Source organism: Paracoccus sp. 22332, from assembly GCF_052045125.1.
Classification (GTDB): Bacteria; Pseudomonadota; Alphaproteobacteria; order Rhodobacterales; family Rhodobacteraceae; genus Paracoccus; species Paracoccus haematequi_A.
Window position 1 is genome coordinate 1 of sequence record NZ_JBQEOI010000015.1, and the last position, 55,445, is coordinate 55,445.

General features: G+C 66.3%; 53 protein-coding genes, 1 tRNA gene, 4 pseudogenes and 1 CRISPR repeat array (1 of these 59 running past the window's edge). Of the genes and pseudogenes, 35 read left to right on the forward strand and 23 right to left on the reverse strand.

What is annotated here, in order from left to right:
• The 3 genes and pseudogenes from ACTJI6_RS14570 to ACTJI6_RS14580 all read right to left on the reverse strand — a co-directional run.
• Nucleotides 1–628, reverse strand: a pseudogene (locus tag ACTJI6_RS14570) (transposase); the annotation flags it as partial.
• Nucleotides 629–777: 149 nt separating this feature from the next.
• Nucleotides 778–927, reverse strand: coding sequence for a hypothetical protein (locus tag ACTJI6_RS14575; RefSeq protein WP_440801707.1), 150 nt, complete (start codon nt 925–927; stop codon nt 778–780).
• 221 nt (nt 928–1,148) lie between these two features.
• Nucleotides 1,149–1,394 (reverse strand): annotated as a pseudogene (locus tag ACTJI6_RS14580) (transposase); the annotation flags it as partial.
• Nucleotides 1,395–1,450: 56 nt separating this feature from the next.
• On the opposite strand from ACTJI6_RS14580, the pseudogene ACTJI6_RS14585 reads away from it, so the two are divergent.
• From ACTJI6_RS14585 to ACTJI6_RS14640, 12 genes and pseudogenes are all read left to right on the forward strand, one after another.
• Nucleotides 1,451–1,732 (forward strand): annotated as a pseudogene (locus ACTJI6_RS14585) (hypothetical protein); the annotation flags it as partial.
• 47 nt (nt 1,733–1,779) lie between these two features.
• Entirely contained in the window at nt 1,780–4,008 is a 2,229-nt protein-coding gene (locus ACTJI6_RS14590) for a CRISPR-associated endonuclease Cas3'' (RefSeq protein WP_440801709.1), read from the forward strand.
• A gap of 353 nt (nt 4,009–4,361) precedes the next feature.
• Nucleotides 4,362–5,060 carry a type I-C CRISPR-associated protein Cas5c gene (gene cas5c, locus ACTJI6_RS14595; protein WP_440801710.1) on the forward strand — a complete coding sequence of 233 codons (699 nt, stop codon included), beginning with the start codon at nt 4,362–4,364 and terminating at the stop codon, nt 5,058–5,060.
• Between the two features lie 2 nt (nt 5,061–5,062).
• On the forward strand, nt 5,063–6,916 hold the full coding sequence (cas8c, locus tag ACTJI6_RS14600) for a type I-C CRISPR-associated protein Cas8c/Csd1 (RefSeq protein ID WP_440801713.1): 1,854 nt from the start codon (nt 5,063–5,065) through the stop codon (nt 6,914–6,916).
• A gap of 6 nt (nt 6,917–6,922) precedes the next feature.
• On the forward strand, nt 6,923–7,840 hold the full coding sequence (cas7c, locus tag ACTJI6_RS14605; RefSeq protein ID WP_440801716.1) for a type I-C CRISPR-associated protein Cas7/Csd2: 918 nt from the start codon (nt 6,923–6,925) through the stop codon (nt 7,838–7,840).
• Between the two features lie 2 nt (nt 7,841–7,842).
• Nucleotides 7,843–8,475: a CRISPR-associated protein Cas4 gene (gene cas4, locus ACTJI6_RS14610; protein ID WP_440801718.1), complete on the forward strand. Its 633-nt coding sequence runs from the start codon at nt 7,843–7,845 to the stop codon at nt 8,473–8,475.
• A complete protein-coding gene (gene cas1c / locus ACTJI6_RS14615; protein WP_440801719.1) occupies nt 8,472–9,506 on the forward strand; it encodes a type I-C CRISPR-associated endonuclease Cas1c in 1,035 nt (344 codons plus the stop codon). The genes cas4 and cas1c overlap by 4 nt, the downstream gene beginning before the upstream one ends.
• A 1-nt stretch (nt 9,507) precedes the next feature.
• Nucleotides 9,508–9,798 (forward strand): CRISPR-associated endonuclease Cas2, encoded by a 291-nt coding sequence (gene cas2, locus ACTJI6_RS14620; protein WP_440801721.1) that lies wholly within the window; start codon nt 9,508–9,510, stop codon nt 9,796–9,798.
• 188 nt (nt 9,799–9,986) lie between these two features.
• Nucleotides 9,987–10,882: direct repeats of the CRISPR family, unit length 32 nt; unit sequence GTCGCCCCCTTCGCGGGGGCGTGGATCGAAAC.
• Nucleotides 10,883–10,890: 8 nt separating this feature from the next.
• Nucleotides 10,891–11,340: pseudogene (locus ACTJI6_RS14625) on the forward strand (IS5 family transposase); the annotation flags it as partial.
• Nucleotides 11,341–11,598: 258 nt separating this feature from the next.
• Nucleotides 11,599–12,252, forward strand: coding sequence for a protein-L-isoaspartate O-methyltransferase family protein (locus tag ACTJI6_RS14630; protein ID WP_440801723.1), 654 nt, complete (start codon nt 11,599–11,601; stop codon nt 12,250–12,252).
• The gene (locus tag ACTJI6_RS14635; RefSeq protein ID WP_440801724.1) at nt 12,249–13,640 is read left to right on the forward strand and encodes a TolC family outer membrane protein; all 1,392 of its coding nucleotides are present in this window, start codon (nt 12,249–12,251) and stop codon (nt 13,638–13,640) included. The genes ACTJI6_RS14630 and ACTJI6_RS14635 overlap by 4 nt, the downstream gene beginning before the upstream one ends.
• A 23-nt stretch (nt 13,641–13,663) precedes the next feature.
• Nucleotides 13,664–14,560, forward strand: coding sequence for a hypothetical protein (locus tag ACTJI6_RS14640; RefSeq protein WP_440801726.1), 897 nt, complete (start codon nt 13,664–13,666; stop codon nt 14,558–14,560).
• 44 nt (nt 14,561–14,604) lie between these two features.
• On the opposite strand, the gene ACTJI6_RS14645 is transcribed toward ACTJI6_RS14640, so the two are convergent.
• Nucleotides 14,605–15,186, reverse strand: a complete 582-nt coding sequence (locus ACTJI6_RS14645; RefSeq protein ID WP_440801727.1) for an NADPH-dependent FMN reductase — start codon at nt 15,184–15,186, stop codon at nt 14,605–14,607.
• Nucleotides 15,187–15,334: 148 nt separating this feature from the next.
• On the opposite strand from ACTJI6_RS14645, the gene cobT reads away from it, so the two are divergent.
• A complete protein-coding gene (cobT, locus tag ACTJI6_RS14650; RefSeq protein WP_440801728.1) occupies nt 15,335–17,194 on the forward strand; it encodes a cobaltochelatase subunit CobT in 1,860 nt (619 codons plus the stop codon).
• Between the two features lie 54 nt (nt 17,195–17,248).
• Here cobT and ACTJI6_RS14655 read toward each other — a convergent pair whose 3' ends face one another.
• Both ACTJI6_RS14655 and ACTJI6_RS14660 read right to left on the reverse strand, forming a co-directional pair.
• Nucleotides 17,249–18,079 (reverse strand): NAD-dependent epimerase/dehydratase family protein, encoded by an 831-nt coding sequence (locus tag ACTJI6_RS14655; RefSeq protein ID WP_440801729.1) that lies wholly within the window; start codon nt 18,077–18,079, stop codon nt 17,249–17,251.
• The gene (locus ACTJI6_RS14660; RefSeq protein ID WP_440801732.1) at nt 18,079–18,972 is read right to left on the reverse strand and encodes a glycosyltransferase; all 894 of its coding nucleotides are present in this window, start codon (nt 18,970–18,972) and stop codon (nt 18,079–18,081) included. Before ACTJI6_RS14660 ends, ACTJI6_RS14655 begins: the two co-directional genes overlap by 1 nt.
• 147 nt (nt 18,973–19,119) lie before the next feature.
• On the opposite strand from ACTJI6_RS14660, the gene ACTJI6_RS14665 reads away from it, so the two are divergent.
• The 6 genes from ACTJI6_RS14665 (at nt 19,120) to ACTJI6_RS14690 (ending at nt 25,158) form a co-directional block, all read left to right on the forward strand.
• A complete protein-coding gene (locus ACTJI6_RS14665; RefSeq protein ID WP_126152789.1) occupies nt 19,120–20,499 on the forward strand; it encodes an FAD-binding oxidoreductase in 1,380 nt (459 codons plus the stop codon).
• A gap of 48 nt (nt 20,500–20,547) precedes the next feature.
• Nucleotides 20,548–20,853 (forward strand): hypothetical protein, encoded by a 306-nt coding sequence (locus tag ACTJI6_RS14670; protein WP_126152788.1) that lies wholly within the window; start codon nt 20,548–20,550, stop codon nt 20,851–20,853.
• Nucleotides 20,854–20,995: 142 nt separating this feature from the next.
• Nucleotides 20,996–21,754 carry a glycoside hydrolase family 25 protein gene (locus tag ACTJI6_RS14675; protein WP_440801734.1) on the forward strand — a complete coding sequence of 253 codons (759 nt, stop codon included), beginning with the start codon at nt 20,996–20,998 and terminating at the stop codon, nt 21,752–21,754.
• The gene (locus ACTJI6_RS14680; protein ID WP_126152786.1) at nt 21,727–22,383 is read left to right on the forward strand and encodes a CPBP family intramembrane glutamic endopeptidase; all 657 of its coding nucleotides are present in this window, start codon (nt 21,727–21,729) and stop codon (nt 22,381–22,383) included. Before ACTJI6_RS14675 ends, ACTJI6_RS14680 begins: the two co-directional genes overlap by 28 nt.
• 60 nt (nt 22,384–22,443) lie before the next feature.
• Nucleotides 22,444–24,219 carry an aspartate--tRNA ligase gene (aspS, locus tag ACTJI6_RS14685; RefSeq protein ID WP_440801737.1) on the forward strand — a complete coding sequence of 592 codons (1,776 nt, stop codon included), beginning with the start codon at nt 22,444–22,446 and terminating at the stop codon, nt 24,217–24,219.
• Nucleotides 24,220–24,456: 237 nt separating this feature from the next.
• A complete protein-coding gene (locus tag ACTJI6_RS14690) occupies nt 24,457–25,158 on the forward strand; it encodes a GNAT family N-acetyltransferase (protein ID WP_440801739.1) in 702 nt (233 codons plus the stop codon).
• Here ACTJI6_RS14690 and ACTJI6_RS14695 read toward each other — a convergent pair whose 3' ends face one another.
• Entirely contained in the window at nt 25,159–25,893 is a 735-nt protein-coding gene (locus tag ACTJI6_RS14695) for a response regulator (protein WP_440801741.1), read from the reverse strand.
• 130 nt (nt 25,894–26,023) lie between these two features.
• Here ACTJI6_RS14695 and mce point away from each other — a divergent pair, with 130 nt between their 5' ends.
• On the forward strand, nt 26,024–26,428 hold the full coding sequence (gene mce / locus ACTJI6_RS14700) for a methylmalonyl-CoA epimerase (protein WP_440801743.1): 405 nt from the start codon (nt 26,024–26,026) through the stop codon (nt 26,426–26,428).
• Nucleotides 26,428–26,697: a DUF1467 family protein gene (locus ACTJI6_RS14705; protein ID WP_440801744.1), complete on the forward strand. Its 270-nt coding sequence runs from the start codon at nt 26,428–26,430 to the stop codon at nt 26,695–26,697. Before mce ends, ACTJI6_RS14705 begins: the two co-directional genes overlap by 1 nt.
• On the opposite strand, the gene ACTJI6_RS14710 is transcribed toward ACTJI6_RS14705, so the two are convergent.
• The gene (locus ACTJI6_RS14710; protein ID WP_440801747.1) at nt 26,654–27,370 is read right to left on the reverse strand and encodes an EI24 domain-containing protein; all 717 of its coding nucleotides are present in this window, start codon (nt 27,368–27,370) and stop codon (nt 26,654–26,656) included. The genes ACTJI6_RS14705 and ACTJI6_RS14710 overlap by 44 nt on opposite strands.
• Nucleotides 27,367–27,939 (reverse strand): nitroreductase family protein, encoded by a 573-nt coding sequence (locus ACTJI6_RS14715; RefSeq protein WP_440801749.1) that lies wholly within the window; start codon nt 27,937–27,939, stop codon nt 27,367–27,369. Before ACTJI6_RS14715 ends, ACTJI6_RS14710 begins: the two co-directional genes overlap by 4 nt.
• 90 nt (nt 27,940–28,029) lie before the next feature.
• Between ACTJI6_RS14715 and ACTJI6_RS14720 the strand changes: the two genes are divergently transcribed.
• Nucleotides 28,030–28,299 (forward strand): DUF167 domain-containing protein, encoded by a 270-nt coding sequence (locus ACTJI6_RS14720; RefSeq protein WP_440801751.1) that lies wholly within the window; start codon nt 28,030–28,032, stop codon nt 28,297–28,299.
• Here the strand turns inward: ACTJI6_RS14720 and ACTJI6_RS14725 are convergent.
• A complete protein-coding gene (locus tag ACTJI6_RS14725) occupies nt 28,278–28,517 on the reverse strand; it encodes a hypothetical protein (protein WP_126152779.1) in 240 nt (79 codons plus the stop codon). The two genes, ACTJI6_RS14720 and ACTJI6_RS14725, sit on opposite strands and share 22 nt — an antisense overlap.
• Nucleotides 28,518–28,673: 156 nt before the next feature.
• Between ACTJI6_RS14725 and ACTJI6_RS14730 the strand changes: the two genes are divergently transcribed.
• Together ACTJI6_RS14730 and ACTJI6_RS14735 are read left to right on the forward strand one after the other, a co-directional pair.
• Nucleotides 28,674–29,426 (forward strand): M48 family metallopeptidase, encoded by a 753-nt coding sequence (locus ACTJI6_RS14730; RefSeq protein ID WP_440801752.1) that lies wholly within the window; start codon nt 28,674–28,676, stop codon nt 29,424–29,426.
• A gap of 301 nt (nt 29,427–29,727) precedes the next feature.
• A complete protein-coding gene (locus ACTJI6_RS14735) occupies nt 29,728–30,072 on the forward strand; it encodes a hypothetical protein (RefSeq protein WP_126152777.1) in 345 nt (114 codons plus the stop codon).
• 6 nt (nt 30,073–30,078) lie between these two features.
• Here the strand turns inward: ACTJI6_RS14735 and ilvN are convergent, their stop codons facing one another.
• From ilvN to ACTJI6_RS14755, 4 genes are all read right to left on the reverse strand, one after another.
• The gene (gene ilvN / locus ACTJI6_RS14740) at nt 30,079–30,639 is read right to left on the reverse strand and encodes an acetolactate synthase small subunit (RefSeq protein ID WP_126152776.1); all 561 of its coding nucleotides are present in this window, start codon (nt 30,637–30,639) and stop codon (nt 30,079–30,081) included.
• 134 nt (nt 30,640–30,773) lie between these two features.
• Nucleotides 30,774–32,528 (reverse strand): acetolactate synthase 3 large subunit, encoded by a 1,755-nt coding sequence (locus tag ACTJI6_RS14745; RefSeq protein ID WP_440801754.1) that lies wholly within the window; start codon nt 32,526–32,528, stop codon nt 30,774–30,776.
• A 142-nt stretch (nt 32,529–32,670) separates the two neighbouring features.
• Nucleotides 32,671–33,510 (reverse strand): arginyltransferase, encoded by an 840-nt coding sequence (locus tag ACTJI6_RS14750; protein ID WP_126152774.1) that lies wholly within the window; start codon nt 33,508–33,510, stop codon nt 32,671–32,673.
• A 128-nt stretch (nt 33,511–33,638) separates the two neighbouring features.
• Nucleotides 33,639–33,863 carry a hypothetical protein gene (locus tag ACTJI6_RS14755; RefSeq protein WP_440801811.1) on the reverse strand — a complete coding sequence of 75 codons (225 nt, stop codon included), beginning with the start codon at nt 33,861–33,863 and terminating at the stop codon, nt 33,639–33,641.
• Between ACTJI6_RS14755 and ACTJI6_RS14760 the strand changes: the two genes are divergently transcribed.
• A complete protein-coding gene (locus ACTJI6_RS14760; RefSeq protein ID WP_440801756.1) occupies nt 33,801–36,593 on the forward strand; it encodes a glutamine-synthetase adenylyltransferase in 2,793 nt (930 codons plus the stop codon). The genes ACTJI6_RS14755 and ACTJI6_RS14760 overlap by 63 nt on opposite strands.
• Nucleotides 36,594–36,626: 33 nt before the next feature.
• Here ACTJI6_RS14760 and ACTJI6_RS14765 read toward each other — a convergent pair whose 3' ends face one another.
• Entirely contained in the window at nt 36,627–38,675 is a 2,049-nt protein-coding gene (locus tag ACTJI6_RS14765; RefSeq protein WP_440801757.1) for a glycosyltransferase, read from the reverse strand.
• A 54-nt stretch (nt 38,676–38,729) separates the two neighbouring features.
• On the reverse strand, nt 38,730–39,899 hold the full coding sequence (gene carA / locus ACTJI6_RS14770; protein WP_440801758.1) for a glutamine-hydrolyzing carbamoyl-phosphate synthase small subunit: 1,170 nt from the start codon (nt 39,897–39,899) through the stop codon (nt 38,730–38,732).
• A gap of 127 nt (nt 39,900–40,026) precedes the next feature.
• On the opposite strand from carA, the gene ACTJI6_RS14775 reads away from it, so the two are divergent.
• Entirely contained in the window at nt 40,027–40,488 is a 462-nt protein-coding gene (locus ACTJI6_RS14775) for a GatB/YqeY domain-containing protein (protein ID WP_126152771.1), read from the forward strand.
• Nucleotides 40,489–40,528: 40 nt separating this feature from the next.
• The gene (locus ACTJI6_RS14780) at nt 40,529–40,720 is read left to right on the forward strand and encodes a DUF3008 family protein (RefSeq protein WP_126152770.1); all 192 of its coding nucleotides are present in this window, start codon (nt 40,529–40,531) and stop codon (nt 40,718–40,720) included.
• Here the strand turns inward: ACTJI6_RS14780 and ACTJI6_RS14785 are convergent, their stop codons facing one another.
• The 5 genes from ACTJI6_RS14785 to lipB all read right to left on the reverse strand — a co-directional run bounded on the left by ACTJI6_RS14785 (nt 40,721) and on the right by lipB (nt 44,794).
• Entirely contained in the window at nt 40,721–41,215 is a 495-nt protein-coding gene (locus tag ACTJI6_RS14785) for a DUF2244 domain-containing protein (protein WP_126152769.1), read from the reverse strand.
• 9 nt (nt 41,216–41,224) lie between these two features.
• Complete coding sequence (gene ctaD / locus ACTJI6_RS14790) at nt 41,225–42,901, reverse strand: cytochrome c oxidase subunit I (protein WP_126152768.1); 1,677 nt, start codon at nt 42,899–42,901, stop codon at nt 41,225–41,227.
• A 139-nt stretch (nt 42,902–43,040) separates the two neighbouring features.
• Nucleotides 43,041–43,478: a universal stress protein gene (locus ACTJI6_RS14795; RefSeq protein WP_440801760.1), complete on the reverse strand. Its 438-nt coding sequence runs from the start codon at nt 43,476–43,478 to the stop codon at nt 43,041–43,043.
• A gap of 150 nt (nt 43,479–43,628) precedes the next feature.
• Entirely contained in the window at nt 43,629–44,045 is a 417-nt protein-coding gene (locus tag ACTJI6_RS14800; RefSeq protein ID WP_126152766.1) for a c-type cytochrome, read from the reverse strand.
• 47 nt (nt 44,046–44,092) lie between these two features.
• Nucleotides 44,093–44,794, reverse strand: coding sequence for a lipoyl(octanoyl) transferase LipB (gene lipB / locus ACTJI6_RS14805; protein ID WP_440801807.1), 702 nt, complete (start codon nt 44,792–44,794; stop codon nt 44,093–44,095).
• Nucleotides 44,795–44,897: 103 nt separating this feature from the next.
• Between lipB and ACTJI6_RS14810 the strand changes: the two genes are divergently transcribed.
• From ACTJI6_RS14810 to ACTJI6_RS14845, 8 genes are all read left to right on the forward strand, one after another.
• A tRNA-Leu gene (locus tag ACTJI6_RS14810) sits at nt 44,898–44,984 on the forward strand.
• Nucleotides 44,985–45,043: 59 nt separating this feature from the next.
• Nucleotides 45,044–46,213: a nucleotide sugar dehydrogenase gene (locus ACTJI6_RS14815; protein ID WP_440801763.1), complete on the forward strand. Its 1,170-nt coding sequence runs from the start codon at nt 45,044–45,046 to the stop codon at nt 46,211–46,213.
• Complete coding sequence (locus ACTJI6_RS14820; protein WP_440801766.1) at nt 46,210–47,352, forward strand: RsmB/NOP family class I SAM-dependent RNA methyltransferase; 1,143 nt, start codon at nt 46,210–46,212, stop codon at nt 47,350–47,352. The genes ACTJI6_RS14815 and ACTJI6_RS14820 overlap by 4 nt, the downstream gene beginning before the upstream one ends.
• A gap of 80 nt (nt 47,353–47,432) precedes the next feature.
• Complete coding sequence (locus tag ACTJI6_RS14825) at nt 47,433–49,514, forward strand: ATP-binding response regulator (RefSeq protein WP_440801767.1); 2,082 nt, start codon at nt 47,433–47,435, stop codon at nt 49,512–49,514.
• 176 nt (nt 49,515–49,690) lie between these two features.
• Entirely contained in the window at nt 49,691–50,767 is a 1,077-nt protein-coding gene (recA, locus tag ACTJI6_RS14830; protein WP_126155369.1) for a recombinase RecA, read from the forward strand.
• 182 nt (nt 50,768–50,949) lie between these two features.
• Complete coding sequence (gene alaS / locus ACTJI6_RS14835) at nt 50,950–53,607, forward strand: alanine--tRNA ligase (RefSeq protein WP_440801769.1); 2,658 nt, start codon at nt 50,950–50,952, stop codon at nt 53,605–53,607.
• Entirely contained in the window at nt 53,604–53,903 is a 300-nt protein-coding gene (locus tag ACTJI6_RS14840; RefSeq protein WP_440801771.1) for a DUF1330 domain-containing protein, read from the forward strand. Before alaS ends, ACTJI6_RS14840 begins: the two co-directional genes overlap by 4 nt.
• A gap of 61 nt (nt 53,904–53,964) precedes the next feature.
• Nucleotides 53,965–54,759, forward strand: a complete 795-nt coding sequence (locus ACTJI6_RS14845) for a class II glutamine amidotransferase (protein ID WP_126155366.1) — start codon at nt 53,965–53,967, stop codon at nt 54,757–54,759.
• A gap of 3 nt (nt 54,760–54,762) precedes the next feature.
• Here ACTJI6_RS14845 and ACTJI6_RS14850 read toward each other — a convergent pair whose 3' ends face one another.
• Both ACTJI6_RS14850 and gatB read right to left on the reverse strand, forming a co-directional pair.
• A complete protein-coding gene (locus ACTJI6_RS14850) occupies nt 54,763–55,200 on the reverse strand; it encodes a DUF4177 domain-containing protein (RefSeq protein ID WP_440801774.1) in 438 nt (145 codons plus the stop codon).
• Between the two features lie 82 nt (nt 55,201–55,282).
• Nucleotides 55,283–55,445, reverse strand: the 3' portion of a protein-coding gene (gene gatB / locus ACTJI6_RS14855; RefSeq protein ID WP_440801775.1) for an Asp-tRNA(Asn)/Glu-tRNA(Gln) amidotransferase subunit GatB. The gene runs 1,367 nt beyond the window's last position; only the last 163 of its 1,530 coding nucleotides appear in the window; the start codon falls outside the window, past its right edge — the gene reads right to left on this strand; it ends in the stop codon at nt 55,283–55,285.

The window sequence follows — 55,445 nt, forward strand, 5'->3', positions numbered from 1 at the left end:
TCCAACGACCAGCGCTGGTTCGGCATCAAAGGCAATGTCATCGGTGCCCGCGTGCCGATGGCCCGCTTCCGCCCGCCACGACGGCGCACGTGCAGCCGTTCCTCGCGGTAGATGCGGAACAGGCGCTTGTGGTTCACCACATGGCCCTCACGCCGCAGGAACACGTGCAGCCGACGGTAGCCGAACCAGCGGCGCACCCGCGCCAACTCCTTCAGCCGCTCGCGCAGCACAGGGTCGTCCTGCCGGATCGCCTCGTAGCGCATGGTCATGCGGCAGCAGCCGATCACCCGACACGCCCGCCGTTCGCTCATCCCGTGGCCCGCCACCAGATGCGCGACCGCTTGCCGCTTTCCGGCGGGCGTCACCACTTTTTTCCCAGAAGATCTTTCAGCGCCGCATTGTCGAGCATCGCATCGGCCAGCAGCCGCTTCAGGCGAGCATTCTCATCCTCTAGCCCCTTCAGCCGCTTCGCCTCGCTGACATCCATACCACCATACTTGGCCTTCCACTTGTAAACGGTGGCATCGCTGACGCCATGCTTGCGGCAAAGATCGGCAACGGAAATCCCAGCCTCATGCTCTTTCAAAATACCGATGATCTGATCTTCGGTGAACCTGCTGCGCTTCATCTCTGGTCCTCTCGGTTGGGCCAGAGTCTACGTCAAACTGGATTAGCCGCAGGGGGCAACGTCACCGGGATCCAGTAAATGCCTGTTGATTCCATGGCGATGCTGGTCACATCGCAGGCTTTGAACCAATCCGCCAGATCATGCAGGTCCTAAGTGAACGTGCCAAAATCCCTGACAGGTGTCTCGCAGGCCGCGGGGTTTACCGCTGCCATGTGCATGGTCGATCCGATATCGATCGCTGCCGCCGCAGGGTTGACCATCTTCAGGTACGGGTGGCCGCCGGTCGCAATCTTCGTCATGGCATCTCCTCCTACAGGCAAGAAGGGCGTGGGCCATGCAAGTCCGTCATCTTCCTATTCGGGATCGCCACAGTCGTGGCGTCACCACTCTCAAGTGCGCATCAGCCCATGTGCCACGTTTTTTAACGGGGTTTGACCTCCAATAAGCGATCGGCAACTGCCCTTCAGGCCATCGAGGATACCACAGGCTGTTTATACCGCGCACAGGCGGGTTGCGGCCCGTGACGGTTTTTTAGGATCTCCCTCTCCTCCTTGAGGATGCGGATCTCGCGTCGAAGCCGTTCATTCTCCCGGGCAAGCTCGCGGTCCTCTGCTGAGACCACATCCGTGTCCCGAGGGGTGTTCACCCATTTGTTCAAAGTCGACACGCCGACCCCCAGATCATCCGCAATCTGACGTCGCGAAAGCCCGCTCGTCGGTGCAATGCGCACCGCATCCTTGCGAAATTCAACCGTGGCATGCTTCATCTCCTTTGCTGCACAGTATGCGATCAAGGGGCGCCACAAATACGCGACAAGTCCATGTAGGGCGGATGAACCGCACGATCAGGGAGGCGACCGTCAGGCGCTTCCACCATGACAACTACGAGCAACGGCGCACGCATCTTGCCGACTTCATGGCAGCCGACAACTTTGCGCGTCGGCTGAAGACCCTCGGTGGTCTCACGCCCTACGAATACATCTGCAAAATCTGGACTTCAGAGCCAGATGGATTCATCATGAACCAGATCCACCAGAGGCCAGGAATTAACACCTCAGAAAGCACTGGTTTGCGAGTAGGAGCAGCTCTGCCCCACCGCTGGTAATACTCGTTGCTCGAATCATTACCAGTCAACAGCCTGCGGCTGGAGGAATGAAGATTTTGAAATACTATGCGCATACGGGTATTCGTGATGATCGAAGCGATTGGCAATTGCTGGCCGACCATCTGGAAAATACGGCTTCTCTGGCTGCCGAACGAGCTGTGCCCCTTGGGTTGCGGGCGGCGGCGCATATGGCGGGATGTTTCCATGACTTTGGCAAATATGACCCCGCCTTTGATCGCATCCTCTCCGGCGAAAAATTGCGTGTGGATCATTCGACGGCTGGGGCTGCCCTGCTGCATGCCCGGACTCCTGCCGGTTTGCGACCGATTTCCGAAGTGATCGGCTATGCCATCCTGGGCCATCACGCCGGGTTGCCTGATCGCCATGGCGCCGACAGCAGTATGGAGCGCCGGCTCGATGCCTTCCGCGACCCGATCGCGCCGGAAATCTCGGCCGCGACCAGCCCGGATTTTGGCCCGGTCGCCAGGGAGCTGGCTAAGCTGATGCGCCCGGCCTCTTGCGGCTTCGACCTGTCGGTCGCAGCCCGCATGGTGTTTTCCTGTCTGGTCGATGCGGATTTCCGCGACACCGAGGCATTCTATGCCGGACTGAACGGCACGCGGCCGGATCGCGACTGGCCGGCCCTGGCCGATCTGTTGCCGGAATGGAGAGGCGCCTTCGATGCGCATATGGCGGGATTTCGCCAGAATGGCCGCATCAACCGCCTGCGCGCCGAGATCCTGAACCACGTCCGGCAGGCTGCGGCGATGGCGCCGGGCCTTTTCACGCTGACCGTGCCCACCGGCGGTGGCAAGACGCTGGCATCATTGGGTTTTGCGCTGGACCACGCGGCGCGCCACGGACATCGCAGGATTATCTTCGCGATCCCCTATACCTCGATCATCGATCAGACCGCGGCCATTTTCCGCGGCCTTTTCGGCGATGCGGTGTTGGAGCATCACTCGGCCATCGACGACGAAAAGATCCATCCGGAAAGCAAGGACAAGCTTCGCCTCGCTATGGAGGACTGGGCCGCGCCTCTGGTTGTTACGACCAATGTGCAGTTCTTCGAAAGTCTTTTCGCCGCGCGTCCGTCGCGCTGCCGCAAGCTGCACAACATCGCAGGTTCCGTGATCGTGCTGGACGAGGCGCAGGCCCTGCCGCGCAAGCTGCTGATGCCCGCGCTGCGGATGATCGATACGCTCTGCGCGCATTACGGCTGTTCGGTGGTGCTCTGCACGGCGACGCAACCCGCGTTCGACAGCCGCCAGCTGAAACAAGGCGGCCTGCCGCTGGAAGGCCGCGAACTGGCGCCCGATCCGGTGCGCCTCGCCCGCGAATTGCGCCGCGCCCGCATCGTGCAGGGCGGCGAGATGGACGACGACGCCCTGATCGCGGCCTTGCGCGACACGCCGCAGGGCATGGTCATCGTCAACAGCCGCGCCCATGCATTGGAATTGTTCAACGCCGCCAAGGCTGCGGGACTTGAGGGGCTGGTCCACCTGACCACGCGGCAATATCCGGTGCATCGGCGGGCCATTCTGGATGACATCCGCGCGCGCCTGAAATCTGGCGCGCCCTGCCGGCTGATCGCGACCAGCCTGATCGAGGCAGGCGTGGATCTGTCCTTCCCCAAGGGTTGGCGGGCCGAGGCGGGGCTGGATAGCTGCGTGCAGGCCGCCGGGCGGGTGTCGCGCAATGGCGAATGGCCGATCGAGGACAGCACGCTGACGGTTTTCTCGGCCCCCGGTCGTCCGATGCCCGCCGAGGTGAAGGCTCTGGCCGAGGCAATGCGCAGCACTGCCGGGCGGCATGACGACCTGCTGTCCCCCGCCGCGATCCGCGACTGGTTCGAGCATGTCTACTGGAAAGCGGGGTCCGCGCGGCTGGGGCAGCCGATGGTCGATCAGATGATCCTTGGCCGCAGCGGCACGGATTTCCCCTTCCGCAGCATGGCCGAGTCCTTTCGCATGATCGAGACCACCATGGTCCCGGTCATCATTCGCGGCGATGCGGTGGCAGAGGAGGCGATCCGGGAGTTGGCCTTTGAGACTATCCCCTCCGGCAAGCTGGCGCGGGCGCTACAGGTCTATACCGTCCAGGTGCCAGCCAAGGCGCGCGCGCTGCTGGTCGAGGCAGGCCATGCGACCTTTCTTCATCCTGCGGTGCGAGGGGATCAGTTCTGCGTGCTGGACAATACCGCGCTTTATCATGCGGATAGCGGGTTGTGGTGGGAACATGCAGAGTATCTCGCCACCGAAGATTGGCTGATTTAGACGCCGTACAAAATCACCTCCAAAGAAGCAATAATTTACACCCAAGCTTCGGTTTGCTATCCTTGCCGGTATGGAAGGAGGAGGGTGAGAGATGAAATTCAAACCGCCGCGTATTCCAGAGTGGATCGGCCTGGTGATCAGATGGGCCGTATTGGCGCTTACGATTTTGACGCGCCTGTAGTTGACCGGCCTAAGTCGCCCTAATGAGGCGTGGATAGAAACTTTGGAGGTGATTTTGTGGGTGCTGGCGCCCGCCTTTGCTGCGGGCGTCAATTTTTAGGCAAATACAGGCGGATTTCCGCTTGCTTATTTGCTGTTGGCCGATAGGCTGAGCGAAAATCTAAAGAGGGACAATGGCTTACGGTATCCGCCTGCATGTCTGGGGCCAGCACGCCTTGTTCACGCGTCCCGAGTTAAAGGTCGAGCGGATGTCCTATGACGTGATGACGCCCTCGGCAGCGCGCGGCATCCTCGAAGCCATCCACTGGAAGCCCGCCATCCGCTGGGTCATCGACCGCATCCATGTGCTGGAGCCGATCCGTTTCCAGTCCATCCGCCGCAACGAGGTAGGCCACAAGGCCCCCGCCGGCAAGATCAGGCAGGCGATGAAGCGCGGCGACCTGGAGGATTTGCAGCTTCTGGTCGATGAGGATCGCCAGCAGCGCGCCTCGACCGTCCTGGTCGCACCCCGTTATGTGATCGAGGCGCATTTCGACATGACGGACAAAGCAGGCCCCGACGATAGCGAGGGCAAGCATCTGGACATCTTCAACCGCCGTGCCGCGCGGGGGCAGTGCTTTCATCAGCCCTGTCTTAGCACCCGTGAATTCGCCGCCCATTTCGACCTGATCCCGCCGGAGGCGCCGCTGCCCGCCCGCAATCCCAAGGCGGAAACCGCCGAGCATGGTTTCGGCGCGCCACGCGATCTTGGTTTCATGCTGTGGGACATCGACCACGGGAAACCGGGTCGGCCCTCGCTGTTTTTCCGTGCCGCGCTGCGCGATGGCGTACTGGATGTGCCGCAACCCGGCAGTGCGGAGGTCAAGGGATGAGCATGCTTGCCTCGTTGGTGCGGGCCTATGATCGGTTGCCCGATGCACCGCCCTTCGGCTTCTCGACCGAGAAGATCGGCTTCTGCGTGCTGCTGAACGCGGACGGATCGGTCGCCAGCGTCGAGGATCTGCGCGGCGACGACAGGAAACGCAGCCCCAGGATGCTGCTGGTGCCGCAGGCCGTAAAGCGGACCGCCGGCATTGCCCCGAATTTCCTGTGGGACAAGTCGGCCTATGTGCTGGGGGTGACCGCTGGTGACGGCAAAAGGACGGCGGAGGAGCATGCCGCCTTCCGCGCTCGCCACGCGGAATGGCTTGCGGAGACCGACGATCCTGGCCTGCGGGCTTTCCTGCGCTTCCTGGACGGCTGGCGCCCGGACGCCTTCGCTCCACCCCTCTGGCGCGATGAGATGCGCGACCAGAACATCGTCTTCGCCCTGGCCGAGGAATATCGCGAGCGTTTCCTGCATGAACGCCCGGCCGCGCGCGCGCTGTGGCGGCGTCTCGGGGCCGAAGGCGCCTCGGACCCGCAGGTCTGCCTGGTGACGGGCGAGCCTGGTCCGGTGACGCGGCTGCATCCCTCGATCAAGGGGGTGTGGGGGGCGCAATCCTCGGGTGCGAGCCTGGTGTCCTTCAATCTCGACGCCTTCGAGTCTTACGGTCACGATCAAGGCGACAATGCCCCCGTTTCTGAGGCAGCGGCCTTTGCCTATGGCACGGTGCTGAACCGCTATCTCGACAAGAATAGCGGCCATCGCATCCAGATCGGCGATGCCTCGACGGTGTTCTGGGCGGATTGCGCTGATGAAGTTCCGGCGCAGGATGCCGAACTTTGGCTCGGCCAGATGCTGGGCGACCGCAGCAAAGCGGGCGATGAGGAGAAACTCGTCGAGGGAAAGATAGAAAGCAAATTGTTGGCGATGCGGGATGGAAAACCCCTGCGCGAGATCGAACCGCACCTTGCCGAGGGCGTGCGCATTTTCCTGCTGGGTCTTTCGCCCAATGCGGCGCGGCTGTCGGTGCGCTTCTATTGGGAGGGGGATTTCGGCACCCTGGCCGATCACTATGCCGCCTATCTGCGCGACGTGGCGTTGGAGCCTGCGCCGCAAAGGCCGGTCTTTTCGATCCGTGCCGCGACGCTGCGCACCGCGCCGGCTGAAATCCGCAATGGCCAGTTGAGATATGACAGCGACCGGGTGTCACCACTGATCTCGGGCGAGCTTTTGCGGGCGATCATCACCGGCGCCCGGTTCCCGCGGACCCTTCTGGGCCTGCTAGTCCTTCGGGTGCGCAGCGATCATGTGCTGGACCGGATACGCATCTCGCTCATCAAAGGGTTGATTGTGCGCGACATGCGGTTGGATGGCCGGTTGCCAAAGAATGCCGATGGCTCTGACTACAAGGATTATCTGATGCGCTCCGATCCCGACGATCCGAATACCGCCCGCCGCCTTGGCCGTCTGTTCGCCCTGATCGAGCGGGCGCAACTGGCCGCGCTTGGCGATGGCATCAATACGACCGTCAAGGACAAGTTTCTAAGCGCAGCTGCTGCAACGCCCGGGCGAGTCTTTCCCACCCTGTTGATGAATGCAGAAAATCACCACCTGAAACGGCTGCGCAATGGCCATTCCGATGCCGATTGGATCAAGGATGCCGATCACGCCAGACGTGTCGCCGCAGGCCTCGGCCGCGACATCGGCCTGGTTTGGGCCAGCCTCTCAGACACCGTGCCGATGCAGCATTCGGCCGAAGAACAGGGCCTGTTCTTGATCGGATATTACCAAGAACGTTACGCCAAGCGTGGCGAGGCCATCCAGAACGACGAAAACGACACCGACACCGACACCGAGGAGTAAAGACAGATGACACCGATCACCAACCGATACGATTTTGTCTTTCTCTTCGACATCAAGAACGGGAACCCGAATGGCGACCCTGACAATGGCAACATGCCGCGGATCGACAACGATACGCAGAAGGGGCTGGTCACCGATGTCGCGATCAAGCGCAAGGTCCGCAACTATGTCGAACTGAAGCACGAAGGTGCGCCGCCCAATCGCATCTACATGCGGGAAAAGGCGATCTTGAACAACACGCATGGCGAGGCCTATGCCGCACTAGGGGTCAAGTCGGATGCGAAGAAACTTCCGAAGGAAGAGGAAGGCCGCAAGATCACCCGCTGGATGTGCGACAATTTCTTCGACATCCGCAGCTTCGGCGCCGTGATGACGACCGAGGTCAATGCCGGGCAGGTGCGTGGCCCGGTGCAATTCTCGTTCTCGGAATCCGTCGAGCCGATCCTGCCGCAAGAGGTGACGATCACCCGCTCGTCGGTGACGAACGAGAAGGACGCGGCCAAGGAACGCACGATGGGCAGGAAATACATCGTGCCCTATGGCCTGTATCGCTGCCACGGCTTTGTATCGGCCAGCCTCGCCGGGGATGCGACCAAGGGTACAGGCTTTTCGCAACCGGATCTTGATTTGTTGTTTGAAGCCCTTTGTACCATGTTCGAACACGACCGTTCGGCGGCCCGGATGGAGATGAATACGCAAAAGCTGATCGTATTTCGCCATGACAGCATGCTGGGCAACGCGCCGGCCCATCGGCTATTCGATCTGGTCCAGATCGGCCGCAATGTAGATGGCGAATTCCGCAACTTGGACGATCGGGGATTGAGCAATCTGCCGCCCGCGAGAAAGTTCAGTGACTATATCGTGCGCGTAGATGAAGCCTCGCTGCCTGAAGGGGTCACTGTCCTCTACCCCTGCGGCCAATAGCCATGACCGCCGCCGAGGAACCCATTCCCCTCTCGGCGCTGCAACATGCGGTCTATTGTCTGCGCCAGGCCGCGCTGATCCATCTGGAGCGGCTTTGGGCCGAGAATCGCTTTACCGCCGAAGGCGACGTCCTGCACGCCGTTGCCGACAAGGGCGGCAGTCGCAAGGCACGTGGGGTGCGGCGGGTGATGGCCTTGCCGCTGGTGTGCCATCGATTGAACCTGACCGGCACCGCCGACCTGGTCGAGTTCCTCCCCGGCCCGGATGGCGAAACCGCTTTCCCCATCGAATACAAGCGCGGCAAGCCCAAGATGCACCGCGCCGACGAGGTGCAGCTTTGCGCGCAGGCGCTCTGCCTCGAAGAGATGACCGGCCGCCCGGTGGCACAGGGCGCACTGTTCTACGGTCAGACCAAACGCCGAGTCACCGTGCCCTTCGATGCCGATCTGCGTGCGCTGACCGAAAGCACCGCTGCCGAACTGGCCGCAGCCCTGGCCAGTCGCCGCACACCGCCCCCGACGCCGCATCGCAGCCGCTGCCGGGCCTGTTCGCTTTTGGATCTGTGCCGGCCCGAGGCGATCCGCCGCCCCGTGCGGCAATGGCGCGATCGTATGCTGGCAAGGGCGCTGGAATGAAGAAGCTGCTGAACACCGTCTATGTCACGACCGAGGGGATCGCCCTGAAGAAGGATGGCGAGAACCTGGTGGCCGAAATCGAGGGGGCTGAAAAGGCGCGTGTGCCTTTGCATATGCTGGCCTCGGTCGTCGCCTTCGGGCCGATCCTGCTGTCTCCGGCGCTGATCGGCATCTGTGCCGAGCGCGGCATCACACTGGTGCTTCTGGATCGCGCCGGGCGGTTCCAGGCCAGGGTCGAGGGGCCGGTCGCGGGGAATGTCCTGCTGCGGCGTGCACAATATCAGGCTGCCGACGACGCGACGGATGTGGTGCGCGGCATTGTCATGGGCAAGATCGCCAACCAGCGTGCGGTGATCCGGCGCGCGCTGCGCGATTACGGCGGCGAGATGACGGCCGAGGCGCGCAATGGGCTCGAGCGGACAACGGATCGCATGGCCATGATCCTGCGCCGCGTGCAGTTGTCCGACAATAGCGTGGATCTGTTGCGCGGCTCCGAGGGTGAGGCGGCGACGCTGTATTTCGGCGTCTTCGATTACCTCATCCGCTCACCCGATCCCGAGCTTCGCTGGACAGGCCGCTCGCGCCGCCCGCCGCTCGATCCGATGAATGCGGTCCTGTCCTTTCTCTATACCCTGCTGACCCATGATTGCCGTTCGGCCTGCGAGGCGGTCGGGCTGGATCCCGCCGTTGGCTTCCTGCACCGCGACCGCCCCGGCCGGCCCAGCCTCGCGCTGGACCTGATGGAAGAGCTTCGCGCGCCCTTGGCGGATCGTCTGGCGCTGTCCCTGGTGAATCGCCGCCAGTTGCGAGCGGGGGATTTTCGCCGCATGGACGGCGGTGCGGTGCTGCTGACCGACGACGCCCGCCGCACTGTCCTGACCGCTTGGCAGGAGCGCAGGAAGGAAGAGCGCCAGCATCCCTTCCTGCAGGAAAAGGCGCCGTTCGGCTTGGTGCCCTACCTTCAGGCGCAGATGCTGGCGCGTCATCTGCGCGGCGATCTGGACGCCTATCCGCCCTGGTTCTGGAGTTGAGATGCTGGTCCTGGTCACCTATGACGTGAAGACGCTGGACACCGGCGGCAAGAAGCGTTTGCGTCAGGTTGCCCGAGCGTGCGAGGATTACGGCCAGCGGGTGCAATTCTCGGTCTTCGAAATCGAGGTGGACCCGGCGCAATGGACCCGGCTGAAGGCGCGCCTGGAAGGGATCATCCGCCCCGAGGTCGACAGCCTGCGTTATTACTATCTTGGTTCGAACTGGTCGCGCCGGGTCGAGCATGTCGGTGCAAAACCCGCGATGGATCTTAACAGCCCGCTGATTCTCTAGTTTTCTTGTCCCTGCGAACATGAAGCGTGCCGACTTTTACGCTGAGGTTCGCATCGGGGCGGCTTTTTGAAATCGTTGTATTTTCTTTTCCTGTCCGTCATATCGGCTGCCTTGGGACGAGCGCAACTGACCGTTTCGCATTCGCAAGGAAGATTGCGGCATAACAACAGTGCGGTATAGGAGGCGTCGTCGCCCCCTTCGCGGGGGCGTGGATCGAAACAGCGCAGCGGCGACCCCTGGCAGGCCGGGGGGACGTCGCCCCCTTCGCGGGGGCGTGGATCGAAACATAGTCCGTCGCAGCCATGTCAGCCAAAAGCGCCCGTCGCCCCCTTCGCGGGGGCGTGGATCGAAACCTGACGGCAGATGAGCTGCGCCCGGCTCTAGCCCGTCGCCCCCTTCGCGGGGGCGTGGATCGAAACAGGGATCACAGGGGTTTCCACCAGCGTCCGAATGAAGTCGCCCCCTTCGCGGGGGCGTGGATCGAAACATCGCGGCTAGGAGGCCCACATGACGCAGGCAATGTCGCCCCCTTCGCGGGGGCGTGGATCGAAACATGTCTGCCTCCGATGTTGGGCTATCCGGCCTTGCGTCGCCCCCTTCGCGGGGGCGTGGATCGAAACGCGGTAGGCTGCGCCACCATATCGCGGCGTCCGTGTCGCCCCCTTCGCGGGGGCGTGGATCGAAACGTCGGGCGGGCCGGTGACCATCGCGCCGGGCGCGACGTCGCCCCCTTCGCGGGGGCGTGGATCGAAACAAGCCTCGTCCAAGTCCGCTTCGGCCACCGGCTCGTCGCCCCCTTCGCGGGGGCGTGGATCGAAACGATCTGGTCAACACCTCGGCCAAGGTCATTGCGCGTCGCCCCCTTCGCGGGGGCGTGGATCGAAACTCGATCGACTGAAAGACGGTCCCGTGACCTGCATGTCGCCCCCTTCGCGGGGGCGTGGATCGAAACGTCCACAGGCTGCCACGACCGCGACTGACGCCTGGTCGCCCCCTTCGCGGGGGCGTGGATCGAAACTCTGCCGACACCCAAAAGCCTGTCGCCGCAGAGCGTCGCCCCCTTCGCGGGGGCGTGGATCGAAACTCCATCGAATCCGAGACATAGATCCGCGCCAAGGCTTCGGCCGTTCGCGAGGTGGGGTCTCGACCAAGATCCATCTGCGGGTCAATGCGGCAGGGCTGCCCATGAGAACCGAAATCATGGCTGGGCAGACATCGGACTACCTCGGCTTCGATCTGCTCATGGCCGACACCCTGCCCGAGCCTGGCGTTCTGCTCGCAGATCGCGGCTACGCTTCTGACAACATCCGCAAGACCATGGCGGTGCGCGACGTGGTGCCGGTCATCCCCATGCGCAAAACCCGGAAGCTCAGGGTCGCCGTCGACCGCAGGCTTTATCGGCTGCGCAATCTCGCCGAGCGGTGCTTCCACAAGCTCAAGAAGGCCCGGCGCGCGGCTGCCTGCTACGACAAGACAGCCGAAAGCTTCCCGGGCTTCATCGACATCACGTCGATCCGCCTCTGGCTCTGTCATTTGGCAACACGACTAGTCGACTGTTATCAAGTTCGCCAGCTGTTCCCGGTTTGTCTTGATGACAATTTTTAGGGAGAATGTTGGTTTTCTTAAGGAAACGCTGGGCTTTGCAATCCACTGCGTAACCTCTCCGCCAACCCGCCGCCGTTCGAGGTTCGCATGGAACAGAGGATCGGCGGACCGCTCGCAAGACGGGAACGTGCGACGTTGCCCAGCCCCCGGAATCGTGGCAATAAGCGCCAAAGCAGCTTGCAGAGGTTCCCGGAGATGAGCGATTTCGCCGCGCGGCGCACCATGATGGTGGACACGCAGGTCCGCCCCAATGATGTCACGAAGTTCCCTGTGATCGAGGCCATGCTGACGGTCCCGATGGAGGATTTCGTTCCCCCTTCGCGCCGGGCCGTGGCCTATTCGGGCGAAAACCTGGATCTGGGGCAGGGCAGGGTGCTGCTGGAACCCCGGACCCTGGGCAAGATGATCGACATGCTGGACCTTCAGCCCGACGATCTGGTCCTGGATCTGGGCTGCGGCTATGGCTATTCCTCGGCGGTGCTGGCGCGGCTGGTCCAGACCGTCGTCGCCATCGAGGAGGACGCCGACATGGCCGCCGAGGCCGAGCGCCGCCTGAACGAGGCCGGCGTCTTCAACGTCGCCGTGCTGAACGCGCCCCTGAACGAAGGCGCGGCCAAGCAGGCCCCCTATGACGCCATCCTGATCAACGGCGGGGTCGAGGACGTGCCCGAGGCGATCCTGTCGCAACTGAAGGAAGGCGGCCGCATCGCCGCGCTGTTCGTCGAAGGCGCCCTGGGCGTGGTCAGGATCGGGCATTGCCTGAACGGCCGCATCGTCTGGCGCTATGCCTTCAACGCGGGCGCGCCGCTGCTGCCGGGCTTCGAACGCGCGCGGAGTTTTTCGCTGTGAGGGGGCTTCGTTTCCTGGCGGCCGCCGCGCTGATCGCAGTCTCGGGGCAGGCGGCCAAGGCCGAATCGCTGGCCGACACCATGGTCGCGGCCTATCGCCATTCCGCGCTGATCGAACAGAACCGCGCCGTCCTGCGCGCCGCCGACGAAGACGTGGCCGCAGCCATCGCGGCGCTGCGCCCGATCGTGCAATGGACCGCTGCCCATACCGTCCAGCGGGCCGAGGGGCTGACCGGCTATACCACGGCGCGGTCGACCTCGCTTCAGATCGGGGCGCAGATGACGCTCTATGACTGGGGGCGGTCGCAACTGGCCATCGATGCGGCCAAGGAACAGGTTCTGGCGACGCGCCAGGGGCTTGTGGCGGTGGAACAGGACATCCTGCTGGCCGCGGCGGTGGCGTTCTTCGATATCAAGCAGGCCAATGAGCGGGTGGCCTTGCAGCAGAACTCGGTCGAGGTTCTCGGCCGCGAACGCCAGGCCGCCCAGGACCGCTTCGACGTGGGCGAGATCACCGTGACCGACGTGGCCCTGGCCGATGCGCAGCTTGCGCAGACCCAGGCGGGGCTGGCCTCGGCCCAAGGGGACCTGGAAATCGCGCGCGAGGGGTATCTGGCGGCGACCGGCCGATTCCCCGGACGGCTGGACGCGCCCCCGCCGCTGCCCAAGCTGCCCGCCTCGGTCGACGAGGCGCGGGCCATCGGGCAGCGCAACCATCCGCTGATCGCGCAGGCGCAACGCCGGGCGGCGGCGGCCGAACTGGGCGTTGCCATCGCGGCGGCGGAACGCAATCCGACGCTGACCGGCAACCTGGGCGTGGGCGTCACGCGCAGCCCCCAGACGCAACTGGGCGGCAGCTATGAGACCCGCGACAGCGCCACGGTCGGGCTGGAACTGAACCAGACCATCTATTCGGGGGGCCGTCTGCCCGCCGCGCACCGCCGGGCCATGGCGGAGCGCGATCAGGCGCGGTCGGCGCTGCTGAACCTGTCGCGCCAGATCAGCCAGCAGGTCGGCGAATCATGGGCCAATATCGACGTGGCCCGTGCGCAGATCGGCGCCATCGACCAGCAGATCGCCGCAGCCCAGCAGGCCTATAACGGCGTGCGAGAGGAAGCGGCCCTGGGCGCGCGCACCACGCTGGACGTTCTGGACGCGGAACAATCCCTGCTGGAGGCGCGGGCCGACAAGATCACGGCGGAAGCCAATCTCCAGTTAGCACATTATCAACTTCTGGCTGCTATGGGTCGTCTTACGGTAGAACACCTGAACCTGGGGATTCCGACCTATGACCCTTCGCAATACTACAACGCCGTGCGCGATGCGCCTTACACCAGCAAGCAGGGCGAAAGCCTTGATCGCGTCTTGCGCGCGATCGGACGCGACTGATGCTCTGAACGGCGGGGGGCACCATGGCTGACCCCCGCATGTCCCAGAACGCCGCGCGCCTGTCGGAAGACATCGGCGATGTCCTGTCCGCCATCCGCCGCATGATTGCCGACGACGATGCGCTGTCCTCGGCGCGCGACAACATCCGCGCGGAACGCAGCAGCCTGATCCCGGACGATGCCGGCGAATTCCTGGCCCGCCGCTATGGCGGCAATGCCGCCCTGGCGCGGCAGTTGGTCGAAACGACCGTCCGTTCCGCAGAGCCTCTGCCGGCAGAGACCATGCCCGATGCGGCCGCCGCGCCCGCCATCCCGCAGTTCATCCTGCGGGCCAAGCCGGATCTGGTACCGCCTGCCGCCAATGTCTCTCCGCTGCGGCTGGGGGCCGAACGCCGGGTCGATGAGCCCGAGGCCGCCGCGCCCAAGGCTTCGGGGTGGCGGGCCTGGCTGCGCCCCGAGGGGCGGGACGCCGCGCCCGAGATCCAGGCCCAGCCGCAGATCCCGGCCGCGCCCGAACCGGCAGGCATCGCTCAGGCTCTCGGCGACGGCGCGGACGATGCCGACGATTTCGCCGAAGCCTTCGACTGGAAAGCGCGGATGCGCCCCGAGCTTGAGGAACCGGCCCCGATCGTCCTGGCCGAGGCGAAGCCTGCCGAACAGCGCCTGTCCGGCTGGGCCTTGCCGCCCGAGCCTGCCTTCGATCCGGTCGCCCAGCTTGCCGCCGAGGCAGAGGCCTTCGCCGCCGAGCAGCAGGCCCAGGCCGACCTGACCGACGAGGAGCAGAGCATCCGCGACCTGCTGCGCGAGATGGTGCAGGAGGAGTTGAACGGCGAGTTGGGAGAGCGGTTCTCGGCCAATCTGCGCGCCGTGATCCGGCGCGAGATCGCCGCCGCCATCGACGCGCATCTGGACCGTCTCTGACAGTCCCGGACAGCGCCCGCCAAGGCGCTGTCCGGCAAGGCCCCTCAGGTCCGGGCGTTTTGCAGGGTCTTGGCCCACCAGGACAATTCGTCCAGCGTCGCCTTCAACGAGCCTTCCAGGTTGCCTTCGATCTGGGACATCGGGGCATCGGCGCCCAGCGGCGAGACCTTGAAGAAATCGCCTCCGCCGATATGGACGGCATTGCGCAGCGGCACCATCTGAAGCTCGATCCCGATCAGGCGCAGATGTTCCAGGGCGCGCGCGCCCCCCATGCTGCCATAGGCCAGGGCGCTGAACGGCTTGCGGTTCCATTCCTTGTAGGCCTGGTCCAGGGCGTTCTTCAGCGCCCCCGTGATCGAGCGGTTGTATTCCGCCACGACGAAGATGAACCCGTCGAAACCGGCCAGCTTTTCCTGCCAGGCGACCGCGTTCGGATCGCTGGACGGCATCCACAGGTTCGATGCAGGCTCATTGAAGAACGGCAGGTTCGCGTCGCGCAGGTCGATCAACTCGAAATCCAGGTCCGGGTGATTCTTCACCTTGTCCATCAGCCATTGCGCCGGCTTGTCGGCGAAGCGCGTGTCGCGGGTGGAACTGATGATGACGCCGATGCGGGGTTTTGCCATGAGGGTCTCCTTTCGGTCTGTTGCCGTCGCAGCGTAACGCCGAACCTTCGGGGTTGTTCGGTTTTTATCGTGGCAGCAGCGCACAGCAGCCCTTGCGTTCCCGCACAACGGCCTTGCCTGGGACGCGAGGCAATGGTCTATGAATCGCATGAAAAAGTCCGACAACCCCGCCGATCCCTTCAAGAAGGCCCTGTCCGAGGCGACCCGGGCCCTGGCCGACGACCGGGATCTGAACGTGACCTTCAGCGCCGACCCCTCGGGCGTGGCGGGCGATACGATGCGCCTGCCGCAGGTCAGTCGCCGCATGGGCCGGGACGAGGTGTTGCAGGCGCGCGGCACCGCCGACGCCCTGGCGATGCGGATGCGCCACCACGACACGGCGACCCATGCGCGTTTCGCCCCCGCAGGCCCGATGGCGCGCGAATTGTACGAGGCGATGGAAACCGCCCGCTGCGAGGCGTTGGGGGCGCGCGACATGCCGGGCGCGCTGTCCAATATCGATGCCCGGATCGGCGCGGATGCCGACAAGAAGGGCTATGGCCAGATCAAGGCGCCCGCCGATGCGCCTCTGGCGGTGGCGGCGGGATACATCGTCCGCCAGGCCGCGACCGGCCGCGCGCTGCCGGGCGGCGCGCAGCACGTGGCCGACCTGTGGCGGCCTTTCGTCGAACAGCAGGCGGGCGGGTCGCTGACCCATGTCAACGAGGTGCTGGCCGACCAGGCGGCCTTCGCCCGGCTGTCGCGGCAGGTGATCAGCGACCTGGGCTATGGCGATCAGCTTGGCGACGATCCCGACCAGTCCGAGGACGACGCCGAGGACAATGCCGAACAGCAGGAGGAAGCGGGCGACAACCAGTCCCGCGACCAGGACGACAGCGAGGATGCCGAGGCATCCCCCGAGCAATCGCAGGAACAGCAGCAGGACGAACGCCAGGCCCAGGTCAGCATGGACGACCAGTCCGACGAACAGCTGACCGACGAGGCCGAGATGCCGGAATCGGACACTCCGCCCGACCTGCCGCCGCCGGTCAGCGAGGCGAGCGCGGATTACAAGGTCTTTTCCCAAGCCTGGGACGAGGAAATCCGCGCCGAGGATCTGGCCGACCCGGCCGAGCTTGAACGGCTGCGCGCCTATCTGGACAAGCAGCTGGAACCGCTGCGCGGCGCGGTCAGCCGCCTGGCCAACAAGTTGCAGCGCCGCCTTCAGGCCCAGCAAAGCCGCAGCTGGGAATTCGACAAGGAGGAAGGCGTCCTAGATGCGGGCCGCCTAGCGCGGGTGGTAGCGAACCCCACGACGCCGCTGTCCTTCAAGGTCGAGAAGGACACCGAGTTCCGCGATACCGTGGTGACGCTGCTGATCGACAATTCCGGGTCGATGCGCGGGCGCCCGATCAGCATCGCGGCGATCTGCGCCGATGTGCTGGCCCGGACGCTGGAACGGTGCAGCGTCAAGGTCGAGATCCTGGGATTTACCACGCGGGCCTGGAAGGGCGGCCAATCGCGCGAGGCCTGGTTGCAGGCCGGTCGTCCCGCCCAGCCGGGGCGGCTGAACGACCTGCGCCACATCATCTACAAGCCTGCCGACGCGCCCTGGCGGCGCGTACGGCCGAACCTTGGCCTGATGATGAAGGAAGGCTTGCTCAAGGAAAACATCGACGGCGAGGCCCTGGAATGGGCGCACAAGCGGCTGGTCCGCCGGTCCGAGGTCCGCAAGATCCTGATGGTGATCTCGGACGGCGCGCCGGTCGATGATTCGACGCTTTCGGTCAATCCGGCGAATTACCTGGAAAAGCACCTGCGCGACGTGATCGCCATGGTTGAAAAGAAGCGCATGGTCGAACTGCTGGCGATCGGCATCGGCCATGACGTGACGCGATACTATGAGCGCGCGGTGACGATCACCGATGCGGACCAGTTGGCGGGTGCGATCACCGAACAGCTTGCGGCGCTGTTCGATGCCGATCCGCGCAAACGGGCGCGGGCCCTGGGAATGGCCCGTCGCGCCTGAGGCGTCCCGCGGTAGCAGGGGGCCTTCCGCCCCCTGCGGACGCCCAAGGGCGTCCTACCCCCGAGGGTATTGGGGCAAAGAAGAAGTCAGCAGGCCGGGGAGGGTGGCGCGCAGTTTCGCCATGCCGCCGGGCTGCCAGCCCATGGCGCGCAGGCGGTCGCAGGTTTGCACGCGCAAGGGCGCTGGATCGGCGCGGGCGGGCAGGGGGTGCGGGCAGCCGGTCAGGGCCCGAACCTCGGCCAGAAGGTCATGGCGGTCGAGGATCAGGTCGCTGCAATTGACCTGGTCCGGCGGGTCCGGCTGCGTCAGAAGCAGCAGGACCGCGGCGGCCAGGTCGTCGCCATGAACCTCGGTCGCGATGCGGGGCGGGATGGGGCGGCCAGCCCGGTAATCGGTGAACAGGTCGTGCCATTTGCCGCGCAGGCCATAGACTCCGGTCGCGCGGATCGCCGTGCCCCTGACCGGCAGTCCTGCAAGATGGGCCTCGGCATCCGCCTTGACCTGGCCATAGAGATCGGCCGGGCGCGCGGGCAGGTCGTCGGGCAGGGCTGTGCCTGCGGGGTGCCCGTCATGGACCGCGCGCGAGGACAGGAAGACGATCCGGTCCACCCCGTCGCGCGCGGCCGCGTCGAACAGGCGGCGCGTGCCGTCGCCATTGAGGCGCAGGAAGGCTTCGGGATTGTCGCCCTCGCCCCCGCGATAGCGGCCGGGAGTGTGGGCGAAGGCGCAATGGATCAGCGCGTCATGGCCGCCCAGGTCCGGGGCATCGCCAAGCTGAAAGCCGCTGCCGCGGTCCAATTGCGTGACCGCATGTCCGGCCGCCTGCGCCGCGCGCAGCACGAAGCCGCCGACGATGCCCGAAGCGCCGGTCAGGGCGATGCGCATCAGGCGGCGGGGCGGACCTGGGCCGCCAGGTCGGGCACCGGCTGACCCTCGGCGATGGCGCGCCACAGGTCGATCAGCGGGCGCAGCAGATGGGTCTTGCCGTGGTCCTGCCAAGGCTTTTCATATTGGAAATGCAAGATGCGGATATCCTCCCAGCTCCACAGCTCGGGCATGTTCATCCAGACATATTGCAGCATGTTGTGATGGATCGACAGGCCGTGCCAGTCGGGGAAATAGTCTTGCAGGAAGGTCTGGTCGGTGCGCCGCCAGAAGACGCCGGGGCGGTCCAGATGCGACATCATCGCGTTGAAGGTGCGGATGTCGGGGCGGGCCGTGAAGACGCCCGAGTTCATCCGGTGGAACCCGTCCAGCCCGTCATAGACATTGGGCGCCGCGCAGAATTCCGGCAGATCGAACAGCTTTTCGACGGACCGCAGCACCACCGCGTCGGCATCGATGAAGACGCAGCGGTCGTAATCCAGCTGCCACAGCCGCAGCTTGACGAAATTGTCCAGCGGGGTGTGGAAATCGGGCTTGCCGCCCTGGGTGAACGCCGCGCGGGCGTGCAGCGCATCCCTTGCATGGACGCGGTCGAACGCATCCGAGGTCGGCAGCAGGTCGGCGGCGATCAGCCGGGCGCCATGGGCGCGCAGCCGGGCCAGATGCGCGGGGCCAAGGCCGCGGTGCATCACCGCCAGATCGGCGCGGGTGCCGGTCAGCTTCAGCGACCGCAGCAGCGCCTCGGCCCCCGGAAGGTAGTCGGGATTGGTCACCAGCGTGACATAGGCCCGGTCGGACCGCGCCCCCGTCTCGGGCCGCAGGCCGTCGGGCAGGGCGTGATGGCCGCCCTGCGCTGCGGTCGGATACAGGGGGGAAATCCGGTTGGTGTCCATCTGGGATCCTGGAAAGTCCAAATTCTGGCAAGGGCCTGGCAGGCGCGACGGTATGGCGTTTTTGTAAAGCGTTGATGACAGAACGCGGTGGGGTTTGCCAAGTTTCATCTTGCCGCTAACCTGCCGCCGACAACAAGGGGACCAACCATGAGCCTGCCCGCCGCGATTTCCGGCCGCTTGCGCACCATCCTGGGCAGCCGCCTGTCCGAAACCGCCGCGGATCGCGACCACCACGCCCAGTCCGAGGCGTTCCACCGATCCCCTCCGCCCGACGCGGTGGCCTGGCCCGAGACGGCCGAGGAGGTGGCGGCGATCCTGTCGGCCTGCAACGACGCGCGCCTGCCGGTGGTCGCCTGGGGCACCGGCACCTCGCTGGAGGGCCACGCCCTGCCGGTGCGCGGGGGCATCAGCCTGGATCTGTCGCGCATGGACAAGGTGCTGGAGATCCGCCCCGAGGACATGCAGGCCAGCGTCCAGCCTGGCGTCACGCGCGAGGCGCTGAACCTTGAGCTGCGCGCGACCGGGCTGTTCTTTCCGGTCGATCCGGGCGCCAATGCGTCCCTGGGCGGGATGGCGGCCACGCGCGCCAGCGGCACCACGGCGGTGCGTTACGGCACGATGCGCGACAATGTGCTGGGCTTGCAGGTCGTGCTGGCCGACGGGCGGATCATCCGCACCGGCACCCGGGCCGCGAAATCCAGCGCGGGCTTCGACCTGACCGCGCTGTTCGTCGGCTCCGAGGGCACCCTGGGCGTCATCACCGAACTGACGCTGCGCCTGCACGGCCAGCCCGAGGAGGTCGCGGCGGCGGTCTGCGCCTTCGACAGCCTGGATCAGGCGGTGGAATGCGTCAGCGCGACGATCCAGTCGGGGATTCCGATGGCGCGGATCGAATTCGTCGACGCGGATTCTGCCCGCGCCTTCAACCTGCATTCGGGCAGCAGCCTGCCCGAAAAGCCGCACCTGATGATCGAATTCCACGGCAGCCCCGGCGCCGTCCGCGAGGATGCGGCCCGGTTCGGCGACATCGCCGCCGAATTCGGCGCCCAGGGCTTCGACTGGGCCACCACGGCCGAGGATCGCGCCCGGCTGTGGCGGATGCGCCACGGCGCCTATCATGCCTGCCTGGCACTGCGGCCGGGCGCCTCGGGGCTGATTACCGATGTCTGCGTGCCGATGTCGCATCTGCCCGCCGCCGTCCATGCCGCCGCGCAGGACATCGCCGCCGAGGGGCTGGTCGGCCCGATCCTGGGCCATGTGGGGGACGGCAATTTCCATTCCCTGCTGCTGGTCGATCCGGGCAATGCCGACGAGATCGCGGCGGCCAAGCGGGTGGCCCTGCGCATGGCGGAACGGGCGCTTGCCGTGGGCGGCACGATCAGCGGCGAACATGGCGTCGGCATCGGCAAGCGCGGACTGATGGCCGCCCAGCATGGCGAGGGATGGCAACTGATGGGCCAGATCAAGGCGGCGCTTGATCCGCATGACATCCTGAACCCCGGAAAGCTGGTGCCGGATCGGAACTAGGGTTCGCATCCTGCCGTTGCATCTCCAACCCATTCGGAGATGAACCCCATGTCCCACAACGACAACAACCCGCAGCGATCGGCCAGTCGGCACCGGCCCGCGCTGATCGCGATCGTCGTCGCGCTGCTGGCGGCGATCCTGGCATTTCTGGTCTTTAGGCCCGGCATGAACGAACAGAACGACGGCATCGCCACCACGCCCCCGCCCGCCGAGACCCCCATCACCGGCGCCGAAGGCACCGACGGCACGGCGCCCCCGGTGGTGTCGCCTGCGGGCACCCCGCAGATGGAGGAAGGCGCGGTCCGGGGCACCGACGCCGCGCCCGTCGCCGAGGGAGAGCCTGCCGACCAGTAAGCCCTTTTCTGACGCACTCGTGACCGTCACGGCCCGGTGACTTTGCCTCACGCCTTTGCCATAAGCGGGGCGCAACAAGATCCGGTTCAGGACGGCATTCGAGGGCAGGATGAGGGTTTTTTCTAGGCTATTGCTTGGCTTGATGGTGGTATTGGCGGTGGCCTGCGCGCGCACCCCCGAACGCGGCGGATACAGGCCCGCCCCCGGCCCCGGCGCCAACCCGCAACTGGGCGATTCCGCCCCCCACGACTGGGGCGGGCGCCACCCCTACGCCCATGCGGTCCACGGCATCGACGTGTCCCGCTGGCAGGGCGACATCGATTGGAACCGCGTCCGCAATGCGGGCATCAGCTTTGCCTTCATCAAGGCGACCGAAGGAGGCGACCATTACGACCCCAGCTTCCATCGCTACTGGCGCGAGGCCGCCGAGGCGCGCATCCCGCGCGGCGCCTATCATTATTACTATTTCTGCCGCTCGGGCGCGGAACAGGCCGCCTGGTTCATCCGCCAGGTGCCGCGCGAGATCGGGTCGCTGCCGCCGGTCATCGACCTGGAATGGACCAATTCCCGGACCTGCCCCTATCGCCCCTCTCCGCAGGAGATCAAGCAGCAGGCGTCCATCTTCATGGACATCGTGGGCCGTCACTATGGCCAGCGGCCGATCATCTATACGACCGTCGATTTCTATCGCGACAACCGGCTGGGCGACATGCGCGCCGAATTCTGGCTGCGGTCCGTCGCGAACCATCCCAGCGTTCCCTATCCCGGCCAGCGTTGGGCCTTCTGGCAATATACCGGGACCGGCATCGTTCCGGGGATCCGCGGGAATACCGACCTCAACGCCTTTGCCGGGACACGCGCGGATTGGGTTCGATGGTTGCAAACACGACTGACACGGTAAGACCCCGGATCTGGCTGGGGATCGAGTTCGCGGCGCTCTATATCGGGGCGCCGCTGGCGATTGCGCTGTTCATGCCGGGCCGTCACCTGTTCGAGGCGCTGGCCGTATTCTCGCTGGTGGGCCTGTTCCTGCTGTGGCGCACCGGCGGCTTCGGTTTCCGGTCGCTGGTCCGGGGCTGGCGCCGGGTGCCCTTGCTGGAGGTTCTGGCGCTGTCGGCCGTCACCCTGCTGGCGGGGGTGGCGATCCTGTATGTGACCTATCCCGAACGGCTGTTCACCATGCTGCGGTCGGGGATGCTGCCGCTGATCTGGGTGTTCTATCCGCTGCTGTCCGCCCTGCCGCAGGAGCTGATCTTCCGGCCGCTGTTCTTCCACCGCTATGGCGCGCTGCTGCCCGCGGGGCAGGGGGCCATCGCCATCAATGCCGGGATCTTCTCCTTCGCGCATCTGATGTACTGGTCGGCGGTCGTGGCGGTCATGACCTTCGTCGGCGGCTGGATCTTCGCCCGCGCCTATCTGCGCTATGGCTTTCCGGCGGCCTGGCTGCTGCACGCGGTGGCGGGGAACGTGCTGTTCACCGTGGGCATGGGCGCCTATTTCTATACCGGCAACGTGGTGCGCCCGTTCTAGACAGGTTGACTTCCCGCCCCCGCCGCGCTTGATGCGGGGCGGATTATTCGGGGAACGACCATGCACGCCTATCGCAGCCATACCTGCGGCGATCTGACCGCCGCGAATGCCGGTGAAACCGTCCGCCTGTCGGGCTGGGTCCACCGGGTCCGCGATCACGGCGGCGTGTTGTTCGTTGACCTGCGCGATCATTACGGCATGACCCAGGTGCTGGCCGACAGCGACAGCCCGGCCTTCGCCGCGATGGACAAGCTGCGCGCGGAAACCGTGATCCGCATCGACGGCCGCGTGAAGCTGCGCGACGCCAGCCTGGTGAACGCCAAGCTGCCCACCGGAGAGATCGAGGTCTATGCGACCGACCTGGAGGTTCTGGGTCCGGCGGACGAACTGCCGCTGCCGGTCTTCGGCGACCAGGAATACCCCGAGGAAACCCGCCTCGCCTATCGCTTCCTGGATCTGCGGCGCGAGAGCCTGCACAACAACATCATGCTGCGTTCCAAGGTGATCCGGTCCTTGCGCAACCGCATGTGGGACCAGGGCTTCACCGAATTCCAGACGCCGATCATCACCGCGTCCTCGCCCGAAGGCGCGCGCGACTTCCTGGTGCCCTCGCGCCTGCATCCGGGCAAGTTCTACGCGCTGCCGCAGGCCCCGCAGCAGTTCAAGCAGCTGATCATGGTCGCGGGCTTCGACCGCTATTTCCAGATCGCCCCCTGCTTCCGGGACGAGGATCCCCGCGCCGACCGCAGCCCGACCGACTTCTACCAGCTTGACCTGGAGATGTCCTTTGTCGAGCAAGAGGATGTGTTCGCCGCCATCCAGCCGGTGATCCAGGGCCTGTTCGAGGAATTCGGCGGCGGCCGCCCGGTCGATGCCGACTGGCCGCGCATTCCTTACGCGGAATCGATGCTGAAATACGGCAGCGACAAGCCCGACCTGCGCAACCCGATCCAGATGCAGGTGGTCAGCGACCATTTCCGCGGCTCGGGCTTCGGCATCTTCGCCAAGCTGCTGGAGCAGGAGGGAACCGAGGTCCGCGCCATCCCCGCGCCGACCGGCGGCAGCCGCAAGTTCGCCGACCGCATGAACGCCTTCGCGCAGCGCGAGGGCCTGCCGGGCATGGGCTATATCTTCTGGCGCAAGGCCGAGGACGGGTCGACCGAAGCCGCCGGTCCCATCGCCAAGGCCCTTGGCCACGAGCCGACCGAGGCGATCCGCATCCAGCTTGGCCTGGGCGAGGGCGATGCGGCCTTCTTCCTGGGCGGCAAGCCCGAACAGTTCGAGGCCGTCGCGGGCCGCGCCCGCAACGAGATCGGCCGAGAGCTGGGCCTGACAGATGAAAACCAGTTCAAGTTCGCCTGGATCGTCGATTTCCCGATGTATGAAAAGACCGACGACGGCAAGATCGACTTTTCCCACAACCCGTTTTCCATGCCGCAGGGCGGGCTGGAGGCGCTGTCGGGCGACCCCTTGCAGGTCAAGGGCTATCAATACGACCTCGCCTGCAACGGCTATGAACTGATCTCCGGCGCGATCCGCAACCATAAGCCCGAGATCATGTTCAAGGCCTTCGAACTGGCGGGCTATCCGGCCAGTGAGGTCGAAAAGCGTTTCGGCGGCATGGTCAAGGCCTTCCGCTATGGCGCGCCGCCGCACGGGGGATGTGCCGCAGGCATCGACCGGATCGTGATGCTGCTGGCCGACGAGGTGAACATCCGCCAGGTCATCATGTTCCCCATGAACCAGCGGGCCGAGGATCTGATGATGGGCGCCCCTTCGGAACCCACCAACGAACAACTGCGCGACCTGCGCCTGCGCGTCCTGCCCAAAGAGTAGGGCGCGGCGGGGTTCGCGGCGGAACGTCGAAGCCGAGAGAGGCGGTTCGCCAGCCTCTCTATTCCGCCGAGGACAGCCATGTGCGGCAAGGGCCGGTAATCGACCTGCCCATGCCGCCTGGGTTCTGGGCAAGGTGTTCGACATCTTGGCGGGAGTCTGGGACGCGGCGCCTTTCCGGGCCTCGACATGGGCGACGATCCGCGCATTCTGGCGTGACCGCAGCCCGGAAGAGGAACGATGCCCGACCATCCCCAGCCCGATCTTGCCGATTTCACGCCGCCGCCCGGCCCGGCGGACCAGCCGATCCGCAGCGCCCTGTTACAGCCCCTGTCGGCGGAACTGCATGCCGAGGATCTGTTCCGGGCGCAGGCCGGCCATGACGGGTTGTGGACCTATATGCCCTATGGTCCCTTCGCCGATGCGCAGGAGTATCGGGCCTGGACCGCGCAGGCAGAGACCTCGGCCGATCCGCTGTTCCTGGCGATCCTCGATCCCGCCACCGGGCGGGCTGCGGGCCATGCCGCGTTCCTGCGCATCGACCGTCCGAACGGCGTGATCGAGATCGGGCATATCCTGCTGACGCCCGCTTTGCAGCGAGGCCGGGCGGGCAGCGCGGCGCTGATGGCGATGATCGCCTGGGCCTTCGAACGGGGCTATCGCCGGGTCGAATGGAAATGCAACGCGCTGAATGCGCCCTCTCGCCGCGCGGCCCTGCGGTTGGGATTTTCCTATGAGGGCACGTTCCGCAACCACATGATCGTCAAGGGCAAGAACCGCGATTCGGCCTGGTTCGCGATCACCGACGACGACTGGACGGCCTTGGCGCCTGCTTACGACGCCTGGCTGGATCCGGGCAACTTCGATGCCGGGGGCCGGCAGCATGCCAGCCTGTCGGATCTGACGGCGGGCGTTCTGCCGGGCCGCAGCGACGGTCCCTGATCACATTCCGGCGACGCGGGCCAGCCGTTCCTGGACCAGGCCGCTGATCCGCGCCAGGTCGGTGGCCAGGGCATGGCCGGCATCGCGGTCGCGTGCCAAGGCGGCGGCGGCGGCCTCCAGCACTGGGTCGTGGGATGACCGGGCGATGCCCGCCAGGAAATGCGCGATATAGTCGACCGCGGCCGTGTCCTGCGCCGAGGACAGGATTTCGGCGACATGGGCCAGGTCGTCGCGCAGCCCCGAGGGATCGGGCTGGATCACCTCATCCGGCAGGATGCGCAGGCCGAGGCCCCGCGCCTCGACCGGCAGGGCCGACAGGATGTTCTGCTGGAACACCGCCAGGTTTTCGATGGGCTTGGCCAGGAAACCATCCGCCCCCGCCATCAGGGCGGCATCGGCAAGGTCGGGATCGCCCGAGATGCCCAGCAGCACCGGCACACGGGGTTCGGTCGCGGCGATCTGGCGGATCAGATCCGCGCCGTTGCCGTCAGGAAGTCCCAGATCGACGATCACCACAGCGGGACGATAGGTCTGCAAGTGCCGCGCGGCCGACCGCAGGCAGTCGGCCCGCCGGATCCGCGCCCCTGACCGCAGGCACAGTAGCCGCACGGCCTCGCTGGCGAAACGCGAATCTTCGACCACAAGAACGGTCAGGCCGGTCAGCGGCCGGTTGGGCATCGAGACGCGCCACATGGGCAAGGCGTCGGTGATGCCGGGCGCGATGTCGTTCTGCATGTCATGTACCCCTTACCGATGTCGCCCTGCCAGTTAGCCGCCGATTCGCTAAGAAGCGGTTAACGCCGTTGGGTTTTCCTTTCGCCGCCGCGCGGAAAGCCCTAGAACCACCCAAAACCCGGAGGACAGGATGATCGGACGTCTTAACCATGTGGCCATCGCGGTTCCCGACCTGGCTGCGGCATCCGCCCAATATGCCGCTACCCTGGGCGCCAGGGTCGGCGCGCCCCAGGACGAACCGGACCATGGCGTGACGGTGGTCTTCATCGAATTGCCCAACACCAAGATCGAACTGCTGTATCCCCTGGGCGAGAACAGCCCGATCCAGGGATTCCTGGACAAGAACCCGTCCGGCGGCATCCATCACATGTGCTTCGAGGTGGATGACATCCTTGCCGCGCGCGACCACCTGAAATCCGAAGGCGCGCGCGTCCTGGGCAGCGGCGAACCCAAGATCGGCGCCCACGGCAAGCCGGTCCTGTTCCTGCATCCCAAGGATTTCAACGGCTGCCTGATCGAGCTGGAGCAGTCCTGATGAACCTGACCGGGGGCATCGTCCTGTTCGCCGTGCTGTGGTTCCTGACGCTGTTCATCGTCGTGCTGATCGGCCAGCGCAGCCAGCAGGATGCGGGCGAGATCGTGCCGGGCACCCCGGCGGGGGCGCCCGCCGATCTGCGGCTGAAGGGCAAGCTGATCTGGACCACGGTGATCGCGGCGATCATCTGGGCCGCGATCGCCTATGTGATCCTGGGCGGGCTGATCACCCGCGCGGATATCGAGAATCTGGACCGGCTGATTCGCTGATCAGGTGGAACAGATGCGTGAAGGCCGCAGCCGCCAGCAGCGGCACGGCGATATTGACCAGGGGAATCACCAGGGCCACCGCGACCAGGACGCCCGCCAGCGTCACGCGGCCCGCATTCGCCTTGCGCAGGGTCGTGGCCTGAACCTGATCCATGTGGCGGCGGGCGGCCATTTGGAAGAACTCGCGCCCCAGCAGCCAACCGTTCGCGCCGAAGAACAGCAGCGGCGCCAGCGGGCCCAGGACCGGCGTCAGGAACAGCGACAGCACCGCGACCGCCAGGACGGCCAGCATCACCGCGACCGATTCCAGCAGCCCGTCCAGGAAATCCAGCGAGACGCCCTTGCGGGCGGGATAGTGCGTCTCCTCGACCGCGTCGGCGACATGGTCGGCGAACAGGCCCGAAAAGCCTGCGGCGACGGGGGCCATCAGGAAGAACCCCATCAGCGGGAACAGCGCCAGCGATCCCCAGGACAGCGCCGATCCGACCTCCAGCGTGCCGATCCAGGGCAGCGACAGGCTGCCCGGCACGAAGCTGCGGACCGCCCAGAACAGCGCCGATTGCAGGACGACGAACAGCAGGACGGTCAGCGCGAGGCCCATCAGGGCCAGCCGCAGGATGCGCGGCCGCAGCAGGTCCAGCCAGCCCAGGGCGAGGGCGCGAAAGACGATCATTCCAGCCAGCGCGTCTTGGCCGCGACATCGGGGCGCGGGCGTTCCGGCGGCGCGTCCCCCCGGCTGCCCAGATGAACCAGACCCACCAGCCGTTCGCCGTCGGTCAGGCCCAGGTGGTTGCGCCCGAAGGTCTCGTCCAGCACCGCAGGCCCGGTCAGCCAGGCGGCCCCCCAGCCCGAGGCGAGCGCGGCATTCACCAGCCCCAGGCAGACCGCCCCCGCCGACAGGAACTGTTCCCAGCCCGGCACCTTGTCGCTGGCGACGGGCGTCGAGACCACAGCCACGATCACCGGCGAGCCGAAGGCCGAGGCCGCCTTGTCGGCCGCCGCCTGATCCTGGCCGGCGGCCAGCACCTGGTCGCGCAGCACCGGCGCCAGTCGATCCAGGGCGGCGCGTTCCAGCACCACGAAGCGCCAGGGCTCCAGCTTGCCATGGTCGGGAACGCGCGTGGCCAGGGTCAGCAGGCGCAGGATCTCGGCCCGGTCGGGGGCGGGTTCGCGCAGCATCTTGGGCGGATGCGACCGGCGCGTCGCCAGAAAGTCCAGGGCGGCATCGTTGCGATGGGTCATGGCGGTCTCCTTTCCGGCTGTTTTTCCCGAAACGGGCGGGGCGCGCAAGCAAGGGTTGCCAAGGGTGGCGGCAGACGGGATGTTGCGGCCATGAGCGATGATCTGCGCCATCTGGCCGTTCCCGGCGCCACCCTGTTCGTGCGCGTGACGCCGCGCGCGCGGCGCAATGCCGTCACCTTGGCCGAGGATGGCCTGCGTGTCCACACCACCACGGTCCCCGAGGACGGCAAGGCGAACGACGCGGTGATCCGGCTGCTGTCCAAGGCCCTGGACGTGCCCCGGTCGCAACTGACGCTGCTGCGCGGCGCCACCTCGCGCGACAAGCTGTTCCGGGTCGATCAGCCCCGGTCGATGCGGTAATTCCCCTCGGGCAGGTTCAGGGCCAGGCGCAGTTCGGCCAGCTGGTGCATCGACAGGGTGATGCGCACCACTTCGTCGTCGGGGCCGACCTGTTCCAGCACCACGCGGTCGTCGAAGGACAGGATCACCACATCCTCGTTCAGCGGGCCGGTATCGGGATCGGCCTCGTCGATCAGGGTGATGACGGTGGCGTCGAAATCATGCTCGATGGTGAACATCGCGGGCCTCCTTGTTTCGGGACGACAATCGCGTGATGCGGCGCCATCGGCAAGCGGGCAGGGTTTGCGCGGGTTTTCACGACCGGCTAAGATCGGGGAACGCAAACGTTACGACCGCGCCGGGCCAAGGCGCGGCGATGGGGCAAAGGGCAGGCGATGAAGCAGGTCACGGCGATCTTGGGTGCAGGACTTCTGGGCATGGCCGCCTGTGCGCCCCTGCCGATGGATCCTGTCAGCATTCCGACCGGGCCCTATGGCGCGCCCCAATCCGCGCCGGTCCTGACGAATGACGGCAGCCCGCAATCGGCCGCGCGCATGTTCGTGGCGGTGATGCGCCGGATGGAACCGGCCGTTGAACGCGAATGCCTGCAACGGCGCACCCAGCCGATCAACTGCGATTTCCAGTTCGTGGTTGACGACCGTCCAGGGCAAGAGGCCAATGCCTTCCAGACTATCGACGCCACCGGCCGTCCGATCATCGGCTTTACCCTGCCGCTGATCGCCCAGACCCGCAACGGCGACGAGATCGCCTTCGTCGTCGGGCACGAGGCCAGCCACCACATCCTGAACCATCTGGATCGCAAGGCGGGCGCCGCGGCAGCGGGGGCGGTGATTCTGGGCAGCATCGCCTCGGTCTATGGCAACAACCCCGAGGCGATCGAAACGGCGCAGCGAATCGGCGCCTCGGTCGGGTCGCGCTATTACTCGCGGGATTGGGAACTTCAGGCGGATTATCTAGGCGCCATCATGACGCTTAACGCGGGCTTCGACCCGATCAACGGATCGCTGTTCTTCGAGCGAATCCCCGATCCGGGCGACCATATCCTGGGCACCCACCCCCCGCGCGCGGCCCGTCTGGCCCAGGTCAGGCGCGCGGTCGCCGATGTTCAAAGCGGCCGAATTCGTTGATCGCGACATATCAACCAAAAGTTGCGGCGGAAATGCCACAGTTTACGCCGCGTTAACCCCAGGGTTGTCCGAAGCCCCGCATTTCATTGCCGAAAAACCGATGAAATGCTGGCGAAAAAACAGCACCTTGTTGAAAATTCGGCACGCCGGGACCGCGTGCGGCGGAAAGCAGCCGAACTTTTCCGAAAAAAAGCTGCTCAACCGGCGGAATTTTGCTTTTGTCGCAATTACCATGCACATAAAGTGCAATTAAATTTGATCACGTTGACGCGATGCCACGGCATCCGTGTGGAGTGTCGGAATGATCGGCGTTGTTGTCTGGAGCAGTGCAGAACGTGAAAAGGCCGTGATCTGGTGCGAGGATCACGCGGCTCTGGCCTATCTGCAAGGACGTGAAAACCTGACGCGGACGGCCTGCTGGCCGCAGCCTGGCGATCTGGTCGAACTGGAAAGCGAAGTCCTCGGCGCCTTGCGCCATGCGCGCAGTGTCACGATGCTGTCAGAACAGGAATTCGCGCATCTGCCCGACATGCTCCGCGCCAACACGCCCCCGGCCGAGCCGCATCTGCGAATCGTCTCCTCGACCCCCGAGCCGAGAGAGCAGATGGCGGCCCAGCCGATTCTCAGGGCCGCCGTCGCGGGCTGATCCCGTTCAGACGCCGCGCGACAGGGCCGCGACGCCGGTCCGGGCCAGATCGGACAGGCCCAACGGCCGCATCAGGTCGGCAAAGGCATCCAGCTTGGACGGCGTCCCCACCAGTTCGAAGACAAAGCTCTCCAACGTCGAATCAACCACGTTGGCGCGGAAGATTTCCGCGATCCGCAGCGCTTCGACCCGCTTTTCGCCCTGGCCGCGCACCTTGAACAGCCCCAGTTCCCGTTCGACAGCGGGGCCTTCCACGGTCAGGTCGTGGACCTCGTGGACGGGGACGATGCGGCCCAGCTGCGCCTTGACCTGGGCGATCACGGCGGGGGTTCCGCGCGTCACCAAGGTGATGCGGGATCGGTGGCCGGTATGATCCACCTCGGCCACCGTCAGGCTGTCGATATTGTAGCCGCGCCCGGAAAACAGCCCGATCACGCGGGCCAGCACGCCCGGCTCGTTCTCGACCAGCACGGCCAGGGTGTGGCTTTCCTCGACCTGGGAATTCGGATCGCGCAGATCATAGGCCGAATGGCTGGACGCGCCCTTCTGGATGTTCAAAGCATTCATTGGTCTGCCTCATCTTCCGTGCAGAAATATCCTGGGGGTGAGAAGCGCCCGGAAAAAGGTCCACTGGACCTTTTTCAGCGACGAACGCCTGCCGCCCAGTCGGCAGGCAGGGGCAAAGCCCCCACGCGACAGTCTCAGACCAGCACCGCGCCTTCCGATTCGATCACGCCCAGCGTCGCGGCCTCGCCCAGCAGCATCTCGTTATGCGGCTTGCCCGAGGGGATCATCGGGAAGCAGTTCTCGTGCTTCTCGACCAGGACATCCAGGATGAACGGGCCGTCGTAATCCAGCATCTGCTGGATCGCCGCGTCCAGATCCGCGGGATCCTTGACCACCGCGCCCTTGCAGCCGAATGCCTCGGCCAACTTGACGAAATCGGGCAGGCTGTCCGACCAGGACTGGCTGTAGCGTTCGCCATGCAGCAGCTGCTGCCATTGCCGCACCATGCCCAGCCGTTCGTTGTTCAGGATGAACTGCTTGACCGGCAGGCGGAACTGCACCGCAGTGCCCATTTCCTGCATGTTCATCAGCCAGCTGGCATCGCCCGCGACGTTGATCACCAGGGCCTCGGGATGGGCCATCTGCACGCCGATGCTGGCAGGCAGCCCATAGCCCATGGTCCCCAGCCCGCCCGAGGTCATCCAGCGATTCGGCTGGTCGAAATGCAGGTATTGCGCCGCCCACATCTGGTGCTGGCCGACCTCGGTCGTGACATAGCGGTCGCGGCCTTTGGTCAGCGCCTCCAGCCGTTCCAGGGCGTATTGCGGCTTGATCAGCGAATCGCTGTTGCGATAGGCAAGGCATTTCTTGGCCTTCCAGCCCTCGATCTGCGCCCACCACTGGCGCAGGGCCGGGCTGTTGACCTTGCGGCCGCGCGATTTCCAGACCTTCAGCAGATCCTCCAGGACGTGCCCCACATCGCCGACGATGGGGATGTCGACCCGGATCACCTTGTTGATGCTGGACGGGTCGATGTCGATATGCGCCTTGACCGAATGCGGGCTGAAATCGGCCACGCGCCCGGTGATGCGGTCGTCGAAGCGCGCGCCGATGTTGATCATCAGGTCGCAGCCGTGCATCGCCAGGTTCGCCTCGTAGAGGCCGTGCATCCCCAGCATCCCCAGCCAGTTCTTCCCCGAGGCCGGATAGGCGCCCAGCCCCATCAGGGTCGAGGTGACGGGAAAGCCGGTCGCCTCGGCCAGTTCGCGCAAAAGCTGGCTGGCGCCCGGACCCGAGTTGATGACCCCGCCGCCGGTATAGAGGATCGGGCGTTCGGCCCCCTCCATCAGCTCGACCAGCCGCGTGATGGCCTGGATGTCGCCCTTGCGGGCCGGCTGATAGCGGGCGGGCTCGACCTGTTTCGGCCCGACATAGGCGCCGCTGGCGAACTGCACGTCCTTCGGAATGTCGACCAGCACCGGTCCCGGCCGCCCCGAGGTGGCGACCTGGAAGGCCTTGTGGATCGTCTCGGACAGCTTGTCGGTGTCCTTGACCAGCCAGTTGTGCTTGGTGCAGGGGCGGGTGATGCCGACCGTATCGGCCTCCTGGAAGCCGTCGGTGCCGATCATGAAGGTCGGAACCTGGCCCGACAGCACGACCAGCGGGATCGAATCCAGCAGCGCGTCGGTCAATCCGGTGACGGCATTCGTGGCCCCTGGCCCGGACGTGACCAGCACGACCCCCGGCTTGCCCGTTGACCGGGCATAGCCTTCGGCCATGTGGACCGCGCCCTGTTCATGGCGCACCAGGACGTGGGTGATGTCGTTCTGCTGGAAAATCTCGTCATAGATGGGTAGTACCGCCCCGCCCGGATAGCCGAATACCGTATCGACGCCCTGATCGCGCAAGGCTTCGACAACCATTCTTGCACCCGTCATCATTCGGGACATGCCTTCCTCCATCACATCAAGACCCGGCGGCGCAAACCGTCCGCGAGTCGGCGCAAACTATGGAGGCGGCCGGACAGGGTCAATGGGGTCGCGCGGATAAAATGACGCGTATCGCGCAAAAATTGTAATTTTCTTTCGCGGATCAGCGATCGAATTGCGGCAGGGCGATGCGCGCGACCTGTTCGACGATCGGATCCACGGACAGGGGATGGGCTTCGTTCGAATGATCCTGGGGGTCGCCGATATTCTGCCAGACCCCGCCCTTGTAGATCTCCAACGCGGAAAAGCGCGCCTTGTAGTCCATCTTGCGGCTGCCCGGCACCCAATAGCCCAGATAGATATAGGGCAGTTTGGCGGCCCGCGCGATCTCGATATGATCCAGGATCAGATAGGTGCCTAGGCTGGCCGGTTGCAGGATCGGGTGGTAGAAGCTGTAGACAAGGCTCAGCCCGTCATCCAGCACGTCGGTCAGGCAGACGGCGGCCAGGAAGTCGTCGCCGGGCGCCAGCCGTTCGGGATCGTCCCCGCCGCATCGGTATTCGATCACGCGGGTCTTGACCGGCGTCTCCTCGATCATGGCGGCGAATTCGAAGATGTCCATGTCGGCCATTCCGCCATCGGCATGGCGGCTGTCCAGATAGCGGCGGAACAGGTCGAACTGTTCTTCGGTCGCCCAGGCGCTTGTCGCCAGCCGCTTCAGCCCGGCATTGCGCCGCATCAGCCGCCGCTGCGTGCGCGAGGGCTGGAAATCCGCGACCCGGATCCGCGCCGACATGCAGGCCACGCAGCTTTCGCAACTGGGCCGGTACAGCACGTTCTGCGACCGCCGGAAACCCTGGCGCGACAGGGCGTTGTTCAGCTCGGCCGCGTTGTCGCCATGCAGCGCGGTGAACAGCTTGCGTTCGGCGCGGCCATGCAGATAGGGGCAGGGCTGCGGAGCCGTCACATAGAATTGCGGCGCATGGGGCAGGGTATGACGCATCAGCGCAGGCCCTTACGGCGGATTGTCGTTCCAGAACTGATCATGCGCCAAAAAGGATCCGTGTTTCCAACCTGTCGACTGCGCGAAAGCCTAACAATGATTGCACCACCCGCCAAGCGGGGAAAGGGTTAAAGCTTGAGCGGCCCGCCGAACTGGGCGCCGAACTGGGCGCCGAACTGGGCGCCGAACTGGGCGCCGAACTGGGCGCCGAACTGGGCGCCGAACTGGGCGCCGAACTGGGCGCCGAACTGGGCGTTGACGGCGAAGGGCCTTGGGCTAGTCTGCCGCGCATGGATTTCGCAGCCCGCATCACCCGCCGCCCCATCGCCGCCGACCCCGACCGGGCGCGGCATGTGCTTGCCCTGTTCCCGTCCCAGGATCCGGCCCTGTCGGACCTGATCGGCGGTGCCGCCGGATGCAGCCCCTATCTGGCCGGGCTGCTGGCGAAAGAGGCCGACTGGCTGCCCGGCGCGCTGAACCATGACGACGTGGTCGCGCAAGAGACGGCGGGGTTCGAGGATCTGTCCGCCGATGATCTGGCGGTGGCCCTGCGCCGGGCCAAGCGACGCGTCGCGCTGTTGACCGCGCTGGCCGACCTGGGCGGCGTCTGGCCGCTGGAACAGGTGACGGGCACGCTGTCCGATCTGGCGGACCGGGCCGTCGACCTGGCGCTGCGGGTCCATGTCGCCCAGGAACGCCGCCGGGGCAAGCTGCCCGACACCGATGCCGATGCGGGCGGCATCTTCGCCCTGGCGATGGGCAAGGGCGGCGCGCGCGAGCTGAACTACAGTTCCGACATCGACCTGATCGTGCTGTTCAATGAGGCCGCCTATGCCGAGGCCGACCAGCAAGAGGCGCGGGCCGCGCTGATCCGGGCCACGCGCAAGATGGCCACGATGCTGTCGGACGTGACCGAGCACGGCTATGTCTTCCGCACCGACCTGCGGTTGCGGCCCGATGCGGCGGTGACTCCGGTCTGCATCTCGACCGCCGCCGCCCTGGCCTATTACGAGGCCGAGGGACGGACCTGGGAACGCGCCGCCTTCATCAAGGCGCGGGCGGCTGCGGGCGACATCGCCGCCGGGGAACGCTTCCTGCGCGAATTGCGGCCCTTTGTCTGGCGCAAGCACCTGGACTTCGCCGCGATCCAGGACGCCCACGACATGCGGCTGCGGATCCGCGACCACAAGGGCCTGGGCGGGCGGCTGGAGATTCCCGGCCACAACATGAAACTGGGGCGCGGCGGCATCCGCGAGATCGAGTTCTTCACCCAGACCCGCCAGCTGATCGCGGGCGGCCGCGACCCCGGCTTGCGCCAACGCGACACCGTGGGCGGGCTGGCGGCCCTTGCGGACAAGGGGTGGATCCCGGCGGAGGTGGCGCGGCAGCTGACCGATCACTATCGCGAGCATCGCGACATCGAACACCGCATCCAGATGGTCAACGACGCCCAGACCCATTGCCTGCCGCGTGATCCAGCCGGGGTGGCGCTGATCGCGGCGATGATGGGCGATGCCGACGCGGATGCCTGGTCTGCCCGGCTGCGCGCGCGGCTGGACGATGTCCACGACCTGACCGAAAGCTTCTTCGCGCCCGCAGAGACGGCGGCGCGGCCCGCGATCTCGGCGGAATCGCAGGCGATCATCGACCGCTGGCAGACCTATCCCGCGCTGCGGTCTGCCCGCGCGCAGCAGATCTTCCGCCGTGTCGAACCGGAACTGCTGTCGCGCATGGCCCGCACCGGCCACCCGAACGAGGCGCTGTCGCGCTTCGACGCCTTCCTGTCGGCGCTGCCTGCGGGCGTGCAGATCTTTTCCCTGTTCGAGGCCAATCCCCAACTGGTCGACCTGCTGGTCGACATCTGCGGCAGCGCGCCGGGCCTTGCCGCCTATCTGGCGCGCCATTCGGCGGTGCTGGACGCGGTGCTGGGGGGCAGCTTCTTTTCCCCCTGGCCGGGGGCGGCGGGGCTGCGCGCCGATGCCGACCGGCTGCTGCAATCGGCGCTGAGCGGGCCGGGCGGCGGATACGAGGCCGCCTTGGACAATGCCCGCCGCTGGGCGCATGAATGGCATTTCCGCGTCGGCGTCCACCACCTGCGCGGGCTGATCGACGCGGACGAGGCCGCCGTCCAGTATGCCGACATCGCCGATGCCTGCCTGGGCGCGCTGTTTCCCGTCACCGCCGCCGATTTCGCCCGCAAGCATGGCGCGCCGCCGGGACGTGGGGCGGTGGTGCTGGGCATGGGCTCGCTGGGCGCGCGCACCCTGAACGCGGGATCCGACCTGGATCTGATCGTGATCTATGACGCGGCGGGGGCCGAATCCTCGGATGGGCCGCGCCCGCTGGCGGCGCGCCCCTATTACGCACGGCTGACCCAGGCGATGATCACCGCCGTGTCGGCCCCCACGGCCGAAGGGCGGCTCTACGAGGTCGACATGCGGCTGCGCCCGTCGGGGCGGCAAGGCCCGGTCGCGACCGCCATCCAGAGCTTCGAGAGCTATCAGATGACCGAGGCCTGGACCTGGGAGCATCTGGCCCTGACCCGCGCCCGTGTCGCGGCCTGGGCGGGCGACGGGGCCGAGGGGCTGGCCCATGATGTCGAGGCGCTGCGGCTGGAGGTTTTGCGCAGCCGCGGCCGCGACCCGCGCGTGATGCCCGATCTGGCGGACATGCGCGAACGCATCTTCGCCGCCCGTCCGCTGGATGGCGCGTGGGAGGCCAAGGTGGGGCCGGGGCGGTTGCAGGACATCGACCTGCTGGCGCAATCGCTGGCGTTGCGTGCGGGCGACCCGGCGCGGGGGACGCTGGCGCAACTGCGCGCGGGGCGGCGGGCGGGGCTGATCGCTGCGGCGGACGCGGATCGGCTGGGGTCGATCTGGCGGTTCCTGTGGCGGCTTCACGCCTCGGGGCGGCTGCTGACCACGAAGCCGCTGGACATGGAGGAGATCGGGCTTGGCGGGCAGGAATTCCTGCTGCGGGAAAGCGGCGCGACCGGCGTGGACGACCTGGCCCGGCGGCTGCGCGACCGCTGCGCCGAGGCCGCCTCCCTGATCGACGCGGCCCTGCCGGTCGAGGCGGGCTGACAGGCGGCGGCCTGCCGGGGCAGGCCGCCAGGGTCAGGCGGTTTTGCGGATCGGCACGGCAGGCGGCGCGGCGATATCCACGATGGGCGCGGCGGGCCGGGCAGCGGGGGCCGGGTCGCCGATCTGGCCCAGCAGGGGGATCGAGACGGTCCCCTCGGGCACCCCCGTATCGGCGGCGTCATAGATGCCATGCGCGGTCTTGTCCCAGTAGAAGGGCTTGACCACGACCTCGTAGATGGCCTTCCACCCGGCCAGGCAGCCCAGCGGGAAATACAGGTGCAGGCTGGGTACCCAAGCCATCAGGTGGCGATGCTTGTCCGCCCGCACGGCCCACATGCCGACACCGATGGACAGCAGTTCGGACGCGACGAAAGTCCCGAACAGCGCCGGGATCGCATAGCCGCCCCAGACTCCCGCCAGCGGCTCGCGCAGCGGATGCGGCAGGCCCAGGCTCAGCAGCCAGAAGCTCCACAGGACCGGGGCCAGCAGGTATTGCGACAGGCTGCCCAGGAACTGAATCTGGAAGCCGATGAAGCGCCACGCGCCAAGTTCGCGCCACAGCAGGCGGGGGCTGCGCATATGGACGCCCCAGGTCATCGCGTAGCCTTTCAACCAGCGGGACCGCTGCTTGATCCAGGGTAGGGCGCGGCAATTCGCCTCTTCATCCGTGGTGGTGTCGATGATCTCAGTCCGCCAGCCGCGCCGGGCCAAGCGCACGCCCAGGTCGGCGTCCTCGGTCACGTTCCAGGCGTCCCAGGCGCCGACCTGTTCCAGCGCGTCGCGGCGGAAGAACAGCGTGGTACCGCCCAGGGGTACGACCAGGCCCAGCCGTGCGACACCGGGCAGGATCACCCGGAACCAGGCCGCGTATTCGATGGTGAAGCAGCGCGCCAGCCAGTTGGTGCGCGGGTTATAGTAATCCAGCGCGCCTTGCAGGCAGGCCACGTCGGCGGCGGCAAAGTGGAAGCGGCGCGCGACGGTGTGCAACTGGTCGGGATCGGGCCGGTCCTCGGCATCCCAGACGCCGATGATCGCGCCCCGGCAGAAGTTCAGCGCATAGTTCAGGGCGCGCGGTTTCGTCTGCACGGGACCGTTCGGCACCTCGACCACGCGGATCCAGCCGGGCAGGCGGGCGCCTTGCAGGGCGTTGCGGGTCACCTGGTCGCTGGCTTCGATCACCAGCAGGATGTCCATCAGCTCTCGCGGATAATCCAGGCGCGACAGCCGCGCCACCAGCTTGCCCGCGACATCGCTTTCGCGAAACAGCGGCACCATGACCGAGATCACGGGCAGCGGCCCGGTCATTTCCGCCCGCGCGGCACGGCCCTGGGCCAGGTCTTCGGCCTGGGCGCGCTCCTCGGCCTGGATGCGACGGCTGGCGATCAGGGCCGCCAGCTTCAGACCGCTTTGCGCGACCAGCGACAACGTGGCCCACAGGGTCAGCGCCGACAGCACCGCCACCGGCACCAGCCACAGACCAAGCGCCAGGGCCGCCATGGCGCCCAAGGCGATGCGGCCGGTCCGCGCCTCGTTCCGGGACCGGCAGGATTCGGCGGCGGGCACGCGCATTTCCGCCTTGCGGATCATGGCGATGCGGCGCGAGGCCAGGACGGCCGCCTGCACCTGGTCCTCGGAGCACAGCAGCATCCGCACTTGGCCGAAGCTGTCGGGCAGGCCGGGGATCAGGTCGGCGAAAAGCTCGGGGCGGGCGGTGGCGATCCAGGTGACGCCGCCGATGCGGCGCCAGGGCAGGACGGCGTTGGCCAGGCAGAATTCCGCGCCCAAGGCGTCGATCAGGCGCGGATCGCCCGGCGTCCGCGCGGGATCGAGCGCCGAGGTCCGCCACTGGCGGCACAGCGCGCGCAGCAGCGCCTCGGGCGTGACCCAGCCTTGCGACAGAAGGATCTGGCCCAGGCGGCTGCTTTGCCGCCCGCGCATCACGGTGGCCTTCAGCAGGTTTCCGGGATCGACGGCGCCGTCTTCCAGCAGCAACTGCCCCAGGGGCGCGTGGTGGCGCGGCGCCATGGTCGGCGCGGGGGCTGCATCGTCGGGAACAAAGGCAACTGGTTGAGAACTGACCATGGGCGATTCCCTGTTGGATCGCCCATGGGTGCCATGAAAGCGGTTAAGAAGACGTTAAGCCCCCGCCCCCTGGACGCCTGTCCTGCGGCCGCGCATGGCATCGGCGAAACGCTGGAACAGATACAGGCTGTCCTGCGGCCCCGGCGCGGCCTCGGGGTGGTACTGCACCGAGAAGACCGGCTTGTCCTGGACCCGGATGCCGCAATTGCTGCCGTCGAACAGGCTGACATGCGTTTCGATCACGCCTTGGGGCAGGGTCTGGCTGTCCACCGCGAAGCCGTGGTTCATCGAGGTGATCTCGACCTTGCCGGTTTCGGTGTCGCGCACCGGATGGTTCGCGCCGTGATGGCCGTGGCCCATCTTCACCGTCCTTGCGCCAAGCGCCAGGGCCAGCATCTGGTGGCCCAGGCAGATACCGAAGATCGGCAGGTCGCGGTCCAGCAGGCTCTGGATCATCGGCACGGCATAGGCACCCGTCGCCTCGGGGTCGCCGGGGCCGTTCGACAGGAAAACCCCCTCGGGGTCGTGGGCCAGCACCTCATCAGCCGTGGCGGTGGCGGGCAGGACGGTCACGTCGGCACCGTAAGCCACCAGTGACCGCAGGATGTTGCGTTTCGCGCCATAATCCAGGGCCACGACCTTGAAGGGCTTATCCTCGGACGCCGTGCCGAAGCCCTTGGACCATTCCCAGGCCCCCTGGTCCCAGCGATAGCTTTGGCGGCAGGTGACATTCTTGGCCAGGTCCAGGCCGACGATGCCGGTCCAGGCCCGGGCGCGGGCGACCATCGCCGCGATGTCGAAATTGCCGTCCGGGTCATGGGCCAGCACCACATGCGGCGCGCCCTGCTGGCGGATCGCGCGGGTCAGGCGGCGAGTGTCGACCCCGCCGATGCCGATGCGGCCGCGCCGGGCCATCCAGCCGGGCAGGTCGCCCGCCGCGCGCCAGTTCGACGGATCTGTCGGATCCCAGCGGACCACGATGCCGCTGGCGACGGGATCGGGGGCCTCGTCGTCCTCGGGGGTGATGCCGGTGTTGCCGATATGGGGGAAGGTGAAGGTGACGATCTGGCTGGCATAGCTGGGATCGGTCATGATCTCTTGATAGCCGGTCATCGCGGTGTTGAAGACCAGCTCGGCCACGACCTCTCCGGGGGCGCCGAAGCCCTGGCCGTAGAAGACTGTCCCGTCGGCAAGCGCAAGGCAGGCGGTCGGTTTGTTGGCCATGGCGGCACCCTTTGTCTGAATCAGGCGGTGAATAGGGGGACGGGCGGGCAAGGTCAAGAACACAGCCCGCCTTGATTTGCCGCGCCCACTGGCCTAGATCGCAGGCTTTCGCGACCAGGAGATACCGATGGACCTGCGAGCCAGGCTGCAAGCCGCCACCAAGGACGCCATGAAGGCCAAGGACAGCGCGCGCCTGTCCACGCTGCGCCTGATCGGCGCCGCCATCAAGGACCGCGAAATCGCCGCCCGCACGGGCGATGGCGACGGCACGTTGAACGATGCCGACCTGATCGCGATCCTGTCGAAGATGGTCAAGCAGCGCCAGGAATCGGCCAAGGCCTACGAAGAAGGGGGGCGGCTGGAACTGGCCCAGAAGGAAGAATCCGAGATCGGCGTCATCCAGGAATTCCTGCCCCGGCAACTGACCGAGGCCGAAACCGCCGCCGCCATCGACGCCGCCATCGCCGCGCTTGGCGCGACGGGCATCCGCGACATGGGGCGCGTGATGGCGGAACTGCGCGACCGCCACGCCGGGCAGATGGATTTCGGCGCCGTCGGGCCGATGGTCAAGGCGCGGCTGCTGAACTGAAGCGGCCGCCATGCGTTCCGGCGGGCAGGAGGTAACAGCCATGCCCGCCAAATCGAAAGCCCAGCAGAAAGCCGCAGGCGCCGCCCTGTCCGCCAAGCGCGGCGACACCAAGGTCAAGGATCTGAAAGGCGCGTCCAAGGACATGTATGACAGCATGTCCGAAAGCCAGCTTGAGGATTTCGCCGAGACCAAGCGCAAGGGCAAGCCCGAGCATGTGACGAAAAAGGACTGATCAGCGCAGGCTGGCCAGCCGCCGTGTCAGGTCGTCATAAAGGCTGCGGCGTTCCTCGGGCGTGAGGAAGGCGCCCAGTTCGATCTCTCTCTGGCCGTCGGTCAGAGTCAGGTAGGATTCGACCGGCCCCTTGCGCAGGGCAGGCCGCAGCCAATAGCTGTTGGTCGTCCATTCCCGCAGCGCGCCGCCGGGATCGCGGCGCGACACGCGGACGGACTTTCGGTCCAAGACCAGTTCCTCGGCCATGTCGGCCTGGGCATAGCTGCGCTGGATCGCATACCAGACGCCGCCGATCACCAGCAGCACGAAGGGCAGCAGCCCCCACAGCACGGCGGTGCCCAGCATCGCCACCACAGGCAGCGCCATGAAGGCGGCCGTCAAGCCGATGAACCAGACGAACCCCGTGCGCGGCAGCGACCGATAAGGCCACAGCCGCAGCCGATATGACAAGGCCCCGGAGCGATCCGGGGCCGTATCCTGCCATTCATAAGGCATCGGTGGGCATCAATGCGCGTGGCTGTGGTCCCAGTCCTCGCGCTTGGGAAGCTGCTCGAACGTGTGTTCGGGCGGGGGCGAGGACAGGGTCCATTCCAGTGTGTCGGCATGTTCGTTCCAGTAGTTGTTCTGGGTGACGCGTTCGCCCGCGCGGAGCGTATAGAACACGATACCGATGAAGAACAGGAACGAGGCGAAGGAAAGATAGGCGCCCAGCGAGCTGATATAGTTCCAGTAGGCGAATTCCACCGGATAATCGATATAGCGGCGGGGCATCCCCTGGCGGCCCAGGAAGTGCTGGGGGAAGAAGGTCAGGTTCGCGCCGATGAACATCATCCAGAAATGCAGCTTGCCCGCCCATTCGGGATATTGGCGCCCCGACATCTTGCCGATCCAGTAATAGACGCCCGCGAACAGCGCGAAGACCGCGCCCAGCGACATCACATAGTGGAAATGCGCAACGACGTAGTAGGTGTCGTGATACACGCGGTCCAGCGGCGCCTGCGACAGCACCACGCCGGTGACGCCGCCCACGGTGAACAGGAACAGGAACCCGAAGGCCCACAGCATCGGCGTCTTGAACTCGATGGACCCGCCCCACATCGTCGCGATCCACGAGAACACCTTGATGCCCGTGGGCACGGCGATGGTCATGGTGGCCAGCATGAAATAGGACTGCTGGGTCAGCGACATGCCGACGGTGTACATGTGGTGCGCCCAGACGACGAAGCCCAGCACCCCGATCGCGGCCATCGCCAGCACCATCGGCAGATAGCCGAAGATCGGCTTCTTGGCGAAGGTGGCGATGACGTGGCTGATGATGCCGAAGCCGGGCAGGATGATGATGTATACTTCCGGGTGGCCGAAGAACCACAGGATATGCTGGTACAGGATCGGGTCGCCGCCGCCGGCCGGGTTGAAGAAGTTGGTGCCGAAGTTGCGGTCCATCAGCAGCATGGTGATGGCGCCGGCCAGCACCGGCAGGGCCAGCAGGATCAGCCAGGCGGTGATGAAGACCGACCAGGCGAACAGCGGCACCTTGAACAGCGTCATGCCGGGGGCGCGCATGTTCAGGAAGGTGGTGATGATGTTGATCGACCCCAGGATCGAGGACGCGCCCGAGACGTGGACGGCGAAGATCGCCAGGTCCATCGAATAGCCCGCCTCGGTCGTGGACAGCGGCGGATACAGCACCCAGCCGACGCCCGAGCCCATCTGGTCCGACCCGCCCGGCGCCAGCAGCGAGGCCACGCCAAGCGCCACGCCCGCCACATACATCCAGTAGGACAGGTTGTTCAGGCGCGGAAAGCTCATGTCCGGGGCGCCGATATGCAGCGGCATGAAATAGTTGCCGAAACCGCCGAACAGCGCCGGAATCACCACGAAGAACATCATCAGGACGCCGTGATAGGTGATCATCACGTTCCACAGATGGCCGTTCGGGGTGCATTCGGCCGAGGCGTCGGCGATGAAGCGCGCACCCTCCAGGCACATGTACTGGACGCCCGGATGCTGCAGTTCCATCCGCATGTAGACCGTGAACGAGACTGCGATCAGCCCGACGATCCCTGCGGTGAACAGGTAAAGGATACCGATGTCCTTGTGATTGGTGGACATGAACCAGCGGGTGAAGAACCCGCGTTGGTCGTGATGGTCGTCGTGGCCATGAACGGCTGCGTCTGCCATACCCGAACTCCCTCAGATATAGTGATCCGGTCCGGCAGACCGGCAATTCCCTGGGGTCGTTCTAGACCAGCCGTGCCGACCCGGCAATGCCCTAAGGTCGCCGGGGCGACAGCTTTTGGTGGCAGATGCTGCGGGCGGGTCAGCGATAGACCAGCACCGGGATCTTGGAATGCGTCAGGATCCGGGTGGCCTGGCTGCCCATCACGACCGCCGCCACGCCGCGCCGCCCGTGGGACGCCATGGCGATCAGGTCGCAGCCCTCTTCCAGCGCAGTGTCGATAATCGCCTGCCAGGGGTCGTCGTGCCACTTGTGATGCGTCTGGACCCGGACGCCCGCCGCCTCGGCCTTGGCGCGGGCGGCCTTCAGAACCCGGTCTGCATAGGCGGCCGCATCGGCGTCATAGCTGGATCGGCTGCTTTCGACCTGCATCGCGTCGGTGCTGAGGATGTGGAACGGTTCGGTCACGGTGACGATCATCACCGCCGCGCCCAGGCTGGCGGCCAGGGCCACGCCCTTGTCGACGGCCTGACCGGCCAGTTCGGACCCGTCGGTCGGGATCAGGATATGCTTGAACATGATGCTCCTCCTCTCGCGGCGGCGGCGCGCCGATGGCGCGCGGGCCTGGTTGCGGCGCCGACGCTGCCACAAGAAGGGCAGGGGAAACATGACTTGAATCAAACAGGCCGGCCCCGAGGACCGGCCTGCTCGGCGGCGCGTCCGCCCGCGCTATTGTCCGGCGGTGGCCAGGAAGGCCGCGATGTCGGCCTGGTTCTTGTTCAGCTTGAAGGTCATCTTGGTGCGGGCCGACGAATCGCCGGTCTTTTCCTGCACGAACTTGTTGGGATCGGTCATGTAGGCGGCCAGATCCTCGGGCGTCCAGACCTCGCCCGCATCCTTCAGGGCAATCAGCGCCTCGGAATACTTGAAGCCTTCCTCGGATCCTGCGGGCCGTCCGACCACGCCAAAGAGGTTCGGTCCCGTCTTGCCGCCCTTCACGATGTCCTCGCCCGAGGGCGACTGGATCATGTGGCAGGCCTTGCACTTGCGGAATTCCTTTTCTCCGGCGGCGGCATCCCCGTCCTGTGCAAGCGCGGGTGTCGCTAGGGCGGCGCCCAGCAGGGCGCCGATGATGGCAAATCTCATTCTTTTCCTCGCTATTCCAAAGATCTTGGAAGTCCCAACAGAACACCTTAAGGGGCCGAAGCGGATTCGCCACCCGTCAGAAGGTCGCACCCCGCCCTGCCGCCTTGGCCGAAGATCGTATCGAAGCCGTGGCGCAGCGCCAGATCAAGGTCGCCCATGCCGACCGGCAGGCCCAGGTCGACCAGGCTGGTCACGCCATGCCCGCTGATCCCGCAGGGCACGATCCCGGAATAATGGCTCAGGTCCGGTTCGACATTGATGGCGATGCCGTGAAAGCTGACCCAGCGGCGCAGCTTGACGCCGATGGCCGCGATCTTGTCGTCGCGCATCGTCCCGTCTGGCAGGGGCGCCTTGTCCGGGCGCGGCACCCAGACGCCGACCCGCCCGTCGCGGATCACCCCGGTCACGCCGAACTCCGCCAGGGCGGCGATTACCCACGCCTCCAGCCGGGCCACGAAGGCGCGGACGTCGCGGCCGCGCCGATTCAGGTCCAGCATCATATAGACGATCCGCTGCCCCGGCCCGTGATAGGTGTATTGCCCGCCCCGCCCCGCGACATGGACGGGAAAGCGCGCCTCCAGCAGGTCGCCGTCGCGCGCGCTGGTTCCGGCGGTGTAGAGCGGCGGATGTTCGACTAGCCAGACCAGTTCGTCCGCCTGGCCCGCATGGATCGCCGCGACCCGCGCCTCCATGAAGGACACGGCCTCGTCGTAACCCGTCAGCCCCTGCGCCGTGATCCATTCCACCATGGCCCCGATCTGGCCCGGCGCGCGCCCGGCGTCAAGCCGGGGCGGCAGAATCCCCCTTTTCAATCCCCCTTGCCTCGGCTATCACCCGCCGCACTGCCCGGATGCGGTCGTGGCGGAATTGGTAGACGCGCAGCGTTGAGGTCGCTGTTCCTTAACCGGAGTGGAAGTTCGAGTCTTCTCGACCGCACCATCTTTCCCTGACACATCCAGATGAAACCGGGCGACGGCCCGTTGCGGATGAGGGATACGATGAAGATAGCGGTTGTCGGCCTTGGCTATGTCGGCTTGTCGAATGCGGTTCTGCTGGCGCAGCATTCCACCGTGGTGGCCCTGGACATCGACAAGGCCCGCGTGGACGCCGTCAACGCCCGGAACTCCCCCATCGAGGATGCCGAGATCAGCCGCTTCTTCGCAGAGCGCGATCTGGACCTGACGGCCACCTCCGATGCCCGGCAGGCCCTGGGCGGCGCGGATTTCGTGATCGTGGCGACGCCCACCAACTATGACCCCCGGACGAACAGCTTCGACACCAGCTCGGTCGAGGCGGTGATCGCCCTGGCCCGCCAGCACGCCCCCGCCACGCCGATCATCGTCAAGTCCACGGTTCCGGTCGGCTTCACCAGCCGGATGCGGGCCGCAACCGGCTTCGAGGGCATCATCTTCTCGCCCGAGTTCCTGCGCGAGGGGCTGGCGCTGCACGACAACCTGCATCCCAGCCGCATCGTGGTCGGCGACAAGGGCGAGGCCGGGCGGCGCTTCGCGGCGCTTCTGGCGGAAGGCGCGCTGGACCGGGACGTGCCCGTCCTGTTCACCGAATCGACCGAGGCCGAGGCGATCAAGCTGTTCGCCAACACCTTCCTGGCAATGCGCGTGGCCTATTTCAACGAGCTGGACAGCTATGCCCTGACCAACGGGCTGGACCCGCGCGCGATCATCGAGGGCGTCGGTCTGGATCCGCGGGTGGGCGATTACTACAACAACCCGTCCTTCGGCTATGGCGGCTATTGTCTGCCCAAGGACACCAAGCAGTTGCTGGCGAACTATTCGTCGGTGCCGCAGAACCTGATCGCGGCCATCGTGGAATCCAACCGCACCCGCAAGGACTTCATCGCCGAGCAGATCGTCGCCCGCAATCCCCGGACGGTCGGGATCTATCGCCTGGTGATGAAGGAAGGGTCGGACAATTTCCGCGACAGCGCCGTGCAGGGGATCATGAAGCGGATCAAGGCCAAGGGCATCGCCTGCGTCGTCTACGAACCGGCCCTGGCGGCGGATCACTTCTTCCATTCGCCGGTGGAACGGGATCTGGCGGCGTTCAAGGCCCGGTCCGACCTGATCATCGCCAACCGCCGCCACGACGACCTGGCCGACGTGGCCGACAAGCTGTTCACCCGCGACCTGCTGCAACGCGACCTATGACGCCTGCCGCCCGCATCTCTGCCGCGATCGGGATTCTGGATCATGTCCTTGCGGGCCTGCCCGCCGAACAGGCGCTGCTGCGGTGGTCGCGGTCCAGCCGGTTCGCGGGATCCGGGGACCGGGCGGCGGTGCGGGATCTGGTCTTCGACGCCCTGCGCTGCCGCGACAGCCACGCGGCGCTTGGCGGGGCGCTGTCGGGCAGGGGGCTGATGATCGGCGGTCTGCGCGCGGCGGGCCGCGACCCGGCAGAGCTTTTCACCGGCCAGGGCCATGCGCCCGCGCCCCTGGGACCGGACGACCGGCCCGGCACGGCGGACGGCATCGCCGATATCCCCGACTGGATCCGCCCCCTGTGGGACGCGTCCCTGCGGGATCGGGCCAGTGCCGTCGCCGACCGGATGCGCCAGCGCGCGCCGGTCTGGCTGCGGGTCAACCCCATCAAGGCGGATGCCGCCACGGCCGTCGACGCGCTGGCCCAGGACGGGATCGCCGTGGAATCCGATGCGCGCCTTCCCACCGCCCTGCGGGTGACGGCGCATGAACGGCGTCTGTCGCAAGGCCGCGCCTATCGCGACGGTCTGGTCGAGCTTCAGGATCTCTCCCCGCAACTGGCCTGCGCCGCCTTGCCCCTGGCCGCCGGAATGCGGGTGCTGGATTACTGCGCCGGCGGCGGCGGCAAGACTTTGGCCGTCGCGGGCCGCGCGCCGGGGCTGACCCTGGTGGCCCATGACGCCGATCCCGCCCGGATGCGGGACTTGCCGCAACGGGCGGAACGCGCGGGTGTCAGCGTCCAGGTCACCGCCGCACCGAAGGGCGTCTTCGATCTGGTCATCGCCGACGTGCCCTGTTCGGGTTCGGGAACCTGGCGGCGCACGCCCGATTCGAAATGGCGCCTGACCTCGCAGGGCTTGCGCGACCTAGCGGCGGTGCAGGCGCAGATCCTGCGCCGGGCGGCGGATCTTGTCAGGCCGGGCGGGCATCTGGCCTATATGACCTGTTCGGTCCTGGACGGCGAAAACGGCGCGCAGGTCGACCAGATTTTGGCTGAAAATCCGGGCTTTCGACAGGTTTCGCGGCAATCCTGGACGCCGCTTGAGGCCAGCGACGGCTTTTTCCTGTCCCTGATGGCGCGCGGATGAAGCGGCGGGCTGCTATTAACGGCTTGTTAAGCGGTTTGGCGGTATCGACGATCCTGAAGGCTTGGAAGGGGGCTAGACGGATGACATCCGGGGAAACGCAATCCGCCGTCTCTCGCAATGCGGCCGTGGCGCTTCCGCTGCTGATGCTGCCGGTGGTGGTCGCCGCCGTGGCGGCGCTGGCGCTGCCGCAAAGCGGCTATGGGCTGGCGGCGCTTGTGATCGGCACCATCGCGGTGGCCTGGTACATCCTGGGGGGCGTGATCTCGCTGGGCTATGTGCTGGACCGGCTGGCGGCGCGGCGTGCCCTGGCCTCGATCCGGCACGAGGTCGTGGCGGCCGCCGATCCGATCTGGATCTGCGATTCCGACGGCCTGGTGGTCTTGCAGAACGAGGCGTCGCGGACCGGCTTCGGCGACATCGCCGGGCAGAACATCCTGCGGCTGGTCTCGCAGTTGCGGGCGGACGCCCTGGACGATCTGAGCGGGCTGGTGCGCCGTGCGGGCTATGTCGGCTGCGCGGACCTGGCGCTTGGCTCGGGCGATACGCTGACGCTCAGCCGGGCCGAGGATGCGCCCTTGCAGGTCTGGTCCTATCACCGGCAGGGCACCCCGCCCCCCGACCCCCTCGCCGCCGACGAGGCCGAGACCCCCGACGATTTCGAGGCGATCCCCGTGGCCCTGCTGCGCATCGCGCCCAACGGCTATATCCGCCGGGCGAACGCGGCGGCGCGGCGCCTGCTGGGCGCCAGCTTGCCGCAGGGCGCCGATCCCGTCCATATCGGCAGCCTGCTGGACGGTCCCGGCCGCCCGGCGGGGGAATGGATCGCCGAAACCCATGCCGCGCGCCGCAGCGACGGCCGATCCGAGGTGTTGCGCCTGCGTGCGCGCGACGACGCGGCCAAGGAACAGCATTTCCAGGTGACGCTGGCCATGGATCCGGTCGAACAGCCGGGCCTGATCGCGGTCCTGAACGACGCAAGCGCGCTCAAGACGCTCGAGGCGCAGTTCGTGCAAAGCCAGAAGATGCAGGCCATCGGCCAACTGGCGGGGGGCGTCGCGCATGACTTCAACAACCTGCTGACCGCGATCCGCGGCCATTGCGACCTGTTGATGCTGCGCCACGACAAGGGCGATCCCGATTATGCCGACCTGGACCAGATCGGCCAGAACGCCAACCGTGCGGCTTCACTGGTGGGGCAGCTTCTGGCCTTTTCGCGCCGCCAGCAATTGCAGCTGGAAACGCTGGACACGCGCGACGTTCTGGCGGAGCTGACCCATCTGCTGAACCGGCTGGTGGGCGAGAAGATCACCCTGACGATCAGCCACGACCCCACCCTGCGCGCCATCCGCGCCGACAAGAGACAATTGGAGCAGGTCATCATGAACCTTGTCGTGAATGCCCGCGACGCCATGCCTGCGGGCGGCAATATCGAGATCAGGACCGATGTCCTGTCGATCGACGACCTCGCCCGCGACAAGGTGTCCCTGCCCAAGGGCGATTACCTGCGCATCCGCGTCACCGACGAAGGCTGCGGCATCGAGGCGGGGCTTGTCGACAAGATCTTCGAGCCGTTCTTCACCACCAAGCGCGTGGGCGAGGGGACCGGGCTGGGCCTGTCCACCGCCTATGGCATCGTCAAGCAGACCGGCGGCTATATCTTCTGCGACAGCGAGGTGGGCAAGGGCACCTGCTTTTCGCTCTACTTCCCCGCCCAGGCGGGCGTCCGGCAGGCCGTCCGCCCGGTGGCCGCCGCGACCGAGATGACCCAGATCTTGCAGCGCGCCAGCGTCCTTCTGGTCGAGGACGAGGCCCCCGTCCGAGCTTTCGCCGCGCGCGCTCTGCGCCTGAAGGGCTACGAGGTTCACGAGGCCGCCAGCGCCGAGGAGGCGCTGGCCCTGCTGGACGGCGGGCTGACGGTCGACATCTTCGTCACCGATGTAGTGATGCCCGGTATGGACGGGCCAAGCTGGGTCCGCGCCGCCCTGCGCGACCGGCCCGAAACGAGGGTCGTCTTCATGTCCGGCTATACCGAGGACATCTTCGGCGAAGGCCACAACCCGATCCCGAACGCGGCCTTCCTGGCGAAACCCTTTACTCTGAACGAACTGATCCAGGCGGTCGCCCGCCAGATGCAGGATCCGCCCCGCAGGCTGGATGCGTGAACGGTTTGTTAATCACTCGGATCCAGACTGGTTGAGGAAATGTAATTCCCGGCCGGATAACGCTTGAAAAAGCCGCCGGCAGCGCGCATCTATCCACAGGAACAAGAAGTGAACATAAACCATCGTGGTCGGCAGATTGCCCCGTCGGCCAGGCTGTGAAATAACGGTGAGGACGTATGGCACAGGCGAGCATCTTCGACATGAACGACAAGCGCAGCGCGGACAAGCAGAAGGCGCTCGACAGCGCCCTTGCCCAGATCGAACGCCAGTTCGGCAAGGGTTCGATCATGAAGCTGGGCAAGGACAGCCCCGTGGCCGAGATCGAGGCGACCTCGACGGGATCGCTGGGGCTGGACATCGCGCTTGGCATCGGCGGCCTGCCCAAGGGCCGCATCATCGAGATTTTCGGGCCGGAAAGCTCGGGCAAGACCACGCTGACGCTGCATGTGGTGGCCGAGGAACAGAAGAAGGGCGGCGTCTGCGCCTTCGTGGATGCGGAACATGCGCTGGATCCGCAATACGCCAAGAAGCTGGGCGTGAATCTGGACGAACTGCTGATCAGCCAGCCCGATACCGGCGAACAGGCGCTTGAGATCGTGGATACGCTGGTCCGGTCCGGCGCGGTCAGCCTGGTCGTGGTCGATTCGGTCGCGGCGCTGACCCCCAAGTCCGAGATCGAAGGCGACATGGGCGACATGCAGATGGGCAGCCAGGCCCGCCTGATGAGCCAGGCGATGCGCAAGCTGACCGCCAGCATCGGGCGGTCGAACTGCATGGTGATCTTCATCAACCAGATCCGCATGAAGATCGGCGTGATGTTCGGCAATCCCGAGACGACGACGGGCGGCAATGCGCTGAAATTCTATGCCTCGGTGCGCCTGGACATCCGCCGCACCGGCGCCGTCAAGGACCGCGACGAGGTGATCGGCAACACCACTCGCGTGAAGGTGGTCAAGAACAAGGTGGCCCCTCCGTTCAGGCAGGTGGAATTCGACATCATGTATGGCGAAGGCATCAGCAAGGTGGGCGAACTGATCGACCTGGGCGTCAAGGCGGGCGTGGTCGAAAAGTCGGGCGCCTGGTATTCCTATGGCGACGAACGCATCGGCCAAGGCCGCGAGAACGCCAAGCAGTTCCTGCGCGACAATCCCGAAAAGGCCATGGCGATCGAGGACAAGATCCGCGCCAGCCACGGCCTTGAATTCGGCGCCGAAGGCGGCGAATCCGAGGACGACAGCCTGACCGAGGAGTGATCGGCAGGCAGGTTGCAAGACCGGGGACGCGCGGGCAGGTTTGTCCGCGCGTTTTTTTATGCAGGCAACCCTGCGGGGCAGACCTGGTTCTGCGGCGATTGCTGGACAGGACGGGCTGCCGGTTATAGACCATTCGCCAGCCCGGCCCGTCGGGCCCCGCCCCTAGATTGCGAAAGCCCACCATGCCCACATTGAACGACATCCGCTCGACGTTCCTGAGCTTTTTCGAGCGTAACGGCCACCGCGTCGTCGAGTCCTCGCCTCTGGTGCCGCGCAACGATCCGACGCTGATGTTCACCAATTCGGGCATGGTGCAGTTCAAGAACCTGTTCACGGGGCTCGAGACGCGCGACTACAACCGCGCCACCACGGCGCAGAAATGCGTGCGCGCGGGCGGCAAGCACAACGACCTGGACAATGTGGGCTATACCGCCCGGCACCATACCTTCTTTGAAATGCTGGGCAATTTCAGCTTTGGCGACTATTTCAAGGACCAGGCGATCCCGTTCGCCTGGGAACTGCTGACCAAGGATTTCGGCATCCCCAAGGACAAGCTGCTGGTCACGGTCTATCACACCGACGACGAAGCCGCGAATATCTGGAAGAAAGTCGCTGGCTTGACCGACGACCGGATCATCCGCATCCCGACCAGCGACAACTTCTGGCAGATGGGTCCGACCGGCCCCTGCGGCCCCTGCACCGAGATTTTCTTCGACCACGGCGACCACATCTGGGGCGGCCCTCCGGGATCGGCGGACGAAGACGGCGACCGCTTCATCGAGATCTGGAACCTGGTCTTCATGCAGAACGAGCAGTTCGAGGACGGCTCGATGCGCGCGCTGGACATGCAGTCGATCGACACCGGCATGGGGCTGGAGCGGATCGGCGCGCTGCTGCAAGGCAAGCACGACAACTATGACACCGACCTGATGCGGTCGCTGATCGAGGCCAGCGCCCACGCGACCAGCAACGACCCCGACGGGCCGGGCAAGGTCCACCACCGCGTCATCGCCGACCACCTGCGGTCCACCAGCTTCCTGATCGCCGACGGGGTGATGCCCAGCAATGAAGGGCGCGGTTATGTGCTGCGGCGGATCATGCGCCGGGCGATGCGGCACGCGCATATGCTGGGCGCGCAGGATCCGGTGATGCACCGGCTGGTGCCCGCCCTGGTCAGGCAGATGGGCGCGGCCTATCCTGAACTGACCCGCGCCCAGGCAATGATCGAGGAAACCCTGCGCAGCGAGGAAACCCGCTTCCGCCAGACGCTGGATCGCGGGCTGCGGCTTCTGGATGACGAACTGTCGCGTCTGCCCGAGGGCGCGAACCTGCCCGGTGAGGCGGCGTTCAAGCTGTATGACACTTATGGCTTCCCGCTGGATTTGACGCAGGACGCCTTGCGCGAAAGGGGCCGGTCGGTCGATACCGCCGGTTTCGACGCCGCCATGGCGGAACAGAAAGCCAAGGCGCGCGCAGCCTGGGCGGGGTCGGGCGAATCCAAGGACGCCGCCATCTGGTACGAACTGGCCGAAAAGCACGGCGCGACCGAATTCCTGGGCTATGACACCGAGGAGGCCGAGGGCCAGATCCTCGCCGTCGTCGCGGATGGCGCCGATGTGGGCGAGGCGACCGAAGGGCAGACCGTGCATCTGGTGGTCAACCAGTCGCCCTTCTACGCCGAATCCGGCGGCCAGGTCGGCGATACGGGCCTGATCAAGACCGAAACCGGCGCGGCCCGCGTCACCGACACCAAGAAGGTTGCGGGTGTCTTCCTGCATGTGGCCGAGGTGACTCTGGGCACGATCAGCCGGGGGCAGGGCGCGACGCTCTCGGTCGATCACGGGCGCCGCAGCGCGATCCGGGCCAACCACTCGGCCACCCACCTGCTGCACGAGGCGCTGCGCCGCGCGCTGGGCGAGCATGTCGCACAGCGCGGCAGCCTGAACGCGCCGGACCGGCTGCGCTTCGATTTCAGCCACAACAGCGCCGTGTCGGCCGAGGAACTGGCCCGGATCGAGGCCGAGGTGAACGATTTCATCCGCCAGAACAGCCCGGTCGAGACGCGGATCATGACGCCCGACGACGCGCGAGCCCTGGGCGCGCAGGCGCTGTTCGGCGAGAAATACGGGGACGAGGTGCGGGTCGTGTCGATGGGCAACCTGTCGGGCAGCGGCAAGGGCGCTGACGGTGCGACCTATTCGCTGGAGCTGTGCGGCGGTACCCATGTCGCGCGCACCGGCGATATCGGCGCCTTTGCCCTGCTGGGCGACAGCGCCAGCAGCGCCGGGGTGCGGCGGATCGAGGCGCTGACGGGCCAGGCCGCCCTGGCGCATCTGCGCCATTCCGACAGCCAGCTGTCCGAGATCGCGGGCATCCTGAAGGCGCAGGCGGGCGATGTCGTCAACCGCGTCAAGGCGCTGGCGGACGAACGCAAGGCGCTTGCCAACGAGGTCGCGCAGTTGAAGCGGCAGCTTGCCATGGGCGGCGGTCAGGCGCAGGCGGCCAAGGACATCGGCGGCGTCAAGTTCATCGGCCGCCGGGTCGAGGGCGTGGGCGGCAAGGAACTGGGCGCGCTTGTCGATGAGATGAAGTCGCAGCTTGGCAGCGGCGCGGTGCTGGTCCTGGCCGAGGCCGAGGGCAAGGCCACCGTCGCCGCGGGCGTTACGCCCGATCTGGTGGACCGGATCAGCGCCGTGACGCTGGTGCAGACCGCGACGGCCGCGCTTGGCGGCAAGGGCGGCGGCGGGCGCCCCGACCGAGCCCAGGGCGGCGCGCCCAGTCTTGCGGCCGCTGATGACGCCATCGCCCAGGTTGAAAAACTGCTGGAGGAAACGGCATGACCGCGTTGTGGATTGCCCATGTGAGCGTCACCGATGCCGAGGCGTACGCCAAATACGCGCAGGCCGCAGGTCCGGCGATCGCCGCGCATGGCGGGGTTTTCCTGGCGCGCGGCGGGCGTTACCAGCAAATGGAGGGCAACGACCGCCCCCGCAACGTGGTTGCCCGCTTTCCCAGCTTTGATGCCGCCGTTGCCTGCTATAACAGCAGCGAATATCAGGCGGCGCTGACTCATGCCAAGGGCGCGTCCGAACGCGACCTTGTGATCGTCGAGGAAACGGCTCCGCCTGCGGAATAGGCTATTTTCTTCATCCTTTCGTGGTATTCATGACGGAAAGAAGACACGAAGGGGCAGGGTCATGTGCCGTTGGGCCGCCTATGTGGGCCAACCGATCTTTCTGGAAGACATCGTCAGCCGCCCGGATCACTCGCTGATCCGGCAAAGCCAGGGCGCGCGGCGCTGCGTCACGGCGGTCAACGCGGACGGGTTCGGGCTGGCCTGGTATGGCGACCGGCCCGAACCGGGGCTTTACCGCGACGTGATGCCCGCCTGGTCCGATCCGAACCTGCACAGCCTGGTCGCCCAGGTCCGGTCGGGGCTGTTCATGGCGCATGTCCGCGCATCCACCGGAACGGCGACCAGCCGGACCAACTGTCACCCCTTCGTCGCCGGCCGATGGAGCTTCATGCATAACGGCCAGTTCGGCGGCTATGACGGTTTTCGCCGCGATGCCGACGTGATGATCACCGACGAATTCTATCCTCACCGCAAAGGCGCCACCGACAGCGAGGCGCTGTTCCTGATCGCCCTGGGCGAGGGGCTGGACCGCGATCCCAAGGGCGCGATGGAACGGGCGATGGCGCGGCTGACCGACCTGGCGATGCGGCGGGGCAGCGCGCCCCATGTGCGGGCGGCCTGCGCGTTTTCCGATGGGCAGCGCCTTTACGCGATCCGCCATGCCAGCGACGATCAGGCGCCCAGCCTGTTCCACCGCTGGTCCCAGACCCGTAACGGCCGCGCCGTGGTGTCCGAGCCGCTGGAAACCGATGAGAACGACTGGACCGAGGTGCCGCCGGGCAGCTTCTGCATCTTCGACCGCGACAGCGTGACGGTGCAGCCGTTCGTCCCGCCGGTGCAGGCCCGCGCGGCCTGACCGTTATCCCTGTAACGGGGCGGTGCGAGGAGCAGGGGGCGTTGCGTCTTCCGTCGCCGCGACGACCGGGCTGCCTGTGGAATGATCGCTGGGCTGCGGCGCCGCCGCCTGCGGCAGAGCCGGCACGGGTTCGGGCGCGCGCGCGGGCGAGGCTGCGGCGGGGTATTCCGGCTGCGGCTGGCGCGCCATCGTCCCGGCTGCCGGGGCTGAAACCGCGCGGCGGAAGACCAGCAGGTTGTGATACACGGTGCTGCGCCCGGTCAGGCCGCTGCGTTCCTCGCTGGGCAGCACGTCGGCGCGGACATATTCCCAGCCGTCGCGCGCCATGCGGTTCAGTTCGGCAGTCAGGGCGACGGCATAGCGGTCGCCCGGCGTCTTGGCGTCCTTGGCCTTTTCGCCACGCGAGGGTGCGGGCACGACGCTGTATTCGAAATGGCTCAAGGGATGCTTCCTTCTTTTCCGGCGGGCCGCGCCCTGTAACTTGACAGCCTGTGGGATGTTCCGGCGGCAGGCCGCCGGTCCGTCACATGCCCAGCTTCCGGGCGACCAGGTCGTTGACCGCCGCCGGATTGGCCTTGCCGCCGGTGGCCTTCAGCACCTGGCCCACGAACCAGCCGGCCAGTTTCGGATTGGCCTTGGCCTTTTCCACCTGGGCGGGGTTGGCCGCGATGATGTCGTCCACCGCC

Bases quoted from the DNA above. Each gene is read 5' to 3' on its own strand.
- ACTJI6_RS14750 (WP_126152774.1), bottom strand. From the start codon at position 33,510: ATGCGTCATACCCTGCCCCATGCGCCGCAATTCTATGTGACGGCTCCG.
- ACTJI6_RS14735 (WP_126152777.1), top strand. From the start codon at position 29,728: ATGATCGGCGTTGTTGTCTGGAGCAGTGCAGAACGTGAAAAGGCCGTG.
- ACTJI6_RS14755 (WP_440801811.1), bottom strand. From the start codon at position 33,863: ATGCCGCGCCCGGTCGGGGTCGGCGGCGATGGGGCGGCGGGTGATGCG.
- aspS (WP_440801737.1), top strand. From the start codon at position 22,444: ATGCACGCCTATCGCAGCCATACCTGCGGCGATCTGACCGCCGCGAAT.
- ACTJI6_RS14730 (WP_440801752.1), top strand. From the start codon at position 28,674: ATGAAGCAGGTCACGGCGATCTTGGGTGCAGGACTTCTGGGCATGGCC.
- cobT (WP_440801728.1), top strand. From the start codon at position 15,335: ATGAAAAAGTCCGACAACCCCGCCGATCCCTTCAAGAAGGCCCTGTCC.
- ACTJI6_RS14785 (WP_126152769.1), bottom strand. From the start codon at position 41,215: ATGCCTTATGAATGGCAGGATACGGCCCCGGATCGCTCCGGGGCCTTG.
- cas7c (WP_440801716.1), top strand. From the start codon at position 6,923: ATGACACCGATCACCAACCGATACGATTTTGTCTTTCTCTTCGACATC.
- ilvN (WP_126152776.1), bottom strand. From the start codon at position 30,639: ATGAATGCTTTGAACATCCAGAAGGGCGCGTCCAGCCATTCGGCCTAT.
- ACTJI6_RS14665 (WP_126152789.1), top strand. From the start codon at position 19,120: ATGAGCCTGCCCGCCGCGATTTCCGGCCGCTTGCGCACCATCCTGGGC.
- ACTJI6_RS14670 (WP_126152788.1), top strand. From the start codon at position 20,548: ATGTCCCACAACGACAACAACCCGCAGCGATCGGCCAGTCGGCACCGG.
- ACTJI6_RS14690 (WP_440801739.1), top strand. From the start codon at position 24,457: ATGCCCGACCATCCCCAGCCCGATCTTGCCGATTTCACGCCGCCGCCC.
- ACTJI6_RS14645 (WP_440801727.1), bottom strand. From the start codon at position 15,186: ATGGCAAAACCCCGCATCGGCGTCATCATCAGTTCCACCCGCGACACG.
- ACTJI6_RS14845 (WP_126155366.1), top strand. From the start codon at position 53,965: ATGTGCCGTTGGGCCGCCTATGTGGGCCAACCGATCTTTCTGGAAGAC.
- cas5c (WP_440801710.1), top strand. From the start codon at position 4,362: ATGGCTTACGGTATCCGCCTGCATGTCTGGGGCCAGCACGCCTTGTTC.
- ACTJI6_RS14710 (WP_440801747.1), bottom strand. From the start codon at position 27,370: ATGATCGTCTTTCGCGCCCTCGCCCTGGGCTGGCTGGACCTGCTGCGG.
- recA (WP_126155369.1), top strand. From the start codon at position 49,691: ATGGCACAGGCGAGCATCTTCGACATGAACGACAAGCGCAGCGCGGAC.
- ACTJI6_RS14725 (WP_126152779.1), bottom strand. From the start codon at position 28,517: ATGTTCACCATCGAGCATGATTTCGACGCCACCGTCATCACCCTGATC.
- cas1c (WP_440801719.1), top strand. From the start codon at position 8,472: ATGAAGAAGCTGCTGAACACCGTCTATGTCACGACCGAGGGGATCGCC.
- alaS (WP_440801769.1), top strand. From the start codon at position 50,950: ATGCCCACATTGAACGACATCCGCTCGACGTTCCTGAGCTTTTTCGAG.
- ACTJI6_RS14575 (WP_440801707.1), bottom strand. From the start codon at position 927: ATGACGAAGATTGCGACCGGCGGCCACCCGTACCTGAAGATGGTCAAC.
- ACTJI6_RS14760 (WP_440801756.1), top strand. From the start codon at position 33,801: ATGGATTTCGCAGCCCGCATCACCCGCCGCCCCATCGCCGCCGACCCC.
- mce (WP_440801743.1), top strand. From the start codon at position 26,024: ATGATCGGACGTCTTAACCATGTGGCCATCGCGGTTCCCGACCTGGCT.
- cas8c (WP_440801713.1), top strand. From the start codon at position 5,063: ATGCTTGCCTCGTTGGTGCGGGCCTATGATCGGTTGCCCGATGCACCG.
- ACTJI6_RS14660 (WP_440801732.1), bottom strand. From the start codon at position 18,972: ATGGACACCAACCGGATTTCCCCCCTGTATCCGACCGCAGCGCAGGGC.
- ACTJI6_RS14820 (WP_440801766.1), top strand. From the start codon at position 46,210: ATGACGCCTGCCGCCCGCATCTCTGCCGCGATCGGGATTCTGGATCAT.
- ACTJI6_RS14695 (WP_440801741.1), bottom strand. From the start codon at position 25,893: ATGCAGAACGACATCGCGCCCGGCATCACCGACGCCTTGCCCATGTGG.
- ctaD (WP_126152768.1), bottom strand. From the start codon at position 42,901: ATGGCAGACGCAGCCGTTCATGGCCACGACGACCATCACGACCAACGC.
- ACTJI6_RS14775 (WP_126152771.1), top strand. From the start codon at position 40,027: ATGGACCTGCGAGCCAGGCTGCAAGCCGCCACCAAGGACGCCATGAAG.
- ACTJI6_RS14590 (WP_440801709.1), top strand. From the start codon at position 1,780: ATGAAGATTTTGAAATACTATGCGCATACGGGTATTCGTGATGATCGA.
- ACTJI6_RS14715 (WP_440801749.1), bottom strand. From the start codon at position 27,939: ATGACCCATCGCAACGATGCCGCCCTGGACTTTCTGGCGACGCGCCGG.
- ACTJI6_RS14815 (WP_440801763.1), top strand. From the start codon at position 45,044: ATGAAGATAGCGGTTGTCGGCCTTGGCTATGTCGGCTTGTCGAATGCG.
- ACTJI6_RS14795 (WP_440801760.1), bottom strand. From the start codon at position 43,478: ATGTTCAAGCATATCCTGATCCCGACCGACGGGTCCGAACTGGCCGGT.
- ACTJI6_RS14705 (WP_440801744.1), top strand. From the start codon at position 26,428: ATGAACCTGACCGGGGGCATCGTCCTGTTCGCCGTGCTGTGGTTCCTG.
- ACTJI6_RS14765 (WP_440801757.1), bottom strand. From the start codon at position 38,675: ATGGTCAGTTCTCAACCAGTTGCCTTTGTTCCCGACGATGCAGCCCCC.
- ACTJI6_RS14840 (WP_440801771.1), top strand. From the start codon at position 53,604: ATGACCGCGTTGTGGATTGCCCATGTGAGCGTCACCGATGCCGAGGCG.
- ACTJI6_RS14720 (WP_440801751.1), top strand. From the start codon at position 28,030: ATGAGCGATGATCTGCGCCATCTGGCCGTTCCCGGCGCCACCCTGTTC.
- ACTJI6_RS14745 (WP_440801754.1), bottom strand. From the start codon at position 32,528: ATGTCCCGAATGATGACGGGTGCAAGAATGGTTGTCGAAGCCTTGCGC.
- ACTJI6_RS14825 (WP_440801767.1), top strand. From the start codon at position 47,433: ATGACATCCGGGGAAACGCAATCCGCCGTCTCTCGCAATGCGGCCGTG.
- ACTJI6_RS14675 (WP_440801734.1), top strand. From the start codon at position 20,996: ATGGTGGTATTGGCGGTGGCCTGCGCGCGCACCCCCGAACGCGGCGGA.
- ACTJI6_RS14680 (WP_126152786.1), top strand. From the start codon at position 21,727: ATGGTTGCAAACACGACTGACACGGTAAGACCCCGGATCTGGCTGGGG.
- carA (WP_440801758.1), bottom strand. From the start codon at position 39,899: ATGGCCAACAAACCGACCGCCTGCCTTGCGCTTGCCGACGGGACAGTC.
- ACTJI6_RS14630 (WP_440801723.1), top strand. From the start codon at position 11,599: ATGAGCGATTTCGCCGCGCGGCGCACCATGATGGTGGACACGCAGGTC.
- ACTJI6_RS14780 (WP_126152770.1), top strand. From the start codon at position 40,529: ATGCCCGCCAAATCGAAAGCCCAGCAGAAAGCCGCAGGCGCCGCCCTG.
- cas4 (WP_440801718.1), top strand. From the start codon at position 7,843: ATGACCGCCGCCGAGGAACCCATTCCCCTCTCGGCGCTGCAACATGCG.
- cas2 (WP_440801721.1), top strand. From the start codon at position 9,508: ATGCTGGTCCTGGTCACCTATGACGTGAAGACGCTGGACACCGGCGGC.
- ACTJI6_RS14800 (WP_126152766.1), bottom strand. From the start codon at position 44,045: ATGAGATTTGCCATCATCGGCGCCCTGCTGGGCGCCGCCCTAGCGACA.
- lipB (WP_440801807.1), bottom strand. From the start codon at position 44,794: ATGGTGGAATGGATCACGGCGCAGGGGCTGACGGGTTACGACGAGGCC.
- ACTJI6_RS14640 (WP_440801726.1), top strand. From the start codon at position 13,664: ATGGCTGACCCCCGCATGTCCCAGAACGCCGCGCGCCTGTCGGAAGAC.
- ACTJI6_RS14655 (WP_440801729.1), bottom strand. From the start codon at position 18,079: ATGCGCATCGCCCTGACCGGCGCTTCGGGCATCGTCGGCGGCTTCGTG.